This window comes from Pseudomonas sp. FP818 (genome assembly GCF_030687335.1).
Lineage (GTDB): Bacteria > Pseudomonadota > Gammaproteobacteria > Pseudomonadales > Pseudomonadaceae > Aquipseudomonas > Aquipseudomonas shahriarae.
The window spans coordinates 633880-691550 of record NZ_CP117427.1 but is presented as its reverse complement, the minus strand read 5'-3'; the positions used below and the strand labels follow the sequence as shown (position 1 = coordinate 691550).

The 57671-nt window shown below is 62.6% G+C and carries 47 protein-coding genes and 1 pseudogene (2 of these 48 only partly in view); 28 read left to right on the top strand and 20 right to left on the bottom strand.

Translation table 11 applies throughout. The features are described from left to right. The 3 genes in view from PSH80_RS02975 to PSH80_RS02965 are tightly spaced (at most 19 nt apart) and all read left to right on the top strand, a layout consistent with a single transcriptional unit that may run on beyond the window. Positions 1 to 60 carry the 3' end of a type II secretion system F family protein gene (locus PSH80_RS02975; RefSeq protein WP_057958228.1) on the top strand. Its footprint begins 828 nt before the window's first position, so the window shows 60 of its 888 coding nt (coding positions 829-888); the start codon falls outside the window, past its left edge; its stop codon occupies positions 58 to 60. A 10-nt stretch (positions 61 to 70) separates the two neighbouring features. Then, positions 71 to 787, top strand: a complete 717-nt coding sequence (locus PSH80_RS02970) for a tetratricopeptide repeat protein (protein ID WP_057958227.1) — start codon at positions 71 to 73, stop codon at positions 785 to 787. A 19-nt stretch (positions 788 to 806) separates the two neighbouring features. After that, entirely contained in the window at positions 807 to 1079 is a 273-nt protein-coding gene (locus PSH80_RS02965; RefSeq protein ID WP_198830424.1) for a DUF3613 domain-containing protein, read from the top strand. A gap of 125 nt (positions 1080 to 1204) precedes the next feature. Here PSH80_RS02965 and PSH80_RS02960 read toward each other — a convergent pair whose 3' ends face one another. Together PSH80_RS02960 and PSH80_RS02955 are read right to left on the bottom strand one after the other, a co-directional pair. Beyond that, positions 1205 to 1981 (bottom strand): response regulator transcription factor, encoded by a 777-nt coding sequence (locus PSH80_RS02960; RefSeq protein ID WP_170044503.1) that lies wholly within the window; start codon positions 1979 to 1981, stop codon positions 1205 to 1207. A gap of 126 nt (positions 1982 to 2107) precedes the next feature. Beyond that, on the bottom strand, positions 2108 to 2581 hold the full coding sequence (locus PSH80_RS02955; RefSeq protein WP_115127305.1) for a prepilin peptidase: 474 nt from the start codon (positions 2579 to 2581) through the stop codon (positions 2108 to 2110). Between the two features lie 72 nt (positions 2582 to 2653). On the opposite strand from PSH80_RS02955, the gene PSH80_RS02950 reads away from it, so the two are divergent. Both PSH80_RS02950 and PSH80_RS02945 read left to right on the top strand, forming a co-directional pair. Beyond that, positions 2654 to 3091 (top strand): TadE/TadG family type IV pilus assembly protein, encoded by a 438-nt coding sequence (locus PSH80_RS02950; protein ID WP_057437602.1) that lies wholly within the window; start codon positions 2654 to 2656, stop codon positions 3089 to 3091. Next, positions 3088 to 5841, top strand: coding sequence for an ATP-binding protein (locus PSH80_RS02945; protein WP_305419132.1), 2754 nt, complete (start codon positions 3088 to 3090; stop codon positions 5839 to 5841). The genes PSH80_RS02950 and PSH80_RS02945 overlap by 4 nt, the downstream gene beginning before the upstream one ends. Here the strand turns inward: PSH80_RS02945 and PSH80_RS02940 are convergent. From PSH80_RS02940 to pbpC, 6 genes are all read right to left on the bottom strand, one after another. Further along, positions 5830 to 7842: a pilus assembly protein TadG-related protein gene (locus tag PSH80_RS02940; protein ID WP_169989302.1), complete on the bottom strand. Its 2013-nt coding sequence runs from the start codon at positions 7840 to 7842 to the stop codon at positions 5830 to 5832. The two genes, PSH80_RS02945 and PSH80_RS02940, sit on opposite strands and share 12 nt — an antisense overlap. A 393-nt stretch (positions 7843 to 8235) precedes the next feature. Further along, positions 8236 to 8793: a DUF4136 domain-containing protein gene (locus PSH80_RS02935; protein WP_186625835.1), complete on the bottom strand. Its 558-nt coding sequence runs from the start codon at positions 8791 to 8793 to the stop codon at positions 8236 to 8238. Positions 8794 to 8838: 45 nt separating this feature from the next. Beyond that, entirely contained in the window at positions 8839 to 9441 is a 603-nt protein-coding gene (locus PSH80_RS02930; RefSeq protein ID WP_305419130.1) for a DUF4136 domain-containing protein, read from the bottom strand. A 24-nt stretch (positions 9442 to 9465) separates the two neighbouring features. Next, positions 9466 to 10215 (bottom strand): methyltransferase, encoded by a 750-nt coding sequence (locus tag PSH80_RS02925; protein ID WP_057437591.1) that lies wholly within the window; start codon positions 10213 to 10215, stop codon positions 9466 to 9468. Then, positions 10208 to 10516: a MazG-like family protein gene (locus tag PSH80_RS02920; RefSeq protein ID WP_057437589.1), complete on the bottom strand. Its 309-nt coding sequence runs from the start codon at positions 10514 to 10516 to the stop codon at positions 10208 to 10210. Before PSH80_RS02920 ends, PSH80_RS02925 begins: the two co-directional genes overlap by 8 nt. A 156-nt stretch (positions 10517 to 10672) precedes the next feature. Beyond that, complete coding sequence (gene pbpC / locus PSH80_RS02915; RefSeq protein WP_057958222.1) at positions 10673 to 13003, bottom strand: peptidoglycan glycosyltransferase PbpC; 2331 nt, start codon at positions 13001 to 13003, stop codon at positions 10673 to 10675. 99 nt (positions 13004 to 13102) lie between these two features. Between pbpC and PSH80_RS02910 the strand changes: the two genes are divergently transcribed. Then, on the top strand, positions 13103 to 13396 hold the full coding sequence (locus PSH80_RS02910; protein ID WP_057437585.1) for a hypothetical protein: 294 nt from the start codon (positions 13103 to 13105) through the stop codon (positions 13394 to 13396). Positions 13397 to 13524: 128 nt separating this feature from the next. Here PSH80_RS02910 and PSH80_RS02905 read toward each other — a convergent pair whose 3' ends face one another. From PSH80_RS02905 to PSH80_RS02895, 3 genes are all read right to left on the bottom strand, one after another. Further along, positions 13525 to 18420 (bottom strand): alpha-2-macroglobulin, encoded by a 4896-nt coding sequence (locus PSH80_RS02905; RefSeq protein ID WP_305419126.1) that lies wholly within the window; start codon positions 18418 to 18420, stop codon positions 13525 to 13527. Between the two features lie 130 nt (positions 18421 to 18550). After that, complete coding sequence (locus PSH80_RS02900; RefSeq protein WP_128593113.1) at positions 18551 to 19504, bottom strand: LysR substrate-binding domain-containing protein; 954 nt, start codon at positions 19502 to 19504, stop codon at positions 18551 to 18553. Further along, positions 19504 to 20352: an EamA family transporter gene (locus PSH80_RS02895; RefSeq protein WP_057958219.1), complete on the bottom strand. Its 849-nt coding sequence runs from the start codon at positions 20350 to 20352 to the stop codon at positions 19504 to 19506. The genes PSH80_RS02900 and PSH80_RS02895 overlap by 1 nt, the downstream gene beginning before the upstream one ends. 216 nt (positions 20353 to 20568) lie before the next feature. Here PSH80_RS02895 and PSH80_RS02890 point away from each other — a divergent pair, with 216 nt between their 5' ends. Further along, positions 20569 to 21912: an MATE family efflux transporter gene (locus PSH80_RS02890; RefSeq protein WP_120731453.1), complete on the top strand. Its 1344-nt coding sequence runs from the start codon at positions 20569 to 20571 to the stop codon at positions 21910 to 21912. Between the two features lie 118 nt (positions 21913 to 22030). Then, positions 22031 to 23524, top strand: coding sequence for a M91 family zinc metallopeptidase (locus tag PSH80_RS02885; protein WP_305419124.1), 1494 nt, complete (start codon positions 22031 to 22033; stop codon positions 23522 to 23524). 4 nt (positions 23525 to 23528) lie between these two features. Here the strand turns inward: PSH80_RS02885 and speA are convergent, their stop codons facing one another. The 4 genes from speA to PSH80_RS02865 form a co-directional block, all read right to left on the bottom strand. Beyond that, positions 23529 to 25442: an arginine decarboxylase gene (speA, locus tag PSH80_RS02880; RefSeq protein WP_029297633.1), complete on the bottom strand. Its 1914-nt coding sequence runs from the start codon at positions 25440 to 25442 to the stop codon at positions 23529 to 23531. Positions 25443 to 25638: 196 nt separating this feature from the next. Then, positions 25639 to 26010: a translation initiation factor Sui1 gene (locus PSH80_RS02875; protein ID WP_029297635.1), complete on the bottom strand. Its 372-nt coding sequence runs from the start codon at positions 26008 to 26010 to the stop codon at positions 25639 to 25641. 182 nt (positions 26011 to 26192) lie between these two features. Beyond that, a complete protein-coding gene (locus tag PSH80_RS02870) occupies positions 26193 to 26729 on the bottom strand; it encodes an NUDIX hydrolase (RefSeq protein ID WP_057437578.1) in 537 nt (178 codons plus the stop codon). 3 nt (positions 26730 to 26732) lie between these two features. After that, positions 26733 to 27800, bottom strand: a complete 1068-nt coding sequence (locus tag PSH80_RS02865) for a DUF2333 family protein (RefSeq protein WP_057958214.1) — start codon at positions 27798 to 27800, stop codon at positions 26733 to 26735. A 274-nt stretch (positions 27801 to 28074) separates the two neighbouring features. Here PSH80_RS02865 and PSH80_RS02860 point away from each other — a divergent pair, with 274 nt between their 5' ends. From PSH80_RS02860 to PSH80_RS02800, 13 genes and pseudogenes are all read left to right on the top strand, one after another. Next, positions 28075 to 29745 carry a PleD family two-component system response regulator gene (locus PSH80_RS02860; RefSeq protein WP_115127297.1) on the top strand — a complete coding sequence of 557 codons (1671 nt, stop codon included), beginning with the start codon at positions 28075 to 28077 and terminating at the stop codon, positions 29743 to 29745. A 1506-nt stretch (positions 29746 to 31251) separates the two neighbouring features. Continuing rightward, positions 31252 to 31761 (top strand): annotated as a pseudogene (locus tag PSH80_RS27240) (methyl-accepting chemotaxis protein); the annotation flags it as partial. 300 nt (positions 31762 to 32061) lie between these two features. Then, positions 32062 to 32517: a type II 3-dehydroquinate dehydratase gene (gene aroQ / locus PSH80_RS02850; RefSeq protein WP_057437567.1), complete on the top strand. Its 456-nt coding sequence runs from the start codon at positions 32062 to 32064 to the stop codon at positions 32515 to 32517. A 24-nt stretch (positions 32518 to 32541) separates the two neighbouring features. Continuing rightward, positions 32542 to 33006 (top strand): acetyl-CoA carboxylase biotin carboxyl carrier protein, encoded by a 465-nt coding sequence (accB, locus tag PSH80_RS02845; protein ID WP_057437565.1) that lies wholly within the window; start codon positions 32542 to 32544, stop codon positions 33004 to 33006. Positions 33007 to 33023: 17 nt separating this feature from the next. Beyond that, positions 33024 to 34385 carry an acetyl-CoA carboxylase biotin carboxylase subunit gene (gene accC, locus PSH80_RS02840; protein ID WP_003188188.1) on the top strand — a complete coding sequence of 454 codons (1362 nt, stop codon included), beginning with the start codon at positions 33024 to 33026 and terminating at the stop codon, positions 34383 to 34385. 273 nt (positions 34386 to 34658) lie between these two features. Further along, positions 34659 to 35537, top strand: a complete 879-nt coding sequence (gene prmA / locus PSH80_RS02835; RefSeq protein ID WP_057958210.1) for a 50S ribosomal protein L11 methyltransferase — start codon at positions 34659 to 34661, stop codon at positions 35535 to 35537. A gap of 30 nt (positions 35538 to 35567) precedes the next feature. Next, positions 35568 to 36779: a DUF3426 domain-containing protein gene (locus PSH80_RS02830; protein ID WP_305419113.1), complete on the top strand. Its 1212-nt coding sequence runs from the start codon at positions 35568 to 35570 to the stop codon at positions 36777 to 36779. Positions 36780 to 36965: 186 nt separating this feature from the next. Beyond that, positions 36966 to 37979, top strand: coding sequence for a tRNA dihydrouridine synthase DusB (gene dusB / locus PSH80_RS02825; protein ID WP_057437552.1), 1014 nt, complete (start codon positions 36966 to 36968; stop codon positions 37977 to 37979). Continuing rightward, positions 37976 to 38296: a DNA-binding transcriptional regulator Fis gene (gene fis / locus PSH80_RS02820; protein ID WP_003186237.1), complete on the top strand. Its 321-nt coding sequence runs from the start codon at positions 37976 to 37978 to the stop codon at positions 38294 to 38296. Before dusB ends, fis begins: the two co-directional genes overlap by 4 nt. A gap of 81 nt (positions 38297 to 38377) precedes the next feature. Beyond that, positions 38378 to 39985 (top strand): bifunctional phosphoribosylaminoimidazolecarboxamide formyltransferase/IMP cyclohydrolase, encoded by a 1608-nt coding sequence (gene purH, locus PSH80_RS02815; protein ID WP_057958208.1) that lies wholly within the window; start codon positions 38378 to 38380, stop codon positions 39983 to 39985. A 131-nt stretch (positions 39986 to 40116) separates the two neighbouring features. Further along, positions 40117 to 41409 (top strand): phosphoribosylamine--glycine ligase, encoded by a 1293-nt coding sequence (gene purD / locus PSH80_RS02810; RefSeq protein ID WP_057437548.1) that lies wholly within the window; start codon positions 40117 to 40119, stop codon positions 41407 to 41409. 102 nt (positions 41410 to 41511) lie between these two features. Further along, the gene (locus PSH80_RS02805; RefSeq protein WP_198799458.1) at positions 41512 to 44289 is read left to right on the top strand and encodes a hybrid sensor histidine kinase/response regulator; all 2778 of its coding nucleotides are present in this window, start codon (positions 41512 to 41514) and stop codon (positions 44287 to 44289) included. Between the two features lie 231 nt (positions 44290 to 44520). After that, positions 44521 to 45117, top strand: a complete 597-nt coding sequence (locus PSH80_RS02800) for a MarC family protein (RefSeq protein ID WP_057437546.1) — start codon at positions 44521 to 44523, stop codon at positions 45115 to 45117. Between the two features lie 8 nt (positions 45118 to 45125). Here the strand turns inward: PSH80_RS02800 and PSH80_RS02795 are convergent, their stop codons facing one another. The 5 genes from PSH80_RS02795 to cobG all read right to left on the bottom strand — a co-directional run bounded on the left by PSH80_RS02795 (position 45126) and on the right by cobG (position 50492). After that, positions 45126 to 45908: a hypothetical protein gene (locus PSH80_RS02795; protein ID WP_057958206.1), complete on the bottom strand. Its 783-nt coding sequence runs from the start codon at positions 45906 to 45908 to the stop codon at positions 45126 to 45128. A 298-nt stretch (positions 45909 to 46206) separates the two neighbouring features. After that, complete coding sequence (gene cobJ, locus PSH80_RS02790) at positions 46207 to 47844, bottom strand: precorrin-3B C(17)-methyltransferase (protein WP_305419108.1); 1638 nt, start codon at positions 47842 to 47844, stop codon at positions 46207 to 46209. Further along, positions 47844 to 48578, bottom strand: coding sequence for a precorrin-2 C(20)-methyltransferase (locus PSH80_RS02785; protein WP_370693715.1), 735 nt, complete (start codon positions 48576 to 48578; stop codon positions 47844 to 47846). Before PSH80_RS02785 ends, cobJ begins: the two co-directional genes overlap by 1 nt. Beyond that, the gene (locus tag PSH80_RS02780; protein ID WP_057437540.1) at positions 48575 to 49201 is read right to left on the bottom strand and encodes a precorrin-8X methylmutase; all 627 of its coding nucleotides are present in this window, start codon (positions 49199 to 49201) and stop codon (positions 48575 to 48577) included. Before PSH80_RS02780 ends, PSH80_RS02785 begins: the two co-directional genes overlap by 4 nt. After that, positions 49194 to 50492 (bottom strand): precorrin-3B synthase, encoded by a 1299-nt coding sequence (cobG, locus tag PSH80_RS02775; protein ID WP_305420532.1) that lies wholly within the window; start codon positions 50490 to 50492, stop codon positions 49194 to 49196. Before cobG ends, PSH80_RS02780 begins: the two co-directional genes overlap by 8 nt. A 111-nt stretch (positions 50493 to 50603) precedes the next feature. Here cobG and cbiE point away from each other — a divergent pair, with 111 nt between their 5' ends. The 7 genes from cbiE to PSH80_RS02740 form a co-directional block, all read left to right on the top strand. Next, on the top strand, positions 50604 to 51809 hold the full coding sequence (cbiE, locus tag PSH80_RS02770) for a precorrin-6y C5,15-methyltransferase (decarboxylating) subunit CbiE (protein ID WP_305419103.1): 1206 nt from the start codon (positions 50604 to 50606) through the stop codon (positions 51807 to 51809). Continuing rightward, a complete protein-coding gene (locus tag PSH80_RS02765; RefSeq protein ID WP_169989292.1) occupies positions 51806 to 52516 on the top strand; it encodes a cobalt-precorrin-6A reductase in 711 nt (236 codons plus the stop codon). Before cbiE ends, PSH80_RS02765 begins: the two co-directional genes overlap by 4 nt. 272 nt (positions 52517 to 52788) lie before the next feature. Continuing rightward, entirely contained in the window at positions 52789 to 53184 is a 396-nt protein-coding gene (locus PSH80_RS02760) for a DUF2946 domain-containing protein (RefSeq protein WP_057437532.1), read from the top strand. 45 nt (positions 53185 to 53229) lie between these two features. After that, complete coding sequence (locus PSH80_RS02755) at positions 53230 to 53712, top strand: copper chaperone PCu(A)C (RefSeq protein ID WP_057958199.1); 483 nt, start codon at positions 53230 to 53232, stop codon at positions 53710 to 53712. A 19-nt stretch (positions 53713 to 53731) separates the two neighbouring features. Continuing rightward, a complete protein-coding gene (locus PSH80_RS02750; protein WP_128593122.1) occupies positions 53732 to 54154 on the top strand; it encodes a DUF2946 domain-containing protein in 423 nt (140 codons plus the stop codon). A 93-nt stretch (positions 54155 to 54247) separates the two neighbouring features. After that, positions 54248 to 56323, top strand: coding sequence for a TonB-dependent copper receptor (locus PSH80_RS02745; RefSeq protein WP_200659400.1), 2076 nt, complete (start codon positions 54248 to 54250; stop codon positions 56321 to 56323). 104 nt (positions 56324 to 56427) lie between these two features. Beyond that, on the top strand, positions 56428 to 57671 hold the 5' portion of the coding sequence (locus PSH80_RS02740; protein ID WP_057958196.1) for a PepSY domain-containing protein. 139 nt of this gene lie beyond the right edge of the window; the window shows 1244 of its 1383 coding nt (coding positions 1-1244); the start codon lies at positions 56428 to 56430; its stop codon lies beyond the right edge, outside the window.

The following is a 57671-nucleotide window of genomic DNA, read 5'->3' as shown; positions in this document are numbered from 1 at the left end:
TTGATTGTGCTGGGGGGGCCGGCGTTTATTGCGATCTCCCGGGCCCTGAGCAGCTTTTGAGGAGCACTCGATGAAAGCACTGATTGCAGGCCTGAGCCTGCTGATGCTCGGCGGTTGTGCCAGTAACGGCCAGACGCCGTGGTCGGCGTTGATGACCCCGGGCAGTTGCACCACGCCCAGCGCCGAACAGGAGCTGTCGCTGAACCTGGCTGACGACATGGCCAACGAAGGGAAGATGCACGCCAGCCTGGCCAACCTGCAAAGCCTGCCGGAGTCGTTGCCGCAAGTGCGCCAGCGCAAGGCCAAGGTTTATCGCCTGCTCGGGCGCAGCGAAGCGCAACCGCTGTACCGCAGCCTGCTGGGCACCTGCATGGCCGCCGAAGGGGAACACGGCCTGGGGCAATTGGCGGCGACCCAGGGCGACAACGCCCAAGCCCTGGCCCATATGCAGCGGGCGGCGCAACTGGCGCCCACCAACGAGAAAATCCGCAATGACCTGGGCGTGGTCTACCTCAATCAACGGCGCCTGGAAGAGGCGCGTTTTGAGTTCATGACGGCCATGGAGCTCAAGCAAAGCGACCAATTGGCGGCGGTCAACCTGGTGACGCTGTTGATCTACCAGGACCACTGGGGGCAGGCCGCGCAACTGGCCAGCCAGGTGGGCTTGAGCCCCGAGCAGGTCAGCGAGGCCCAGGCCCGCGCCGAGAAACTCAAGGCTGCCGGCACACCTGCGGCCAAGGACCAGGTCGCGGCGGCCAGCGATGCACCGCCTGTACTAATCAAGTAAGCGCTTGAAGGAGCCGATGATGAAATTCCATTACCTCGCCAGCCTGACGCTGCTGGCCCTGCCCCTGACGGCAATGGCCATCGAACCGGGGCCCTCGTCCAAGGCCCAGCAAGAAACGGAAAACTGGCTGGGGCTGCAAGTCAACGGGCAAGCCGCCTCGCCCACGGTGCAGAGAGCAACGCCCGCCGAACGCGAGCTGGCGATGCAGCGTTTGCTGGAAAGCAAAAGATACGCGATCCCCGAAAATTTCGGCGAAGGCAGCGAAGGCGGGAGCTCGGGTGGCAGCAAATAAACCACAGCCACTGGAGAAATGTGGGAGCGGGCTTGCCCGCGATGGCGGGTGTCAGCCGATAAATGCCCTGGCTGATCCGACGCTATCGCGGGCAAACCCGCTCCTACATGGCTGTACGCAAAGCGTCAGTGCGCCGTCACCCGCTGGCGCAATGCCGAGTTGCTCGGCGACAGTGCCAACGCCAGTTGGGTGCGGTTGTGCATATGGGTCAAGCGCAACACCTGGGACACGTACAGCTTGACCGTGTTCTCGGTAATACCCAGCTCGCAGGCAATCTGGTAGTTGGTCTGGCCCTTGCCCACCAGCCGGGCAACATCCAGTTGCCGGGGTGACAGCTGATTGAAGATCGCCGGCACTTCCAGGACCTCCTCGCTTACCGCCTCACCCTCGGATTGCGGCGCCGGGCCGCGACGGACCTTGTCCAGGTCCTGGTACAAATCGTCGATGGACTCGGAAAGATACTGCAGCTTCTGGTTCAGCTTCCCCAAATGCAGATTCTTGTGGCGTTCTTCCAGCGCGGCTTCCTGGCGCTGCAACCCCTCCAGCAACTCATTGAGGTTGATGGGCTTCTGGTAGTAATCGGAGATGCCCACGCGCAAGGCCTTGATCACATCCTGCTTGTCGGCCCGACCGGTCAACATAATGGCTTCGAAGGCACGCTGCTTGCCGGCGATTTTCTGCAGGGCCTGCACCAGCTCGATACCGTCCATGTCCGGCATATGCAGATCACACAGCACCAGGCCGATCTGCGGATCGTCACTGAAGCGTTGCACGGCCTGCTGGCTGGACTCACAAGGGACACAGCGATAACCGCTGCTTTCAAGAAATTCGCAAAGCTCCTCCACAATCAGCGGCTGATCGTCGACCACGAGCACTTTTACTGCAGATGTAACTTTGTCCACGCGCTACTCCATGCCTGGCAAGCCAAAGATTGACCTATCGGTTGCGAAGAACCTTCCTACTAGCTTGTATAAATAAACGTAGACGTACTTTCCAACTATGTACATAGCGATACAGAGCGCCCACGACTAATGGAGCCACGCCCAGGCCAGGCTAAAACCCACTAAAAGAAACGGCGCGAAAGGCAGTTTTTTTGACGGGTCCACCACCAGGTAACCCAGGCGCGCTCTAACACCTTGGCTGGCAAGGGGCAGCAGCCGCGGCCCATAGACCAGCCAGGCGACATTGGCTACGCCAGCGCCGATCAGCGACCACAACAGGTAGGTCGAATTCGACGCCAGCGCCAACGCCGCCAGCATCTTCACATCGCCCGCGCCCAGGCGCCCGAGGGCGTAGCCGGGCAAGGTCAACAGCAGGGCCAGGCAGAACGCCCACAGCCCTTGCGCCCTGGAAGTGCCCAGCCACGTGCTGCCGCTCCACAGCAGATAGACCAGTGCCAGCAGCAGCGCACCCAGGGTCAGGCGATTGGCAATCTGCCGCTGGCGAATATCCTGCTGCGCACACACCACCAACCAGACAAATACCACGAGGCCTTGGATCACGTAAAAACCGTCCCTTTTTGCTGATTGATTCTATGCTGATAGCAGGTAGTAGCAGTCAGGGTAGTCGCAGTGATGAAAACCAGCCTCCCTAGAAAGCAAAAAGGCGCCGTCGCTATCGAATTTGCCGCGGTGTTCGTGATTTTTTTTGCCGTGTTCTATGCCATGGTCAGCTACAGCCTGCCACTGTTGCTGCTGCAGTCGTTCAACCAGGCCACCGCCGAGGCCGTGCGCCGCAGCGTGGCACTGGACCCCAGCACCCCCAACTACAATGCAGCGCTCATCCTGCGGGCGACCCAGACCGTGCAAAGCCAATTGCAGTGGATTCCAGCGACCTTCCAGTTCCAGACGGCCCATATCAATCCGACCTACACCGCAGGCGTGCTGACCGTCGAGATCAACTACCCCTCGGCCAACCTGAAGAACGTCCTGCCGTTTATTGTGCTGCCGGGCATTGGCACGGTGCCTCGGCTGCCGACCACGTTGCACGCCCAGTCGAGCCTGCAATTTTGAACTCCGGTGACAAAATTTTCGGCAGGCTGCTCGGCCGCAACAGCGCCCAGGCCCTGGAGACGCCCGCCAGCCCAACCGCGCAAGGCTTGCACCTGCGCCTGGATCAGCATGGTCATGTGCTGGATATCAGCCGCGCGTTGCACCCACAGTTAGCCCGTCACCTCAGTGCCCAGGCCCACCCGCTGTTGCGCGACCTGCTGTGCCTGCCTGGCGCCCTGAGCATCGAAGGCACCCCCGCCGACTGGCAGCGGCACAGCCTGGACCTGGATTTCCAGGGCGCCGCCGAGACCATCCTGCATACCCGTGGCTGGATCGAACCGGATGGCGACGGCTGGATCCTGCGCCTGCTGGATATCAGCGACCTGCTGAGGGGCCGGCAGTTGGCCCAGCAGCGCGAGCAGAACCATCTGCTCGCCAGCCAGATGAGCGAACAACTGCGCGTGTGCAGCCTGTCGCGGCTGCCGCAAGTGTTCAGCGAGCACCTGCGCAGCCTGACCCAGCGCTGGCGTATCCCTTGCGCGGCGATGGTGCTGCTCGACCAGCAGGATCAGGACTGGCTGGTCTACAGCAGCTACAGCGCCCATGACGCGCCGCAACTGTGGGCGCCTGGGCAGCGCCTGGGCACCTGCCTGGACAGCCTCAACGGCAACACCCCGCTAAGCCTGAAAACCCTTCAGGGCCGCAGCGAGCACCCGCGCCTGCACAGCGTGTTTGGCAATGCCGAGGGCCTGCTGGTGCCGTACCGCGATAGTCAGGGGGTCGCCGCGTGGTTGCTGTGCGGGTTCTACAGCGGCCACGCCGACGTCAGCGAGCGTGACTGGCTGAACCTCACCGCCGCCCTCGCCGCGCCCTTGCTCAGCCGCCTGCGCGAGCAGCGCCATCACCAACAACTGGAGCGGGTGGAAGCCCTGCAAGGCCTGCTCGGCACCGGCTGGTGGGAACTGCTGGCCAACGGTGAAGAGATCCTGCTGGCCCCCCAACTGATGCGCAGCCTGAGCCCGGAAGATGCACCGACCAAACAGGTGCTGGCCAACTGGCTGGAACTGATCCACCCCGCCGACCGCCAGGAACTCAACAGCCGCCTGCAAGACCTGCAAAGCCTGGGCAAACCTTTGCTCGCCAGCGTGCGCCTGCTGCGCAGCGACGCCAAACAGAACCCCATCTGGTACCGCGTCCAGGGCCAGGTGCTGGGCGCCGGCGAGCAGCGGCGCTGGATCGGCTTCATGCTCGACATCAGCGACATCAAGAACCAGCAACTGCAGGCCGCCGCCGCCCATGCCCGCCTGGACAACCTGATCGCCAGCTCACCGGCGGTGATCTACGTGCAGCGCTATGTCAACGGCGCGCTGCACCCGGCATTTTTCAGCGACAGTCTGCTGCCGCTGCTGGGCTGGACCCTGGCCGAATGCACCCACGACACCTCCGTGGAATGGGTGCACCCCGAAGACCGCGACCTGTACTTCGAACGCACCCGGCAATTGCTACGCGAAGGCAACGTGCGCAGCCGCTACCGCGTACGCGATCGCCAGGGCAACTACCACTGGCTGCTGGACGAAGCCAAGCTGCTGCGCGACGACCTGGGCTTGCCGGTGGAAGCCGTCGGCCTGTGGCTGGACGTCACCGAAGCCACCCTGGCGGCGCAACAGATCAAGGACAGCGAAGAGCGCTACCGCCTCCTCGTCGAAGACTCGCCGGCGATGATCTGTCGCTACCGCCCGGACCTGACCCTGACCTTCGGCAACACGCCCCTGGCCAACTACCTGGAATGCACGCCCGCCCAATTGCCGGGGATCAACCTGGGCCACTGGTTATCGGACGAACAGCGCAACGCCTTTGTAAAACGCATCGGCCAACTGAGCCCGGAATTCCCGGTCAGCACCGCCGAAATCAGCCTGCAACTGCCGGGACGCGAACATGCGTGGTGGGTCTGGTCTGACCGTGGTGTGTTCGACGAGCACGGCCAGTTGCAGGAAATCCAGGCCGTGGGCCGCGACAACACCGAAGTGCGCCGCTCCCAGCAACAACTGACCCAAAGCGCGAAAATGGCCACCCTCGGCGAGATGGCCACCGGCCTGGCCCATGAGATCAACCAGCCGCTGAACGTCATGCGTATGGCCATCGCCAACGTGCTCAAGCGCCTGGGCAACGGCGACGTGCAACTCGACTACCTGACGGAAAAACTCCAGCGCATCGATGCACAGGTCCAGCGTGCGGCCAGGGTGGTGGACCACATGCGCGTGTTCGGCCGCCGCTCGGAGGTCGAGCAACAGCCCTTCGACCCGGCCCAGGCGGTGGAAGGTACGCAATCACTGCTGGGCGAAGGCCTGCGCGGTAAAGGTGTGGATCTGCGCATCACGCCCATGGACTTCAAGGTGCAGGTCAACGGCCATGTCGACCAACTGGAGCAAGTACTGATCAACCTGATGGTCAACGCCCGCGATGCGCTGATGGCGCGACACGAAAAAAACCACGATTTTCGCCCATGGATCGCCCTGTATAGCGAACACGACAGCCGCCATGTGCGCATCTGGGTCGAAGACAATGGCGGCGGCATTGATGCACGGCTGCTGGAGCGGATTTTCGAGCCCTTTTTCACCACCAAACCGATTGGCGTCGGCACCGGGCTGGGGTTATCGGTGAGCTACGGCATTGTGGAAAACATGGGCGGACGCCTGAGCGTCGCCAACAGTGAACATGGGGCGCGGTTTTGCGTGGAGTTGCCGGTGGTGGGTGGGGGGTTAGATGACTAGGTAGGCGCGGCCTGATTGACAACTCAGGTTGGCACCTACATCCACTTTGTTCAGGTCGACGCCCAAGGCTAGTAATAGGGTGTTGATCAGCGAGTCCAGCAACGGTGTCAGTGTGGTTTTGATGGTATTGATCAACAGGGAAGTTACGCTGTTAAACACGGTTCCAAGACCACCAATGATATTACCTAGTAAGTTTTCATTTCCGGGCTGTGGGCCGTACATATTTAGAACAAGACCCGCTGCCGTCCCCTTGGCCGGGTCCGTGAGCCCGCTGACGATATTGCTAGTGGTGTAAGCGTAATAAAACGGTGGCTGCGAAATTTCCGGCAAATCGGGGGACAGGTATGTATGGGCAAGGTTTTTACTCCCACCCACATCAATGTTGGCAGATAACCCAATACCACCCCCTACGGAGGGAACACGGGCGTTGCAGTCGTTGAATATCAAAAAGCGGCGGCATGACTCGGTACCGATATCCACGACCTTCAATGGTTTCACAACCATCTGGGGCGGAGTTTGACTGCTGCCGAAAATGCTGGACAAGCCATCAACCTGACCCAATTTCAGATTGACCAGCGAGGTATTGGTGCTGGTTGTCAGGCTTTTATTGGTAGGACTTGCGCAACTGTAGGCTGTCACCCAACTACTGGCACTGGCGGCTTCCACCGCAATATCCACACGGACAGGCGGAGGCAGAATCTGCAGGCTGGGCGAAGTACACAGTGCTCCCAAGCCACACGTCAGCGCATTGATCACGCCCACAACATCCAGCTGTAGCAGTGCACCCACCGTATTTGCCAGCGGTCCTGCCAATCCAGTCACCCCGTTCACCAGATCCAGGACTGTGTTCATTACGGGCAAGTTGACCGAGAGCAGAACCCGCAATTGAGACGTGCGCACATAGATGCGATTCGGACCGGTTTCAGGATTATGCCCCGCTGCTACAGCTTTGGCTGGATTGCCGACCGCAGATAATTGAGGCGGCTGTAAAACCTGAACGGTCGCAGTGATTTGCGCCACTCCAGGCACGTTGATCGGAACACTAGCCAGCAGGCCATTTTTCTTGTTGGCCAGTTGCACAAAACCTTCGATCAGATCAAACACCCGCATGTTCACTGCCAGAGACGCCACATCCGTGCCACTTGCAATCTGCAGAATATCGCCCAACACCACTTGAGTGGCACCGGCCGCCGTCTTGAGCGCGTTCAAGCCGACAATCGTCACATCTGTGGCCAATGTGTTGGTGGGGTCCAATACATTGATTGCACTTTGAATGAGCTGACCAACACCGACGGTATTGCCAAGAACTTCGGTATAGCCGACCGCTGTCAGGCCCAGGTCGAGCTTTAGCCGGTCCAGGTAACTCAGTAGAGAGATATTGGTATTAACTAAACCATTCCACCCGGCCACCGACAGGTTCAGGCCACCGCCCAACAACCCTCCGAACAGAGCATTGAGAGTGGAAGCCTTGTTGGCTGTATCGACAACGACTGCCGTGCTGCGGATTGTGAGTGCCGCCACCGGAGTCGCCAGCGCCGCAACGGCCGTCGCGCTCAATGTCGTATTAGCGTTATACGTACCGCTGAACAACCTCCAGACCCCGTTGGCGATACCGGTGGTCACCGTGCGGGTAGCAACGACGCGGATGGCTTCATTCTTGGTGGCATCTGCAGTAAAGACACGGATATTGGCCGCATTGGTCAGCAACGTCCCACACGTCACCGCCAATGCGCGGCTGCTGTCGTTGGCGACAACGGTGAAGCCGTTACGGGTGGCATTCTGCTTGGCGTAATCGACGGCGGTGGTGCTGCCTGAACACTGCCCGCCACGATTGGCGGCTTCCAGGGCGGCAGTGTCGGCGACGGCCTGCAGCTTGCGCTTTTCCAGGTACAGGCGGCCGCTATCGACCACCAGCAACAGAAACACCAGGGCCAAGGCCAGGGTGCCGGCGAACACCAGACCGATTGCGCCACGCTGGCCAGAACGAAGTCGGGGAGACATCGAGCACTCCTTTGCCGGCGAACTGCCGAGCGCTTACTCTCCTGTAGTCAACAGCAGTGTAGACAAGGCTTGGCAGGTGCGCTGGCAAGTCGCCACTTTGGCGACTGACGGAAATAAACAGCGCCTGATGCTGGCTTGTCGGGCCGCCGTATTGTTGCGATGCGGGCACCTCAGTGGATCGGGTGTAAGGAGGCGATCCCATCGCAGCCTCGCCGGGGCTCGACAGCTCCCACAGGGGAGCCGCGGCACCTGCAAATCTATCTTGGAAACACAGATCGAATGTGGGAGCTGTCGAGCCCCGGCGAGGCTGCGAAGGGATCGCCTCGGTGTACCTGTTAAACCGCAGCGCCCGCATCGCAGTGATGCAGCGGCCCTACACGGACCGAGTACAACTTAGCGTGGCGGATAGTTGGACAGCACCTTGGTCACTGTCGCCCGGATCGCCGCACTGCGGTCCTGGGGGCTGGGCGAGTTGCTCATCATCTGTTCGTCGCTGCCGCGCCACACCAGCTTGCCGTCCTTGCCGTCGAGCAAGTCGATCTGGAGGGTCGCGACCTTGTAGGTGACGTTGCGGGTTTCGTTGTACATCGGTGCGCCCCAGTAGCCATTCCACGGGCCGCCCCAGGCGCCGCCGTAGTTGGTGGTGACTTGCTGCTGACGGTCTTCGACGATCAGGTAGGCCTGCACGTTCAGGTCTGCCTTGGCCCCGGGGGCTGCCGAGCGCAAGCCGCGCTGATCGAGCTGATCGGCCACCGCCTGGCGGATGCGCTGCTCGGTCAGGTCGCTCTTGATCCGCGGATCGTCAGGGCGGTACTGCAACGCCGGGTCTTTCCAGGCCCAACTGCGGTAGGCGGCAAAGTCGCGGCTGGCGTCAAAATCGTGATTGACCTGATGAGTCTGGCAACCGCCCAGCAGCACGGCAAAAGCGAGCAACGCGATACGACGCAACATGGTAGTTCTCCAAAGGGCAAACCGAGCCTGAAATGAGAATAGCTGTTAACTGGGAGGATACGCCGTCATGGCCTTCTGCACAGCCTGGCGCAAGGCATCGCCGCGTTCACTCAGGCTGCCCTGGCTGCCCGTTTCGGCGCTGGCGCTCCATACCGCCTGGCCCGTGCGGGCGTCGAACAGGTTGACGCGCACCACCACGACTTGCACTTCATAGGTGCGCACGATCGGCACCGAGTTGTACATGCCGTAGCCGTTGCCATAGCGGTTGTAGCCACCGTAGCCGTAGCCATAATCGTCCTGCACCTGGCGCAGGCGTTTTTCCAGATGCACATCGGTGCTGACCAGCAAGTCCGGCGCGCGCTGGTCATGCACCGGCCGCAGGCCACGCTGGTCAAGGGCACCGCTGACGGCTTCGGCGATCTGCGCAGGATCTGCCCAGGCCGAGCCGGCCGGCAACTGGCCGTTGCGCCAGGCCCAATTGCGATAGGCACCGTAGTCACGCACCGGCGCCGGGTAGGCGCTGGCATCAAAGGTGTTGGCCGCCTGGGCAGGCGCCGGCGGCATGGGCTTGGAGGCCGCCACATACGGGTTGTTGCTGGAGCAGGCCCCCAGCCCCAGGCACAGCAGGATCAATGCACAGCGCTTCATTTCGATCTCCGCAGACTGGGCCGCTTAAACCGGACGGCAGATCCAGTGCAAATAACGCCCAAGTCCGGCAAAGCTTGGGTGACGACGGTGAGCGAGTTCCATCTCCAACAAGTCCTGCAAATCGGCGCGGGCCTGGAATTCCACCGGCATATAGTCGTGGAAGACCCGCACCCCGCTCTGGCTTTCGACCTGCCACAGGCCTTCAAGTTGCGCCGCCAGTTCCCGTGGGTCCAGGGGCTGTTGCGGGGTCAGGCTCTGTTTTTCGCCGGCCATGTCATTTTTGCGCATCTTGCGAAAGTGGCCCTTGAGCAAGTTGCGGTAAATCAGCGCATCACGGTTATAGAACGCCAGGGACAACCAGCCACCCGGCGCCGTCAACTGGTGCAGCACCGGCAGGATCGCATGGGGTTCGGCCAGCCATTCCAGCACGGCGTGGCACAGCACCAGGTCGTAGGGCTCGGTGAGCTGACCCAACAGGTCCTGCCAGGGCGCCTGGATGAACGTTGCACTCTGCCCCGCTGCGGCGAACCGCTGGCGGGCGCCTTCGAGCATCGGCTCGGCGGGCTCGGCCAAGGTCACATGATGCCCGCGCTCGGCCAGCCACAACGACATATGGCCCAGGCCGGCGCCGATATCCAGCACGCGCAACGGCCGCTCCGGCAGGGCCTCGGTCAAGTCGGCCTGCAACACCGCCAGGCGAATCGCGCCCTTGGCACCGCCGTAGATCTTCTCGGCAAAACGCGTGGCCAACTGGTCGAAATGGCGATCACTCATGGGTAAACCGCCGCTCGTTGTCGGCCAGCTTGGCGCTGACCACTTGATCCATATCCAGGCCCAGCTCACCGCAGAGCAGCAGCAGATAGAGCACGATGTCCCCCACTTCCTGGCCGGCATGGGCGAGTTTGTCGGCGGGCAACTGGCGCGACTGGTCTTCGCTCAGCCACTGGAAAATCTCCACCAGCTCGGCCATCTCTACGCTGGCGGCCATGGCCAGGTTTTTCGGGCTGTGGAATTGTTTCCAGTCGTTGTTATCGCGGATGCGATGCATGCGTTCGGTAAGGTGTTCGAGATTCATGGGGCGCTCCTGAAGGGGTATAGCTTCAGGCTCAAAGACGGGGATGGCAAATAAATTTGCGCTGCTTGTCAGGGCACTATCGCAGGCAAGCCAGCGCCCACATTGGACGGTGTCAACAAATCAAACTGTGGGAGCCGGCTTGCCTGCGATGGCGATCTAATCAACCACGCTGAACTCAACCCTGGCCGTCTGCCCCGCCTCATCGAGCACACTCAGTTGATAGCGCCCCAACTGCTCCAGGCTGGCATTGATGCTGTCCTGGTTGGCACTGTCGCCCAGCGGCGCACCATTGAGGAACCACCAGCGCCGCCCACTGCCGCCCAGGGCCGAGAGCTTCAGGCGCAGTTGCTGCTGGCTGCCCGCCGGCAAGCGCAGTTGATCGCCCTCACGCACACCCACCACCGACAACGGCGACGACGCCGCCAGCGCCGGTGGCGGGCAATCCGGGTCTGGCGCAGGGATGCGTGCGTCACGCCGCTCGATCCTCGGCAACCACGGTTCCAGCGGTGCCGGCCACAGGGCAATGTCCCGCGATACCGCGCCCGGGCAACTGGCCGCCACGCGCAGGCCCTTGGCATTGACCCACACGGTTTCCATCAAGCCGACACCCAAAGGTTGGTCCAGGGCCTGCAAGGTCGGCGGCGTGGTGTTGTCCAGCGTCCAGGCAAACCGCTGGCGCCGGCAATTGGCGTCGCTGCGGCTCATGGGCTGGCCCAGGGGCCAACAGATCGCCGCCACGCCGACATTCATCGGCACGGGTTTAACCGGCGCGATAATGCCGCGCTGGCTGTCGCGGTTGGTCAACACATCGTGCACTTGCAGCATCAACGGCGCCGCCGAGGCCAGGCCAAACTGGCCGGGCACCGGGGTGCCGTCCGGGCGGCCGATCCACACACCAATCAAATAGCGCGGCCCGACGCCAATGGCCCAGGCATCGCGAAAGCCGTAGCTGGTGCCCGTCTTCCACGCCAACACCGGGCGCTGCACCAGCTCGGCCCGGGGATCACGGTCCGGCCGTGCCTGGCCACTGAGGATGCGCCGCACAATCCACGCCGAACCCGGCGATAACAACGGCCGCTCCTTGAGCACATCATCGGGCTGCAAACGGATGGCAGCGCTCTTGCCGTCGCGGGCCAACGCGCTGTAGCCACCGACCAGGTCTTCCAGGCGGCTGCCGGCGCCGCCCAGGATCAACGCCAGGTTCGGCTCGGCCAGCGCCGGCAGCGCCAGGGGCATGCCGCCGATGCGCATTTCGCCGGCAAAACGCTTGGGCCCATAGGCTTCCAATAGTTGCACCGCCGGCAGGTTCAGCGAGCTGGACAGCGCCGTACTGGCCGGCACCGCGCCGGTAAAGCCCATGGAGAAGTTGCCCGGCCGGTAATCGCCATAGCGCCGAGGCACATCCTGCAACAGCGATTCAGAGTGAATCAGCCCCGCGTCCAAAGCCATGCCATACAGGAAGGGTTTGAGGGTCGAGCCCGGCGAGCGCAGAGCGCTGATCATATCCACATGGCCAAAGCGCCGCGCATCGTTGATATCCACCGAGCCCAGGTAGGCGCGCACGGCCATGCTTTCTTCTTCGACCACCAGGATCGCGGCCGAGGTGTGCTCCGGCAGCCGCGCGCGCCAACCCAGCAGCAGGTCTTCGAGACGGCGTTGCAGGGTCGCGTCGAGAGTGGTGCGAATCAGCGGCGGGCTGTCGGGACGGTTCAAGCGGCGCGCCAGCAGCGGCGCCAGGCTGGGTTCCAGGCGCGGCGCCAGCAACAGGGGTTCTTCCAGGGCTTCGTCGACCGCCGATTGCGGCCACACCTGGAACTCGGCCAGGCGCCGCAGCACTTTGTCCCGGGCCTCCTGGGCGCGCTGCGGGTGACGGTCCGGGCGCAGACGGCTCGGTGCCTGGGGCAGTACCGCGAGCAACGCTGCTTCGGCGTGGGTCAGCTGTTGCGGCGACTTGCCCAGATAGGCCCAACTGGCTGCCGCCACGCCCTGCAAGGTGCCGCCAAAGGGCGCGCGATTGAGGTACAGGTTGAGTATCTGGTCTTTGGACAGGTGCCACTCCAGTTGCGCGGTGCGCCACAGCTGGCGCAACTTGCCCGGCAGGGTGCGCGAATGGGGATCGAGCAGGCGCGCCACCTGCATCGACAAGGTGCTGCCGCCAGACACTACCCGCGCGCCGGTCAGGTTCTGCCAGGTCGCCCGCACCAGGGCCAGCGGGTTGACGCCGGGGTGCTGGTAGAACCAACGGTCTTCGTAGGTCAGCAGCGCATCGAGGTAATACGGCGAGACTTCATCGGTCGCCACCGGGTAACGCCATACGCCGTTGGCATCGGCAAAGCGCCACAACGGCGTGCCGTCCTCCGCCAGTACCACACGGGCCAGATCGTCCTTGGGCAACGGCAGGGGCCAGAGGCGGTCGGCCAGCCACAGCAGGGCTATCACCACCAGCAGGCTACCCAGGGTAGCGCGTGCAACTATTCGCAAATTCAAACGGGCAAACCTCTATGCTTCTAGGGAACTCGCCCAAGGGATTGGCGACCAAAGGCTCAGGTCCGGCAGATACGCCCACCCTTTCATCAGGAAACTCATATGCAGGTAGAAAGCTTTTTCGAATGGCTGGGCCAGGCGCTCGGTTCGGTCATCCGCTTTATCGTCGACGGGCTCAGCGGCCTGTTCGGCGCCCTGACCAATGCCGGCGGCAACTTTATCGACGGCCTGTCGCGCACCCTGGGCATGGACACCTCGATCATCAGCATCATCACCCTGATCATTGGCCTGATGCTGCTGTACTCGGCAGTCCGGGCGTTTATGCGGGCCTCGATCATCATGGGGATTATCTGGTTGATGCTGGGGTTGTGGCTGCTCAGTTGGGTTGTGCATTAAATACAGGCCCTGTGGGAGCGAGCTTGCTCGCGATAGCGGTGTGTCAGTCGCCGAATACATCGGCTGAAAAACCGCTATCGCGGGCAAGCTGCCACATTAAAGGCAGCACCAGTTCCTACAGGAGGCGCTTAACGCCCCTTGATCACCATATCCACTGGGGTATCCCCCACTGCCTGCCAGTTCGGCCGGTACATCGACTCCACTTGCGGCGGCGGTACGCGATAAGTCCCAGGCGTGACAGCGCGGGCCAGGTACAGCAGATGCGTGGTGCCGTAGCCGTCCAGGTTCAGCGCGGCCACATAGCGATCATCGCGGTATTCCTGATGCTTGATCGACGCATTCTGCATCGACTCGCGCCATTCCTTGACCTGACTGCTGGCGTTTTCCAGGCTGGCGGCGCTTTGGCCCAGGTTCTGGTTCTCCAGCTCCAGGCCAGCTGGTAGCAGGTCGACCACCAGTGCATCCGGCACCCGTTGCTTGTTGGCGCTGACCGCAATGTGCACCAGCACCAGGTCGCCGCTGCGCAGGTTTTGCAGGTTCAGCGGCTGGCCATTCATCCCCAGGTACTCACGACGAATACTCAGGTTTTCGCCACCCGCTACCGGCGCGTGCTGTGGATAACCGGAGATGCTCAGTTGCTGGTAAATCGGCTCGCTGCCCGGGTTGCGCAGGGTCAGCGGTGAAGCCAGCAACGGGCCTTCCAGCTTCAGGCCGGACTGGCCGTTGTTCAGCTCGCGGGTTTCGCCGCCGCTGCTCAACTGCGCCGTCCAGTTGGTTTCCGGTTTGCCCAGCAGGCCACGGCCGGCGAGGAACAGCGAGTTGCGCTCCTGGGTCGACAGCCATGGGCTGGCCGCCATCTGGTCCGACAGCTCGAACAGGCGTTCTTCACGCTTGCCTTTGGCCAGGTCGTTTTCTTCCAGCAAGGCCAGGATCATCGCCTGATCACGCAGGGGGCTGCCGTAGTCGGCCAGCCATTCATTGGCTTTGCGCTTGACCGCCAAACCGGCGAGCAATGCCTGGTCGGCGCGCGGCTGGTCGCCCATCTTCTGCAAGGCAATCGCCAACTGCACCAGGGGCAGGCCGGAACGCGCATCGCTGCGGCGCTCGAACAAGCTGCGCAATGCGCCCAGCGGCGCCTGCTGACTGCGCGCCAGCACCAGCCCGGCGTAGGCCTGCACGGCGAAGCGCGTGTGGTCGGCGTTGTCGCTGTAGTCGACTTCAATCAGGTTGCGTTCCTGCACATAACGCAGCAGGCGTTCGCTGGCCTTCTTCAGCGCTTCAGGCGGTACGGCAAAACCCTGGTCGCGGGCGCGCAGCAGGAAGTCGGTGACGTACGCCGTCAGCCAGTATTCTTCCTCGCCATCGGCACCCCACAAACCGAAGCTGCCGTTGTAGCGCTGCATGCCCAGCAGGCGCTCGATGCCCAGTTCGATCTTGCGTTTGCGCTCGGCATCCGGCTCGCCGGTCAACCCCAGGCGTGTCAGCACGGCGGCGTCGGCGTACAGCGACGGGTACAGGCCGCTGGCGGTTTGCTCCAGGCAGCCATACGGGTAGGCCTTGAGCGCACGAATCTGCTCGCCCAGGTTCAACGGCGGGCGGCTCGACAGGCTCAACAGCGCCTCACGCCCGGCCGGTTCAAACAGGGCCAGTTCGCTGTCCGGCAGGCCCCAGGCTTCGTCCTTGAGCACTGCGCGGTATTGCTTGAGCAGCGCCGGATAAGCCGGACGCACGCCCAATGTCCATTCGCGGGTAAACGCCGGCAGGTTCTCGCCCGGCAGGTCCAGGCCGTTGACCGTAACCTTGATCTTGCCCTGGCCAAAACCGCCCAGCGCACGCACTGGAATCTGCAAGGTGGTGCGCTGGCCCTGGGTCAGTTGCACGCTTTGCGATGGCTCGCCCAGCAGGGTCAGTTGACCTTCGGCGGTCAGTTGCACATCGAGCTTCTGCGCCTTGCCCGACAGGTTGGACAGGTCCAGCGCCAGGCGCGTCTGGTCGCCGCCAGCGAGGAAGCGTGGGGCCGACAGCTCGGCAATCAAGGGCGCGGCGATCACGGTCTTGGCTTCGGCCATGCCGTAGCGGTCATCGCTCCAGGCCTGGGCCATCAGGCGCAACTCGCCGTTGAAGTCGGGGATATTGACGCTGACTTCGCCCTCGCCTTTCTCATTCAGGGTCACCGGCGCGCTTTGCAGGGCGACGATGGTGACGCTGGTGTCCGGGCGCTTGCCGCCCTTGGCCAGCGCCGCGTCACCACCAAAGGCCAGGCTGGCCAGGCGGCCCTGGCCGGCTTCGATCAACTGCCCATAGATATCGAACTGATCCACGCCATACGCCTTGCGGCCGAACAGGCTGGAGTATGGATCCGGGGTCGGGTACTCGGTGATATTGAGGATGCCCACGTCCACCGCCGCCACCAGCACATGCACCTGTTTCGGCACGCTGCCATCGGCATTTTTTGCCGCAACCTTGACCGTCAGTGGCTGCTTGGGGCGCATTTTTTCCGGTGCAGTCAGGGTCAGGCCCAGTTTGCGCTGGGTACGATCCAACGGCAGGTGCAGCAAACCCACGGCGCGTTTGGGGGTGATGTTGGCTTTGCGCTCGCCGGGACGGATCACCAGCGCGCTGACATACAGATCATGACGCGACCATTTCGGATCGAGCTTCACTGCAAAGCTCTTGCCTTCGGCCGGCACCTCGATTTCCTGCCACCACAACGGGCCTTCACTGGATTCGACCAACAGGTAGCCCTTGCCGGCTGCCGGCGGGGTGACAGTGACGTTGGCCGTATCGCCATCGCCATATGCCGGTTTGTCCAGCGCCAGCTTGACCTGGTCCGGGCGCACGGCGCCGCCTTCGGTGTTGTCCTGAGCCTGGTAGCCAGCCCAGAAGCGCTTGCTGCTGATCAACCCGGTCTGTGGGTCTTCGACTTCGACGCGGTACGGGCCCCACTCCACCTGGAAGCTGACCTTGGCCGTATCGCCGGCCTTGATGTTGACGGTCTGCTCATCGAGGTTGAGGAATTTCTCGTTGTAGTGATAGCTCCAGCCGTCGTTGTCCGAGTAGTTCCAGTAGTAGTCGCGGCGCTCGCGGATCAGGCGGACCTTGAGGTTGTCGGCCGCCAGCTTGTCACCTTGCTGGTTGGCCAGCAGTACTTCGAATTCCGCCGGGCCATCGCCATCGGTCTCCTTGCCATCGAACAAGCCGCGCAGGCCGGGCAGTTGCTCGGCCGGCCATACCGGCTGTACCAGGCGGCGGGTGATCGGGCGCCCGCCGGATTCTTGCAGGCTGGCCTGCACGATCAGTTGCAGCGGCGACTTGGCCTCGCTCCATTTGCTTTCCAGGGTCAGCTTTTCCTGGCCCTGGGCATCGAGCACGCTTTCGTCCAGTTCAAAATCCTGGCTCAGCTCTTCTTCCGTTACCGAGCCAAACTCGTAGCCCGGCAGGGCTTTGACCGCCTCGCGCAGCGGGCGCACATACACTTGCCCGCTCAGGCGATTGCCCGCCGCCGGGGCGCCGTAGAGGTAGCGGCCGTTGACCTGGATAACGGCGTTGTCCGCCGGGCTCAACGGCGTGTCGCTGCCCTTGAGTTCCAGGGCCAGGCGCTCGGGCAGGAAGTCCTCGACGAGGAATTCATACAGCTGCGGCTTACCGTCACCCAGGTCGAACACCAGCTGCCAGCGCCCGGTCGGCGCTTCGCCGGCCAACTGCAACTGATACTGATAGAGGCCAGAGGCATCGGCGTCCCATACGAATTTGCGGCTGACCTGCTCATCCGGGCGGCGCACTTCGACACTCACGGGCTGTGGCTTGACGGCATTGCCGTCCTTGTCGCGCAGCAGGGCGTTGAGCAGCACGGTTTCGCCAGGGCGGTACAGATCACGCGGGCCGAACACAAAGAATTGCAGCGGGTGCGCGGGCTGGCCGCCGATATCGAACTCGGCCAGGTCCAGCGCTGCGCTGTCGAGGCGCAACAGGCTGGTTTGCTCGCCCTGCTTGGCCAGCAGTACCTGGGCCTTTTTCGGCAATGGCAGTTCGGCGTGGCCGCCCTTCTCGGTCTTGCCCTGGCCCAACACGCGGCCTTCGGCATCGAGGATTTCCAGCTCGACGCCATCGAGTGCCTTGCCGCCTTCCAGCGCCTGGGTAAACACATCCAGGCGGTTGGCGTAACGGTGCACCGACAGGCCGATATCACTGAGGGTGAACAGCGTGGCCGGTTGCGAATAGTTGTAAGTGCCCGAGGCGCGCATCACCGCCAGGTACACGCCCGGCTGTTGCAGTTGCTTGAGGCCGGCGATCGGCAGCAGCAGGGTTTCACGGGTGTTGCGCGCAGGATTCAGGTCGAAACGGCCGCCGTACACCAGGTCGGCCATGGGCAGCAGTTCACGGGACTCATAGCTTTGCAGGCTGGTATTGCGGCCCCACTGGGCGAGAAACACCGGCAGCGATTCGGGCTTGATGCGGAAAAATTCGACGTCGATCTTGTCGACATTCAGCGCGATCACCGGCAAACCTTCGGCCAGACGGGTGGGCAACAGGGTGCCACGGCTGGCGAAGCCGACGGTGGCTTGCAGGTCGCGGGTTTCCAGGCGGCTGACGTACTCGGCGGCGAGCTTGGCGTCATTCACCCCACGCAGGCCGGCGTCCACGGTCAGCACCAGTTTACGCTGGGGCTCCAGGTGGCGCAGGCGCAGTTCCATCAGGTTGTCGGAAAGCTCCCAGGCACCGTCGACCTTGCCGGATTTGCTGTCCACCAGGTGCAGCTTGTCGGCGAACTTCTGGTCCGGGTCCAGCGGGATCGAAAAACTCACCGACAAGGTGCTGGCGCCATCCAGTTGCACCTCAGACACGTCCACCACGCTTAACTCACGGCCTGCATAACGCTGCTTGAGCGTCGCCACGTCTACCGCGGCCTTGGCCGGCGCCGTCACCGCTGCCGCAGGGGCCGCTGGCGCTGCTGGTTTGTCGGAAGAATCGCAGGCGCTCAGCAGGGCCAGCGCGCAGGCCAGGAACAATCCTTTGTTAAGCATGGGGCACTCGTTGTGAGGGTGTCTGAGGGGTGAACTATATATCAGCGCCAGTGAAGCGGGTTATGGTGGCGATCACATTGACCGACGGAGGGCGATTTGGTTCTGTGTACAGACCAAGTCAGGTCAAACCCTACCTCTGAAATGCTCCAGCGCCCGCTATTTGCGGATGCCTCGCCCCAACCTCCCGCAGAAACTCACCCGCGCTGAGCTTGAGCCACTCAATCAACCGGGCGATGGCCGGCTCGGACTGTCGACCCTTGCGGCAAATAATGTAATACGCCGCCGGCGACATCATCACCGGGCTGCTCAAGGCAACCAATCCCCCCTCTTCCAACTGGTCATATACCAACGCCGTCCTGCCCAGTGCGATCCCAGCCCCCTTGAGCGCAAGGTTTATAGCCAGGCTCGAATCCGGAAACCGAGGCCCAGGGTGATACGGGGGGGCCGCCACCCCCTGGAACGCAAACCAACTCTCCCACCCCGGACAGATCTGATCATCCGCCCGGTGAATCAATGGGTACCGGGCGATATCCTTCGGCGCAATATCGCCATGCTCGCGATAAAACGCCGGCGAACATACGGGAAACACCGCATCGCGCATCAGCAACTCGACATGATGCTCCGGATAGTCCCCGCCCCCTATGACTACTGCGACATCAAATTGATGAGCACCCAGGCTGGCAGGGCTCATATCTGCGCTGGTCAGCACCAGGTCGAGATTGAACGAGGCGTCAGTATGCGAGCCATGCACTCTGGGAATCAGCCAGGTCGAACAGAGTGAAGAGGTGCACGAGAGGTACAACGGTTGGGCTTCGCGCGGATTGAGAACCTGCAACGCCGCCTCCAGCCCTTTGAAAAACCCATCAGTGACCGGCAACAAGGCGTGCCCTGCCGACGTCAGCTTGACGCCACGTGAGTGCCGCTCAAACAACTGCACGCCCCACCACTCTTCCAGGCCCGCAATTTGATGGCTGATGGCACTGGCGGTGAGGTTAAGCTCAGATGCCGCACGCGCGAAACTGCCCGTTTGCGCGGCGCTGACAAAAGCCTGAAGCATCGCAGTGGGTGGAGGACGCTGAGCCATCAAGTGCTCACTTTGATCAGGATGATCCCGCAAACAATGACGCACGCCGAGAGCATCCGTCGCCAGCCGAACCGTTCATGAAAGAACAGCGCGGCAATAATGGCGCCGATAATAACACTGGTTTCCCGCAGCGCTGAGACCTTGGCCACCGCGTCCAGCGACAGCGCGAACAACACCAGGCCGTAGGATGCCAGGTAAAAAACACCCCCCAAGACACCCACTCGCCAATGACTGCCAATGGTTTGGACAAGTGCCGCACGCTCCTTGCAAAACGCCAGCAGCGGGATAGGAATGCTCTGGAACACCGTCAGGTAAATAATGTATTGCAGCACCGTTTCACTGGCTCTCACACCCTTGGCGTCCACCACTGTGTAGGACGCAATAAACACTCCAGCGCCCACCGCCATCAGGATCGGCTTGAGCATGTGCGCGGTCATCCTGCGTACAAATGTCAGGCTGATGATCCCCAGGCAAATCAACAACACCCCGGCCATCGCCTGGAACGACAGTTGCTCATGCAGCAGAAAGTAGGAAAACAACGCCACCAGCACCGGCGGCACACCGCGCATCACCGGGTAGACCTGACCGAAGTCGCCCGTCTCATAGGCCTTGATCAGAAACAGGCGATAGACCGTATTCAATATCACCGAGAGCAGTACATAACCCCAGACTTGCAGGCTCGGCACATTGACCAGCGGCAGCGCCGCCAGGCAGATCACCAGCGCCGTGCCATCGACGATGGCCAGGGTCATGAAGCGGCTGCTGCCGGCTCGGACAACAGCGTTCCAGGTGGCGTGCATGAAGGCGGAGATCAGGACCAGGGTGATCGCGATATCGGAGTTATCCATGGGGTTTGGCTGTTCTGAGGAGAAGGCGGGTATTTAACTCAGCCTCGCGTGCTGGCCAGAAGCGAAAGCTCATCAGCGCAGCCATGAGCCTTCATCATGCCGACATTGCCACCCACAACGCTGGGACCTGCTGTGGGAGCTGGCTTGCCTGCTCCCACATTGGGTCTGCGATGCTGCCCAGGCAGCGTTACAATGCCGCTCCCCCAAGGAGCCCGCATGTCCACCTTACTCACCGACTGGCGTCATCGCCCCACTCACCGCCGTGTCTGGGCCCTGGCCGCGCCGATGATTCTGTCGAATATTTCGGTACCGCTGGTGGCGCTGGTGGACAGCATGGTCATCGGCCATCTGCCCCACGCCCACCAATTGGGCGCCGTGGCCGTAGGGGCCAGCCTGTATACCTTCCTGGCCTGGGCCATGGGCTTTCTGCGCATGGGCACCACCGGGTTTGCCGCCCAGGCCGCCGGGCGCAATGATGGCGCGGCGCTGCGGCAAATCCTGCTGCAAGGTCTGCTGCTGGCACTGGGGTTGGCAATGGTGCTCGGCACGGTGGGCATTCCCCTGAGCCACCTGGCGCTGGAGTGGATGCAGCCCTCCGCCGAGTTGAATCAACTGACCCGCGAGTTCTTCCACACCCGCCTGTTCGGCCTGCCCGCCGCCCTGGCTACCTATGCCTTGGTGGGCTGGTTCCTGGGCACGCAAAACGCCCGGGCGCCGCTGGCGATTCTGTTGACCACTAACCTGGTGAATATCGCCCTGAACCTGTGGTTTGTGCTGGGCCTGGACTGGGGCGTAGTCGGTTCGGCGCGGGCCTCGGTGATTGCCGAATGGACCGGCGCCCTGCTCGGCCTGGCCCTCACGCAAAAAGCCCTGCGCGCCTACCCTGGGCATATCGCCTGGGCGGCGCTCAAGGTCTGGCAAAGCTGGCGCGCGCTGCTGGCGGTCAACCGCGACATCTTTATCCGCAGCCTGGCGCTGCAGTCGGTGTTTTTCATGATCACGGTGCAAGGTGCGCGGCTGGGCGATGCCACCGTCGCGGCCAATGCCCTGCTGCTCAACGGGCTGTTGCTGACCGCCCATGCCCTGGATGGTTTGGCCCACGCGGTAGAAGCGCTGTGCGGCCACGCCATCGGCGCCCATGACCGCCAGGCCCTGCGCCGCTCACTGGTGGTCGCTTGCGGTTGGTCACTGATCGCCAGTCTCGGCTTCGCCCTGCTGTTTACCTTCGGCGGCCACCTGTTTATCGCCATGCAGACCGATATCCCCAGCGTGCGCGCAACCGCCGATCTCTACCTGCCGTACCTTGCGGTACTGCCGTTGATTGCGGTGTGGAGTTACTTGTTGGACGGTTTGTTTATCGGCGCGACCCGTGCGCGGGAGATGCGCAATGGCATGCTGCTGACGGTGCTGATTATGCTGCCGCTTGCCTGGGCGCTGCAGGGTTTGGGTAACCACGGGCTGTGGATAACGTTCCTGCTGTTTATGGCGGTGCGCAGTCTGACGTTGTGGGCGATTGCGTGGCGACTGAACAAACAGGACCGCTGGCTCGGCCAACCCTGAGAACGCGGGCTATCTGTTGATTGTTACAAAACAGCTTGGCTGTTTTTCGGGGAGCAGACCACAGAGCATTTACACCTTCGAGGTCAAACATCACCTCTCATCCAAGGTAGGTCTGTGAATGAATATACTCCCGACACCAGCAACCGCAGCCCCCCTTTCACCACGCGTCACTCCACCGGCGGAACCGGCCGGCACCCCTCATATCAGCGTTTTAGCGGATGATGGAAACACCAAGATCCAGCAGATTTCAACCTATAAAACAGACCCTCAAGGCAAGCGTGTGCCCGATGTCAGCAGAGTGCTGATTACCACCTCCGACCGGGCTGACAACGTCAGTATTACCGTTGGCGCAAACCACCAGCTCAACGCGCGTATCAATGGCAAAGACTACAAACTCCCACTGACAGCAAACAACAACGCGCACTCACTGAGGATCAACACTGCTGGAGGCAATGACCGCATTACCGTCGACAAGTACGTCAACATCGAAATGCACATAAACAGCGGCGACGGTGATGACGATATTGTTTCAAATGGGCGAGTGGGGACCGTGATCGGTGGAAAAGGAAACGATCACATACGCCTGGGCACCGGCGATATGGCGGTAACTGGCGGTGATGGCGACGACACAATTACTGCCGGCACGGGCAACGCTGCGATATCGGGAGGAAAAGGAAACGATCACCTGTATGCAGGCTTTGGTCCTACCAACAGAGTGTTATTCCTCAACGGCGACAGGGGAGATGACCATCTTTACGCTGGGCCTGGCAAGGTTGTACTAAACGGGGGAAGGGGCAATGACACACTGAGTGGTTATTACCGGACTACTTTTTATAGCGGCGAGGGCGCCGACACCATTAACTCTTATGATAAAAACGATAAGATCTATGCCAAGTCTACCGACACAATTAACAACCAAGGCAACTCTAAAATCATCCCTGTTACATATTCCGAGAGCGGTAGAAAAGGCTTGGTAATAAAAGGTACAGAACAATTCATAGAACAGACGGAAGATGTTATAGACCGACTAAGAGCCTCACCAGCGGGTCAAAAAGCACTCGAAGCCATGGATCAATTTGTTGAAGACGGGCATAGGCCTATCGTCCTTACCGAATCGCACACCCCCGGCTTTAGCGCCTACGGATTCAGGAATGAGTACACCTCAAACGCTGAGCTCAGGAAAGACCCTTTCCGCCCTGAGTTTGGTTATATAAAAGACAACAAACCGGGTTCAGTTTCGACCCAGCCCGAAATCGTTTTCGAACCCGCTGACTTTGACCAGACCTTTTCCATCTCCCCGGAGATTACGCTCCATCATGAACTCGCTCACGCGTTCAATGGAGCCACAGGGACGGGCATACCTGGCAAACAAATCCTGAAGGACGCTAATGGAGCCCCCCTCCTCAGAGGCGGAGTGCCGAGAACCGTAAACAACGAGGAATACCAAGTGGTTGGAATTCCCACGGATGCCACGCCTTTCGACTTTGACAATAACCCCAACACTCCAGCGACCAACGTCAACCCTTATCCCTTCACGGAAAACGCCCTCCGTGAGGAAATGGGCGTTCCGCTGCGCGACCGTTATGACGTGGATGAGGCGCCGCGCATCTGATAAGTCAGGAAGACAGGTACGAGGAGCGGGTCAGGCCCAGGCGCAAAGCATCCAGGAACTGCGTACGCTCCGCCGCCGTGATCTTCGCGCTGGCGCACTTGTCACGGTAGTGGGTCATCAACTCCTCCGGCGACAAGTGCACGTAGCGCAGCATGTCTTCGATGGTGTCGTGGGTCTCGATCCCGGCGCTGTAGACGGTGCCGTCGTCGCGCTGGTAGATGTTCACCGAGTCGGTGTCACCGAACAGGTTGTGCATGTCCCCGAGGATTTCCTGGTAGGCGCCCACCAGGAAGATGCCCAGCAGGTAATCTTCGCCTTCGTTCAAACCGTGCACCGGCAAGCTGGTCTCGATGCTCTGCTCGTCGACGTATTGCTTGATCTTGCCGTCGGAGTCACAGGTCAGGTCTTGCAGTACTGCACGGCGCAGCGGCTCTTCGTCGAGGCGATGCAGCGGCAGAATCGGCAGTACCTGGCCGATGGCCCAGGTGTCCGGCAGGCTCTGGAATACCGAGAAGTTGCAGATGTACTTGTCGGCCAGCTTGTCATTGAGTTCGTCCAGCACCTGGCGGTGCGAGCGCTGGCGGGCCTTGAGCGAGTTGTGCAGGCGGCGGCACACGGCGAAGTAGCACTGTTCGGCCAGGGCTTTTTCCGCGAGGGTCAGTTTCCCGTCGGCGTACTGGGCGGCCACGTCGCTCATGTAGTGGGTGGCGCGCCAGTAGGTTTCGGTGACCATTTCAATGTCGGTCGGGCCCAGCAGGTCAACCAGCCATTGCACGGTTTCCGGCAGGCTTTCCTTGTTCTCGATCACCGGCACGTCGTCGTTGTGTTTCTCGACGTCGGTGACTTGCACCACCAGCATGGCGTGGTGAGCGGTCAGGGAGCGGCCGCTTTCGGAGAAGATGTTGGGGTGCGGCAGGTTCTGCGCGTCGCAGAACTCCTTGAGCATGCCCACCACTACGCCGGCGTAGTCGTCCATGTCGTAGTTGATCGAACTGGCGTTGCGCGAGTGGGTACCGTCGTAGTCCACGCCCAGGCCGCCGCCGACGTCGATGTGGTCCACCGGCAGGCCAAGGTTGCGCAGTTCACCGTAGTAACGGATGGCTTCCTTGAACCCGTGCTGGTAGTCCGCCAGGTTGGCGATCTGCGAGCCCATATGGAAGTGCAACAGGCGGATGCCCTGGTCCAGGCCGGCGGCGCGGAAGCGCTCGACCACCGACAGCAACTGCGCCGCCGACAGGCCGAACTTGGACTTCTCGCCACCGGTGTCTGCCCACTTGCTCGACGCCAGGGACGACAGGCGCACCCGCAGGCCGACCTGTGGCTTGACCTTGAGGTTGGCGGCTTCTTCGATCACCAGGCCCACTTCGGACTCTTTCTCGATCACGATAAACACGTTGTGGCCCAGCTTCTGGCCCATCAGCGCCAGGCGGATGAACTCACGGTCCTTGTAACCGTTGCAGACGATGGTGCCGCCTTTCGGTGCCAGGGCCAGCACCGCCAGAAGCTCAGGCTTGGAGCCGGCTTCCAGGCCGATGGACACGTCCTGGGTGGCGATGATGTTCTCGATCACCGCTTCCTGCTGGTTGACCTTGATCGGGTACAGCGCGGTGTATTTGCTCTGGTATTCCAGGCGCTCGATATTCGCGTCGAAGGCGCCGGTCAGCTGGCGCACGCGGTCTTGCAGGATATCCGGGAAGCGCACCAGCAACGGCAGGGACAGGCCGCTTTTGCGCAGCTCGTCCACTTGCTCGTACAAGTCGATGGGCGAGCTGTTCGGGCCGTTCGGACGGACTTCAACGCGACCGGCATCATTGATCGCGAAATATCCGGCCCCCCAATGGCGAATCCCGTAAACACTGCGGCTGTCCGCAACTGTCCATTGGCTGCCATCGTCTTTGCGTGTGCGTCGTACGGACATCGAAGTCCCCTATATAAAGTCGAAGAGCGCCACCCAAGTCAGAGGCTGGCGCAGTCTAAAGAGTGAAAATGACGATTTGCCTGTGAGAGAGGTAGACCCCGCTCGCAGGACAGAGTTTAGACACCGGTCAGGAACAGGCTCTGTGAAACCATGGAGACGACGAGCGCGCTCGTCGGTGCGGGTTTCACAGAGGCTGCTAGCCGCCGGATTTCTTCGCCTTGTAACCGAGCTTGATCAACTCGGCCAACAGCAACTCGACGTGATCGCCCTGGATTTCGATGATCCCGTCTTTCAGGGCGCCACCGGTGCCACAGCGCTTTTTCAGCACGGTGGCCAACTCCTTGAGTGGCTCGGCCGCCAGAGGCACGCCGGTGATGGTGGTCACCGTCTTGCCGCCACGGCCCTTGCTCTCGCGGCGTACGCGGGCAATACCGTCACCTTCGGGAATCAGGGTCTGTTTGCAGGTACAGGCGTCCACGGGCTGGCGACAGTCCGGGCAATGCCGACCTGCGTCGGTGGAAAACACCAGGCCACCAAGGGCGGCGAAGGATGCGGCTTTTTTGGCCACCGGCAATCCTCTTGGGAGGATGAAGACTGATCAGTGCCCGTCAACCGGCCACCAACCGCGAAGCCCCACTCAGGCAGGGGCAGCGCTACCGAACCGCCAAGGCAGTTCGGCTTGAAAAGTCGCGCAGTGTAACGGCAAAAAGCCTACTTGCTAAGAGCCAAATGGCGCCAATTTATGCAACTTTAGCGACGCGCCGCCAGATAGCGTTTTAAGGCGGCCAGGGAGTCGGGGCAATAGGACTTTTGCTCGATATCGGCCAGGACTGCCTCAATGGACATAAAACGCGCTTCCAGCACCTCTTCGGGCTGCAGCTGCAGCGGCCCATCCCAGACCGCAGAAAACGCCGAGCACCAGAGCCGGTTACCCGTATCCTCGAAAAAGAAGTGGTCGTGGGCGGTCAGTTCTACACCGCTGACGCCCAATTCTTCTGCCAGCTCACGGGCGGCCGACTGCTCGTAGGTCTCGCCAGCCCCGACCATGCCGCCCGCCGCCACGTCCCAATAACCGGGATAGATGGCTTTGCTCAGGGTGCGCCGGTGCACGCACAGTTCACCCTTTGAGTTAAACAGCATGATGTAGGTGCCGCGCCCGATCAGCCCGCGCTCGCGCAGGTCAGCACGCACCAGGGCGCCGAGCAGGTTGTCCTGCTCGTCGACCCAGGCGATGTGTTCGGCATCCGAGGCCGCGCGGTGCGCGACCTCCTTGGCGCTATCGACCATGACTCAACCCTGGTTCAGCAGTTGACGCAAGTCGATCACCGCCGCGTTGGCGCGGGAGATGTAGTTGGCCATCACCAGCGAGTGGTTGGCCAATACGCCATAGCCGCTGCCATTGAGGATCATCGGGCTCCACAGGGTTTCCTGGGACGCCTCCAGCTCACGAATGATCTGGCGCACGCTGACGGTGGCGTTTTTCTTGGCCAGCACGTCGGCAAAGTCGACTTCGATGGCGCGCAACAGGTGGGACAGGGCCCAGGCCTGGCCGCGGGCCTCGTAGAACACGTTGTCGATCTGCATCCATGGGGTTTCCACCACTTCTTCATCGAGCTGCGGCACTTCGCCCGGCGCCAGCGTTTCGGTTTTCAGCGCGGTATTGAGCTTGACCCGGCCGACACTGGCCGACAGGCGCTGCGACAACGAACCGAGGCGGGTAGCAACATCGCCCAGCCAGTTGTTCAGGTTGTCGGCACGCGCGTAGAACAACGCGCCTTTCTGGTTGGGGTCGGAGAGACGCGCCTGATAGCGGTTCAGGGAGTTGATGCCTTCCTGGTACTCCGATTCGCTGGAGGGCAGCACCCAGCTCTTGTTGTCGAAGTTAAAGCGCGGCTCGGCCTTGGCCAGGTCGGCGTCTTCGGCCGATTGCGATTGCGAGCGGGCGAAGTCCTTGCGCAGGGCACGGGTCAGGTCACGCACCTGCACCAGCACGCCATATTCCCAGCTGGGCATATTGTCCATCCACAACCCAGGCGGGAAGCGGTCATTGGAAATATAACCGCCAGGCTTGTTCAGCAGGGTACCCACCACGGTCTTGACGGTTTCGACAGTGGTAAAGCCGAGCACCATTTGCTTGCCGTCTTTTTCGGCGGCAATTTGCGCATTTTGCTGGACCGGGAACAACGCTGGCTCCTGGCTCCAATACCAGCCCAGGCCACCGGTGACCAACAGGTAAATCACCACCAGGGTCATCAGGGCACGGCTCATCAACAGATTACGAAAATAGCTGCGGGAGGCCGACTTGGGCGCAGGGCTTGGGCCTGGGGCGCTGCCTGCACGGTTTTTCCAGTCCAGCATGGCGGATATCCTTTCAGTCACTTGAGTTCAATAGCTACGACCACAACCCTACCCCATCGTGCCCGTCGGTGCGGGGCTTTTAATCAAGGTGGCGTAAAGCTGGCACTCAACTATAAAGGATGGGCGCCGATGCGCCTACGCGACCCAAGGGTCAGCAAATGAATCCACAGGACGCTGCAGTTAATTGACGTATGACACTCGTGCGAATGAAAAGAGGTGCTAGCATAGAGCCACCAGTCGACCTCAGCATGCACCCTTACCTAGTAGTCAGGATATGACCGAGCCAGAAGACCCCAGTCGTGAGCGTCTCAAGCACCACTTTGCCCAGCGGGTAATTCATCAGGCGCGTCAAATTCTTGAGATCTGGCAGCGTTTACAGCGCAGCGAATGGTCGAACGCCGAATTGAATGAACTCAGCGAGGCCAATCTGCGCCTGCTGCGTTTTGCCGAACGCTTCGAACAACCCGAGCATGGCCAACTGGCCCGGCACATCATCGAGTCGCTTAAAGCCGTGGACGAAAACCGCGGCCGCCTGAGCAGTCACCTGATCACCGACCTCAACCGTTTGATGCAGCGCCTGTCGCGGACCGGTCTGCGTCAGGGCGACCAGCTGGATCAGACCTTCCTGCCGCCGATGCGCAAGCCGATCTACGTGATGCTCGCCGATCACGACCGCGCCGAGCGCCTGGCCAAGCAGCTGGAATTCTTTGGTTTGAGTGCGCAGTCCCTGGACAGCGTGGCCGCCTTCCGTTCGTCCATGGCCGAACGCCTGCCGGCGGCGATTGTGATGGACGTGGACTTCTGTGGCGCCGGCCTGGGCCTGAAATTGGCCGCCGAAGCCCAGGAAGGCCTGGAGCAGAAACTGCCGCTGCTGTTCTTCAGCCTGCACGAAACCGACACCCCCACCCGCCTGGCCGCCGTGCGCGCCGGTGGCCAGGAGTTCCTTACCGGGACCCTGGAGGCGTCGAGCCTGCTGGAAAAAATCGAGGTGCTGACCTGCGTCGCCCAGTACGAACCCTATAAAGTGTTGATCATCGACGACTCCCGCGCCCAGGCGATGCACACCGAACGCCTGCTCAACAGCGCCGGGATCGTCACCCGCACCCTGATCGAGCCGATCCAGGCCATGGCCGAGCTGGCGGACTTCCAGCCCGACCTGATCATCCTCGACATGTATATGCCAGCCTGTACCGGCACCGAGTTGGCCAAGGTGATCCGCCACAATGACCGCTATGTCAGCGTGCCGATCATTTATCTGTCGGCCGAAGATGACCTGGATAAACAGCTGGACGCCATGAGCGAAGGCGGCGACGACTTCCTCACCAAGCCGATCAAGCCGCGCCACCTGATCACCACCGTGCGCAACCGCGCCGCCCGCGCCCGCCACCTCAAGGCGCGGATGGTGCGCGACAGCCTGACCGGCCTGTACAACCACACCCATATCCTGCAACTGCTGGAAGACTGCAGCTTCCGCTCGCGCCGCGAGAACAAGCCGTTGAGCTTTGCCATGCTCGACATTGACCACTTCAAGCGGGTCAACGACAGCCACGGCCACCCCATGGGCGACCGCGTGATCAAGAGCCTGGCGCTGTTTCTCAAGCAGCGCCTGCGCAAGACCGACTACATCGGCCGTTACGGCGGCGAAGAATTCGCCATCGTGATGCCCGACACCGACCTGGACGCCGCTTGCAAAGTGCTCGATGAAATCCGTGGGCGCTTTGCCGAAATCCACTACCCGGCCCAGCCCCAGGACTTGTGGTGCACCTTCAGCGCCGGAGTGGTCGAGCTGTGCGACGGCTCCGACAGCCTGATGATGGCCGCCCAGGCCGACGAAGCGCTGTACCGCGCCAAGGACGCCGGGCGCAATCGCGTACACGCCGCAGGCACGTCAAGGCAAAGTGCCACCTTTTCATCGGATTCCACTCAGTCCGTCATAACACTGTAACGAAAACGCAATAACTTCAGGCACTTATTCTTCCGCCGTTGGTTGAAACCACGCATGCGCCTGAAGCTGCTGACAAATCTCAATACCCTTCTGCTGGTCGCCGTTTGCCTGGCCCTGGGCGCTACGCTCTGGTGGTCGCAACGGGCGCTTGAACGCCCTTATGTGCTGATGGAGCGCTATCTGGGCCTGTCCCAAGCCTTCCAGAACCAGACCGCGCGCAATATCGACGACTATTTGGCCAGCGGCGATGCCTTGCGCCTGAGCGCTGCCGGCCAGAGCCTGGAAAGCCTGGCGCTGAACCTGGACGAACTGCCGCCTGAGCTGAGCGAAAAATTGCGCCCCGGCTTGCTGGACCTTGAGGGTTTCAGCAAGACCGACCTGCTGGCCGCCGGCAAGCTGGCCGGCGACCCACAAGCCTTGCTGCTGCAAGCCGAGCGGGAGCTGGGGGCCAATCTGGAGCAACTGAGCCAGTACGCCATCGGCGTCAGCTCACCGGACGCGGCGCGTTATCTACCACCGCTGCTCGCCGCTGCGCAGCATCTGGGCCGGCTATCCCTGGCGCGAGACAAACTGGTGAGCAGTGGGCGCAGCGAACTGGCGGCCGATGTGGAGCGTGAACTGGCCAACATCCGCAGCCAGGCGGACTTGATTGAGCAGCTACCGCTGTTGGGCGTGACCGCCAGCAGCGCCTCCAACAGCGATGATTTCTCGGCGCTGATGGGCCTGGAAAGCAGCGAAACCACGGTCGCCGAAGACACCGGCGTGGGCCTCAAGCGCGAGCTCAACAGCCTGCTCATGCGCTACCCTTCCGAACTGGCGCGGACCCGCGAGCAAATCCAGAAACGTACCGAACTGGCCGCCGCCACCCACCTGAAAATCAACACCGTGCAGCACGCCATTGCTGCGCTGGAGCCCGAAGTGCGCGCCCAGCACGCTCGAATCCAGGGCGAAGTGCGGGTGATCCAGGGCGTAATGATTGGCCTAATCCTGATGATCGCCCTGCTCATCGACACCCTGCAACGGCGCCTGGCGCGGGTGCTGACCAGCCTGGCGCCGGCCCTGTCGACCTGGGCCGAGGGCGACTTCAGCCAGGAGATCGCCCTGGGTGCAACCAACCGTGAACTGCATGATATTGAAGCCTCGCTCAATCGCCTGCGGACTTACCTGGTGAACCTGGTGGGCACTATTCGCGCAAATGCCGAGCAAGTGGCCGGCAGCAGCCGCGCCCTGGCCGAACTGAGCGGCGGCCTGCATGACGGCGCCGAACGCCAGGCCGGGGACACTGCGCAAATCCGTGATTCATTGGGCGAGTTGGAGGCCACTATCCAGCAGGTCGCGGGTGACGCCAGCCAGGCCGCCGGGGCCAGCCGCAGCGCCGGCGAGGCCGTAGAGCATGGCCAGCGGGTGATCGGCTTGAGCCTGACCGGCCTGCACGCGCTGGTGGGCGAAGTGCAGGGCAATGCGCAAATGATCGAGAAACTCGCCGAAGAGTCCGCGACCATTGGCAACGTGCTCACGGTGATCCGCTCGATTGCCGAGCAGACCAATCTGCTGGCGCTCAACGCCGCCATCGAAGCCGCCCGCGCCGGTGAGGCCGGGCGTGGGTTTGCCGTGGTCGCCGACGAAGTACGCTCCCTGGCCCAGCGCACGGCGGGCGCCACCGCCGAGATCCAGACCTTGATCGCCGGCCTGCAAACCGCAGCACGGCAATCGGTGGAAGGCATGCGCGCCCAGGTCGAACACGCCGAAGCCACCGCCCAGCAAGCCGAAGCGGCCGACGGCGCACTGGACGAAATCGTCGGCGCGATCCAGACCATTTCCGACACAGCCATCCGGATTGCCGATGTAACGGCCCAGCAGAGCGGCGCGGTCAGTGAGATCCGCGATAATAGCGAGCGCATCCACCAGTTGGGTGAGGACAACCTGCTGCGCATTGGCCAGGGCCGCCGCCAGGGCGAGCATCTGTTGGTACTCGGCGGGCAACTCAACACGGCCGTGCAGGCATTTCGCGTCTGATTCCATCCCCCAAATCAGACGGACATCAAAAATGTGGGAGCGGGCTTGCTTGCGAATGCGGTGGGTCAGTGATGGATAGGTTGACTGATACACCGCATTCGCGAGCAAGCCCGCTCCCACATTTGATCTCCTGTGTACTCGCAACCGTGTTACCAATGACCGGATCCAAGGCCCTAGTCACAAATTTTGCGCAATCCTCGCTAATCGTGCTGGCTATTGCAGAGAACTGGACAGTCACAAAGGCTTTGCGGCATAGTCGCCGGGTTCTGACGTACCCACATCAATAACAAGGAACAGCCGATGGCGACCTTACTGGTTCTGCACGGACCCAACCTGAACCTGCTCGGCACCCGCGAACCGGGTGTGTACGGTGCAGTCACCCTCGAACAGATCAACCTCGATCTGGAGCGACGGGCCCGTGAAGCCGGCCACCATCTGCTCTACCTGCAAAGCAATGCCGAGTATGAATTGATTGATCGCATTCACGCCGCGCGCAGCGAAGGCGTGGACTTTATCCTGATCAATCCCGCCGCTTTTACGCACACAAGTGTTGCTTTACGTGACGCGCTGCTGGCGGTGAGCATCCCATTCATCGAAGTGCATTTATCGAACGTGCATAAACGCGAAGCTTTCCGCCATCACTCTTACTTCTCCGACGTAGCGGTAGGAGTGATCTGCGGCCTTGGCGCCAGCGGTTACCGACTGGCCCTGGAGGCCGCCCTGGAACACATTGAAGAACAGGCTAAACGCCCCTGACCGACCCTTGGGAGTTGATGATTCATGGATATCCGTAAAGTTAAGAAACTGATCGAACTGCTGGAAGAATCCGGTATCGACGAGCTGGAAATCAAGGAAGGCGAAGAATCCGTACGGATCAGCCGTCACAGCAAGACCCCGGCCCAACAGTTCTACGCACCCCAGATGCAAGCGCCGGCGCCTGCCGCTGCTGCTCCAGCCGCCGCACCTGCTGCTAGCGCTGCACCTGCCGCACCTGCTGCCCCTGCGCTGAACGGTTTCGTGGTCAAGTCGCCAATGGTCGGTACTTTCTACCGCACCCCGGCACCGACCTCGCCAGCCTTCGTTGAAGTGGGCAAGACCGTGAAAGTGGGCGACACCATCTGCATCGTGGAAGCGATGAAGATGATGAACCACATCACGGCCGAAAAAGCCGGCGTCATCGAATCCATCCTGGTAGAAAACGGTCAGCCGGTTGAGTACGACCAGCCGCTGTTCACCATCGTTTGAACCGCGGAGCGCCTTCGATGTTGAAACCTGCGAAGAAACTGCAAAAAGTCCTGATCGCCAACCGCGGCGAGATCGCGCTGCGGATCCTGCGCGCCTGTAAGGAAGAGGGCATCAAGACCGTCGCTGTTTACTCGACGGCCGATACCGAATTGATGCACGTGAAACTGGCGGACGAAAGCATCTGCATTGGCCCGCCACTGGCCACGAACTCGTACCTGAAGGTCTCGAACATCATCGCCGCGGCTGAAGTGACCGGCGCTGACGGCATCCACCCTGGCTACGGCTTCCTCGCGGAAAACGCCGATTTCGCCGAACAGGTGGAAAAATCCGGCTTCGCCTTCATCGGCCCGAAAGCCGAGACCATTCGCCTGATGGGCGACAAGGTGTCGGCCAAGGACGCGATGATCGCAGCCGGCGTGCCAACCGTTCCAGGCTCCGACGGCCCACTGCCGGAAGACGAGGAAACCGCCCTGCGCATTGGTCGCGAAGTCGGTTACCCGGTGATCATCAAGGCCGCCGGCGGCGGTGGTGGTCGCGGCATGCGCGTGGTGCACAAGGAAGAAGACCTGATCGAAGCGGCCAAGCAGACTCGCTCCGAAGCGGGTGCCTGGTTCGGCAACCCGATGGTCTACCTGGAAAAGTACCTGACCAACCCACGTCACGTGGAAGTCCAGGTACTGTCCGACGGCCAGGGCCACGCCATCCACCTGGGCGACCGCGATTGCTCGCTGCAACGCCGTCACCAGAAAGTCCTGGAAGAAGCTCCGGCACCGGGCCTGGATGAAAAAGCACGTCAGGAAGTCCTGGCACGCTGCGTCAAGGCTTGCATCGATATCAACTACCGTGGCGCCGGGACTTTCGAGTTCCTCTACGAGAACGGCCGCTTCTACTTCATCGAGATGAACACTCGTGTGCAGGTAGAGCACCCGGTTTCGGAGATGGTCACCGGTATCGACATCGTCAAGGAGATGCTGAGCATCGCCGCTGGCAACGTGCTGTCCTTTACCCAGGACGACGTGAAGATGCACGGTCACTCCCTGGAGTGCCGGATCAACGCCGAAGACCCGAAAACCTTTATCCCGAGTCCAGGCCTGGTCAAGCATTTCCATGCACCAGGCGGCAACGGCGTTCGCGTCGATTCGCACCTGTACAGCGGCTACAAGGTTCCGTCCAACTACGACTCGCTGATCGGCAAGCTGATCACCTGGGGCGCCACTCGCGACGAGGCCATGGCCCGTATGCGCAATGCCCTGGACGAAATCGTGGTCGACGGCATCAAGACCAACATCCCCCTGCATCGGGATCTGGTTCGTGATGAAGGCTTCTGCGAAGGTGGTGTGAACATTCACTACCTGGAACACAAGCTGGCCAACCAGTAAGTTTGTGCTCCACCCACAAAACCGCCTTCGGGCGGTTTTGTCGTTTATGCGCACACAAGAACACCACAAAACCCTGTAGGAGCTGGCTTGCCTGCGATAGCGGCAGGCCAGGCACTGATGAGCAAGCTGACACCCCGCCATCGCAGGCAAGCCAGCCCCCACATTTGGCTCCCGTGCTGTCAGTGGTGTCGTCTTCTGGCCTGCTCTCGCGTAAACTTGCGCCCTTTCGCAGCCCCACCCCGCTGCACACTCATTTTTTCAAAGGTGCCCGCCATGCCTTGGCTGCAAGTCCGTCTCGCCATCAGCCCAGAACAAGCCGAAACCTATGAAGACGCGTTCCTCGAAGTCGGCGCCGTGTCGGTGACCTTCATGGACGCCGAAGACCAGCCGATTTTCGAGCCTGAGCTGAACACCACGCCGCTGTGGTCCCACACCCACTTGCTGGCCCTGTTCGAAGACGGCACCGACGCCAGCAGCGTGTTTGCCCATATGGAACTGCTGACCGGCGGCCCGCTGCCCGAGCACCATAGCGAAGTGATCGAAGACCAGGACTGGGAGCGCAGCTGGATGGATAACTTCCAGCCCATGCGTTTCGGCCAGCGCCTGTGGATCGTACCAAGCTGGCACGCGGCCCCGGAGCCTGAGGCGGTCAACCTGCTGCTGGACCCGGGCCTGGCGTTCGGCACCGGCACCCATCCGACCACCGCCCTGTGCCTGGAATGGCTCGACGGCCAGGACCTGCAAGGCTGCAACGTGCTGGACTTCGGTTGCGGCTCGGGCATCCTGGCCATCGCCGCGCTGTTGCTGGGCGCCAAGGAAGCCGTCGGTACCGATATTGACGTGCAGGCCCTGGAGGCCTCCCGCGATAACGCCGGGCGCAACAACATTCCTGAAGGCAAATTCCCACTGTACCTGCCGGAGCAATTGCCCCAGGTGCAGGCCGATGTATTGGTCGCCAATATCCTCGCCGGGCCGCTGGTTTCGCTGGCTCCGCAACTGTCGAGCCTGGTCAGGCCCGGTGGGCGCCTGGCGCTGTCGGGGATCCTCGCCGAGCAGGGCGAAGAAGTCGCCGCCGCCTACGCCCAGGACTTCGACCTGGACCCCATCGCCAACCGCGATGGCTGGGTACGCATCAGCGGTCGTCGGCGCTAGAATGAGCGCCTGCATGAATCGGATGGCCGCATGACCGACAGTTTCGTCACCCAGTGCCCGCATTGCCAAACCCGCTTCCGCGCCAGCCATGCTCAATTGAGCGTGGCCCGTGGTGTGGTTCGTTGCGGCTCGTGCCTGCAAGTGTTCAATGCCGCCCGGCAACTGCTGGAGCAACGCGCCCACGCGCCTGAAGCGCCGGCTGCCGAAGCCCCGCCACGCGCCATCAGCCAGAAGCAATGGACCGCCGAAGAGCTGGACCTGGACCACCTGAACCTCGACGAAGAATTGGCCAAGCTCGAGCGCCGGGAGATCCAACACACCCAGCCCCAGGGCAGCGACCGCCGCCAGGCCGGCGCGGACCGTCGGCAAAAAGACGAGTCGATGATCGCCAGCCGCGATACGGTCAAGGCTGAAGAAGAACAGTGGGCCGCCGCCAGCCTGTTCAGCGACCCGCCGGACGAACGGGCTGCGACAATCGCCCACACCGAGGAAACCGTCGAACCAGCCCCGGCCCCCACGGGCAAGCCCCAGCGTACCGAGCCCTCGATGTCCTTCGACATTCACGAGGTGGACGATGAGCCCGTGCTGCGTGCCGACGACGCTCTCGACCCGCCCGAGCCAACGCTCAGCAGCGAGCCGGACGAACCCGAGCCTGAACCACGCCGCAAGCGCACACGCGCCACGGGCAACGTCCATGACGAGATGCTGCAGGACCTGGAAGACGACCCGCTGCACCTCTACGCCGGCAAGCGCCCCGCCGGCTGGGGCCGCCGCCTGCTCTGGCTGACCCTGGTGCTGCTGGCCGCCGCCGCCCTCGCCGGCCAGTACATTGCCTACCAGTTCGACGACCTGGCCCGCCAGGACAAGTACCGCCCATGGTTCCAGGAACTGTGCCCGAAACTGGGCTGTACCGTGCCGTCGCGGGTGGATATTGCCCATATCAAGAGCAGCAACCTGGTGGTGCGCAGCCATCCGGAGTTTGCCGGCGCGCTGGTGGTGGATGCCATCATCTATAACCGTGCGACGTTCTCCCAGCCGTTCCCGCTGCTGGAGCTGCGCTTTGCCGACCTTAATGGCCGGATGATCGCCAGCCGGCGCTTCAAACCCGCCGAGTACCTCAGCGGCGAGTTGGCCGGCCAGACCGAGATGCCGTCCCAGACCCCGATCCATATCGCCCTGGACATTCTCGACCCAGGCAACAAGGCCGTGAACTACAGTTTGAGTTTCCACTCCCCCGAGTGATTGGTTGCGCGCGTCAAGGTTCGGACGGCAGGTTATTGACTTGCTCGTCCACGACCAAACCGCTGGCGATAAGAAAATAACTGCTCAGATTTTATCCAATTCAGCCTTTAACCAGTCATCGAGAGCGGGTATCATGCCAACCCTTTTTCGAACTCTAATGATCCGGCCCCACAACAGGGAAGTCCTATGTCGGCGGTACGCATCGGCCCATATACATTGCCAAACGCTTTGATTCTCGCCCCGATGGCGGGCGTCACTGACCAGCCCTTTCGTCAGCTGTGCAAACGTTTGGGGGCAGGGCTTGTAGTCTCGGAAATGGTCACCAGCGACATGAGCTTGTGGAACACCCGCAAATCGCGGATGCGCATGATCCACGAAGGTGATCCCGAGCCCCGCTCGGTGCAGATCGCCGGCGGTGATGCGCAAATGCTGGCGGATGCGGCCCGAGCCAACGTAGAGCTGGGTGCACAGATTATTGATATCAACATGGGTTGCCCGGCAAAAAAGGTCTGCAACAAGGCCGCCGGCTCCGCCCTGTTGAAGGATGAGCAGTTGGTGGCCGAGATCCTGCACGCCGTGGTGGGTGCAGTGGATGTGCCGGTCACCCTGAAGATTCGCACCGGCTGGGACCGGGACAACAAGAACGGCCTGACGGTGGCGAAGATCGCCGAACAGGCAGGCATTGCAGCATTGGCGGTGCATGGCCGCACCCGCGCTGACCTTTATACCGGCGAGGCCGAATACGACACCATTGCCGCGATCAAGCAGGCAGTGTCGATTCCGGTCTTTGCCAACGGCGACATCGACTCGGCCGAGAAAGCCCGGCGCGTATTGCACGCAACCGGTGCCGATGGCCTGTTGATCGGCCGGGCCGCCCAGGGGCGGCCATGGATTTTTCGTGAGATCGAGCATTTCCTGCGTACCGGCGAAATCATGCCGGCACCGGGGCTGATCGAGGTGGAACGTATTCTGCTAGAGCATCTGGCCGCCCTGCACATCTTCTATGGGGACGTGATGGGCGCGCGCATTGCTCGCAAGCATGTGGGTTGGTACCTCGCAACCCTGCCCGGCGCCAAAGAGTTTCGCACCGGGTTCAATCGTTTGGATGAAACGCAAGCACAGGTCACCGCCGTTCGTGAGTTCTTTGCCGAACGAGACAAGAGCCTGAGAGCAGGGGACGGAGAAGGGGTGGCCGCATGACGATGATGACCGAGACTTTAGTGAGTGGAACAACACCCGTGAGCGACAACGTCAATTTGAAACAGCACCTCAACACGCCGAGCGAAGAAGGCCAGACCCTTCGCGGGAGCGTCGAGAAAGCGCTGCACAATTATTTCGCCCACCTTGAGGGCGCGGCCGTCACGGATGTGTACAACCTGGTGCTCTCCGAAGTCGAGGCGCCCTTGCTCGAAAGCGTGATGAACTACGTCAAGGGCAACCAGACCAAAGCCAGTGAGCTGCTGGGCCTGAACCGTGGGACCCTGCGCAAGAAGCTCAAACAGTACGATTTGCTGTAAGCATTCAATCAAACCAGAAAGGCGCCCGCGTAAAACCGGTCGCCTTTTTTGCTGACTCCTTTGCTTTTGATGGAAATTGAGATGACCGACCAGACTACCCGCCTGCCGATCCGCCGCGCCTTGATCAGTGTTTCCGACAAGACCGGGATCCTCGAATTTGCCCGGGAGCTGGAAGCCCTGGGTGTGGAAATCCTCTCCACGGGCGGGACCTTCAAACTGCTGCAGGACAACGGCGTGGCCGCAGTAGAAGTCGCGGACTACACCGGTTTCGCAGAAATGATGGACGGTCGGGTCAAGACCCTGCACCCGAAAATCCACGGCGGCATCCTCGGCCGTCGCGGTATCGACGATGCCATCATGAACGAGCACGGCATCAAGCCGATCGACCTGGTGGCCGTCAACCTCTACCCGTTTGAAGCCACCATCAACAAGCCAGGCTGCGACCTGCCGACCGCTATCGAGAACATTGATATCGGCGGCCCGACCATGGTGCGCTCGGCAGCCAAGAACCACAAAGACGTGGCCATTGTGGTCAACGCCAGCGACTACGCCCAAGTATTGGAAAGCCTGAAAGCTGGCGGCCTGACCTACGCCCAGCGTTTCGACCTGATGCTCAAGGCCTTCGAACACACGGCGGCCTATGACGGCATGATCGCCAACTACATGGGCACCGTGAACCAGGCCGCCGAGACCCTCAGCACTGAAGGCCGCAGCCAGTTCCCGCGTACCTTCAACAGCCAGTTCATCAAGGCCCAGGAAATGCGCTACGGCGAGAACCCGCACCAGAGCGCGGCGTTCTACGTGGAAGCCAAGCCTGCCGAAGTGGGGATCGCCACCGCGACCCAACTGCAGGGCAAAGAGCTGTCCTACAACAACGTGGCTGATACCGACGCCGCGCTGGAATGTGTGAAGAGCTTCGTCAAGCCGGCCTGCGTGATCGTCAAGCACGCCAACCCGTGCGGCGTGGCCGTGAGCCCGGACGCTGAAGGCGGGATCCGCCAGGCCTACGAACTGGCCTACGCCACCGACACCGAATCGGCATTCGGCGGCATCATCGCCTTCAACCGCGAGCTGGACGCCGAGACCGCCAAGGCCATCGTCGAGCGTCAGTTCGTCGAAGTGATCATTGCCCCATCCGTCAGCGAAGAGGCCCGCGCCATCGTCGCCGCCAAGGCCAATGTGCGCCTGCTGGCCTGTGGCGAGTGGTCGGCTGAGCGTGCCGCTGCCTGGGACTACAAGCGCGTCAATGGCGGCTTGCTGGTGCAGAGCCGCGACATCGGCATGATCGGCAGCCAAGACCTGAAAGTGGTGACCAAGCGCGCACCGACCGAGCAAGAGATCAACGACCTGATCTTCGCCTGGAAAGTAGCCAAGTACGTTAAGTCCAACGCCATCGTCTACGCCAAGAACCGCCAGACCATCGGTGTCGGCGCCGGCCAGATGAGCCGCGTGAACTCGGCGCGTATTGCGGCGATCAAGGCCGAACACGCCGGCTTGCAGGTGGTCGGTTCGGTGATGGCCTCGGACGCGTTCTTCCCGTTCCGTGATGGCCTGGACAACGCTGCAAAAGCGGGCGTGACTGCGGTGATCCAACCGGGTGGCTCGATGCGTGATGCTGAGGTTATCGCCGCAGCGGATGAAGCCGGCATTGCCATGGTCTTTACTGGCATGCGCCACTTCCGTCACTGATTGATCGCGCCCACGCTCCGCGTGGGTGCGCAGCCCGGGACGCTCCGCGTCCCTCGGACGCAGGGCGTCCGTAGAGGCATTCCCACGCAGAGCGTGGGAACGATCAACTAACAGAATTTGAGGTTTTTGAAATGAATGTTTTGATCATTGGCAGCGGTGGCCGTGAACACGCCCTGGCCTGGAAAGTCGCCCAGGACCCTCGCGTCCAGAAAGTCTTCGTCGCGCCCGGCAACGCCGGTACCGCCATTGAAGCCAAGTGCGAAAACGTCGCCATCGACGTCTTGGCCCTGGAGCAACTGGCCGACTTCGCCGAAAAGAACGTGTCCCTGACCATCGTCGGCCCTGAAGTACCGCTGGTGGCCGGCGTCGTGGACCTGTTCCGCAGCCGTGGCCTGGACTGCTTCGGCCCTACCGCTGGCGCCGCCCAGTTGGAAGGTTCGAAAGCCTTCACCAAGGATTTCCTGGCTCGCCACAAGATCCCGACTGCCGACTACCAGAACTTCACCGAGATCGAGCCCGCCCTGGCTTACCTGCGTGAGAAAGGCGCCCCCATCGTGATCAAGGCCGATGGCCTGGCCGCCGGTAAAGGCGTGATCGTGGCGATGACCCTGCAGGAAGCCGAAGACGCGGTGCGCGACATGCTCGCCGGCAATGCCTTCGGTGACGCCGGTTCGCGGGTGGTGATCGAAGAATTCCTCGATGGCGAAGAAGCCAGCTTCATCGTGATGGTCGACGGCAAGAACGTCTTGCCGATGGCCACCAGCCAGGACCACAAGCGCGTCGGCGACGGCGACACCGGCCCGAACACCGGCGGCATGGGTGCCTACTCCCCTGCCCCGGTGGTCACCGCCGACGTGCACCAGCGCGTCATGGACCTGGTGATCTGGCCGACCGTGCGCGGCATGGCCGATGAAGGCAATGTCTACACCGGCTTCCTGTACGCCGGGTTGATGATCGACAAGGCCGGCAACCCCAAAGTCATCGAGTTCAACTGCCGCTTCGGCGACCCGGAAACCCAACCGGTGATGCTGCGTCTGCAGTCGAGCCTGGTACTGCTGGTGGAAGCCGCCCTGGCGCAAGCGCTGGACAAGGTTGAAGCCCAGTGGGATCCACGCCCAAGCGTCGGCATCGTGCTGGCCGCCGGCGGCTACCCTGCCGACTACGCCAAGGGTGACCTGATCCAGGGCCTGGACGCCGCGGCTACGCTGGAAGGCAAGGTGTTCCATGCTGGGACCGCGCTCAAGGATGGCCAGGTGGTTACCGCCGGTGGCCGCGTGCTGTGCGCCACCGCCATGGGTGCCAGTGTCGATGCCGCCCAGCAGCAAGCCTACAAGCTGGCTGCAAAAATCGACTGGCAGGGCTGTTTCTACCGCAAGGACATCGGCTATCGCGCCATTGCCCGTGAGCGGGGCGAGAGTCAGTAAACAGCTATCCGTTCGGCTAGGCAGGGGCCTTTGGCCCTTGCCGTCCCATTACGGTCCCGCGCATAGTTAACCCCGTGCATTAACCTACGAAGGGATTTCGCCGTGCGCTGGCTCAGGATCGCCATAATCTTCACGGTCAGTCTGCTGACCCTGCTCTGTCTGTTGCCGGCCCAGGCCGTTGCGCAAGGCAGTGGCTGGGCCGTATTGCTTGATGAACAGGCCGACCTGCAATTGAGCGATATTCGCTCGCCACGCTACATCAACCAATTCAGCCCTATTGAACTGGAACGGATCACCGCCGCCGAACCCAACGGTGCGCTATGGGTACGTTTCAAGCTGCAACCCGGCAAGCACGAGCAAGTGCTGCGGGTCTTCGCGCCGGACCTGGCGCATCTCAATCTGTATGTGCTGGACGGCGACACGCTGATCGAGCAGATCAACACCGGCACCCGCCAACCCCAGGCCGAACGCCCACTGCCCAGCAGCGAATTCATGCTGCCCATGCCCCAGAGCCAGAAGCCCCTGGATGTGTATGTGCGCCTGGTCTCGGAGCATGAGCTGCGGCCCTACCTGACCCTGGAACCGGCCGTGCAGGCCGCCGCCAACCAGACCCAGACCCTGGTCTACGGCCTGTTGTTCGGCTGCCTGCTGATGCTGATCCTGCACAACCTCACCCGCTACGCCTACCATCGCTCGCGCAGCAGCCTGTGGCTGGCGGCCTGCGAAGTGCTGCTGATGCTCAGCCTGTTGCTGTTGCTCAACCTGCTGGGCCCGTGGCTGCCGAACTGGCAGCCGGTGCAAACCCCGGGCGCCTACATGGCGTTGCTGCTGACCGCGCCATGCGGCCTGATGTTCGCCTACCGTTTCTTCGCGCCATTGGGCCCGCACCCGCTGAACAAGTTGCTGATGGCGGACATCCTGTTGATCGTGCTGTGCGGCCTGTTGCTGCTGTTCGTCAACACCCTGCCGCTGAATATCATCACCTACGCCCTGGTGGCGCTGGCCGGCCTGAGCATGCTGTTTGTCTCGGCCTACCACTGGCAAAAAGGCTACCGGCCGGCACGCCTGTTCCTGCTCGCCATGGTGGTGTTCAACACCGGCACGCTGATTATCCTCCCGGCCCTGCTGGGCCTGACCCTGGTGGCGCCGCAAGGCCTGATCATCACCTTGCTGGCGGTGATCTGCGTCAGCGGCCTGTTGATGAGCCAGGCCCTGGGCGAGCGCCAGCGCAGCATCGTCGAGGATCGCTTCAGCCTCAGCCGCGACCTGGCTGCCAGCAATGCCGAAATTGCGGCCAAGGCCGAGTTCCTGGCGAAGATCAGCCACGAAATCCGCACCCCCATGAACGGCGTGCTGGGCATGACCGAGTTGCTGCTGGGCACGCCGCTGTCGGTCAAGCAGCGCGACTACGTGCAGACCATCCACAGCGCCGGCAATGAACTGCTGACCCTGATCAACGAGATTCTCGACATCTCCAAGCTCGAGTCCGGGCAGATCGAACTGGACGATGTGCAGTTCGACCTCAATGCCCTGATCGAAGACTGCCTGAGTATTTTCCGCGCCAAGGCCGAGCAGCAGAACGTCGAACTGATCAGCTTTATCCAGCCCCAGGTGCCAAGGGTCATCAGTGGCGACCCGACGCGCCTGCGCCAGGCCCTGTTGAGCCTGCTGGAAAATGCCCTGCAAAAGACCGACGAAGGCGAAGTGCTGATCGTGGTCGCCCTGGATGAGCGCAGCAGCAAACCGCGCCTGCGCATCGCCGTGCAAGACAGCGGCGTGCCGATGGAGGCCGCCGAGCGCGATGCCCTGCTGCACAGCGAACTGCACAGCAAGAACTTCCTCTCGGCCACGCGCCTGAGCGGCCACCTCGGCCTGGTGATCGCCCGCCAGCTGATCCTGTTGATGAATGGCGAGTTCGGCATCAAGGCGGGCAGCCAGCAAGGCAGTACCCTATGGCTGACCTTGCCCCTGGACCCGGAGCGCCTGGAACACCCGACCTCGGACCTCGACGGCCCGCTGCAAGGCGCGCGGGTGTTGGTGGTGGACGACAACGACACCTGCCGCAAGGTGCTGGTGCAGCAGTGCACCGCCTGGGGCCTGAATGTCAGCGCCGTGCCATCGGGCAAGGAGGCCCTGGCCCTGCTGCGTACCAAGGCGCACCTGCGCGACTATTTCGATGTGGTGCTGCTGGACCAGAACATGCCCGGCATGACCGGCATGCAACTGGCGGCGAAGATCAAGGAAGACCCGAGCCTGAACCACGACATCCTGCTGATCATGCTCACCGGCATCAGCAACGCGCCGAGCAAGATCATCGCGCGCAACTGCGGGATCAAGCGCATCCTGGCCAAACCAGTGGCGGGCTACACCCTCAAGACCACCCTGGCCGACGAGTTGACCCAACGCAGCAAGGGTGTGGTCCAGCCGCGCCATGCCGCGCCGAACGTCCCCGTGACCATCACCGTGCCCAGCGATTTCCGCATCCTGGTGGCCGAAGACAACAGCATCTCCACCAAAGTGATTCGCGGCATGCTCGGCAAGCTCAACCTGCAACCCGACACGGCCAGCAATGGCGAGGAAGCCTTGCAGGCGATGAAGGCCCAGCGCTATGACCTGGTGTTGATGGACTGCGAAATGCCGGTGCTCGATGGCTTCTCCGCGACCCAGCAGTTGCGGGTCTGGGAAGTCAGCAACCAGCGCACCCGCACGCCGGTGGTGGCGCTGACCGCGCACATCCTCTCGGAACACAAGGAACGCGCACGCCAGGCCGGGATGGATGGGCATATGGCCAAGCCGGTAGAACTGTCGCAACTGCGCGAGCTGGTGGAGTACTGGGTGACACAGCGCGAGCAGCCGCAGGAGCAGGTGCACACGTCCTGAATCACCACACATCCCTGTGGGGGCCAGAGCTGGTTTGGGGGAACTGGCTTGTGTGGGAGCTGGCTTGCCTGCGATGCAGGCACCCTGGTTTTCCAGTTGCACCGAGGTGATGCTATCGCAGGCAAGCCAGCTCCCACACAAGCCCACTCCCACATTGGTTCGCAGTCGCGCCTTCTGGCCCACAAGCCTGATAAACTCCCCCTCGCCCTTCCTTCGCTGTGAGCTCCCACCATGCTCCACGTGTTGTTCAGCGTTTATTTGAAGATGCTGGTGCTGTATAGCCCCTTCTTCGTCCTGTCCTGCTTTATCAGCCTGACCCGGGGCTATTCCAGCAAGGAGCGGCGACGCCTGGCCTGGAAGGTCGCTCTGGCGACGCTGGTGTCGAGCGTGTTGCTCTACCTGTTTGGCCGGGTGATTTTCAGTGTATTTGGCATCACCGTGGACGCCTTCCGCATCGGCGCCGGCAGTGTGCTGTTTATCTCCGCCCTGGGCATGGCCCAGGGCAAGTCGGCAGTGCAGACCGACAATGTGCAGCAGGACGTGACTATCGTCCCTCTGACCATCCCCTTGACCGTCGGCCCCGGCACCATCGGCGCACTGCTGGTAATGGGCGTCAGCCAGCCCCATTGGGATGACAAGCTCATGGCCATTCTCAGCATCGCCCTGGCCAGCCTGACAGTGGGCGTGGTGCTGTATCTGTCCAACCGCATCGAACGCATCCTCGGCGACCAAGGGCTGCAGATTGTCAGCCGCCTGATGGGCTTGTTCGTCTGTGCGCTGGCGGCGCAGATCATCTTTACCGGCGTACGCGGTTACCTGGTGCCCTGAGGCCCCGGTCAGATCCGGTATTGGGCGATGGCCAGCAAGACCTTGTCGCCCGCACTCTCACGCAACTGCTGGAGGGTTGCGTCGTTGACCACGGCAGGGTTGAGCATCAGGCAGGTCTGGCCGCTGTAGGCTTCGACCGTGGAGCTGTCCCATTCAAAAAACGGCACCCCCACTTTCTTGCTGACGCCCTGGGCGCTGTAGGTCACCAGCACCATCAACACCTCACCGTCGACCTCGGAACAGGACGCCAGGCCAAAGTCGCCGCCCTCATGGTTGACGATGTTGCGCTTGAACAGATCAAAGGGTGCCGACAGCTGTTTCAAGGCGTCGAAAGCATCCGCCGCCAACTTGGGCAGCACCATCGCCAGGGAGCCTGACAGAAATGTCGAGGCCACCGTGGAGGTGATGATATTCAGCGCCGCCACCTGCACGCTCAGCCCCTTCACGGAGGTGGTGACGCGCTCGAAACTGCTGCGTATCGGCAGCCACCCCAGGTTGCCCATGACCTTGATGAACTCGTCGTACCAGGCCTGCGTGCCGCGCCCCACTTTCAGCACATCACTCACGTAGCTGCTGGCCAACAGGTAACTCTTGCGGGTGTATTCCTTGTTGAGGCGGCTCATGCCCGCGACAAACGAAAACACACTGTTATTGATCACCGCGCCATTCAGGTCGCCGTCAGCCTGCATCGGCGCCGGCGAACCCGCCGGCCGGCTGCTCAGCGGCAGTCGGTACGCCGCGATCAGCTTGTTCTTTTTAGCCAGATTGATTCGTTTATGTTTGCGCTCCATAACTGTTTCTCCACAAAAACCCACATGGGCTTACAAGAAACACTAGTCGCGTGATTGAACTTTTTTCAGGGGGTACGGAGAGCGTCATTTCACCGTAGGAAAAATCAGAGTTTGTTGCACCCCGCGTAAATACTGGGGATGGGGTGACGCCTGATAATCGCAGGCTTACTTTCTGCAACTGAAAGAGAGGAACCGTTAATGGCATTGCGAAATGACGCGGCAGAACACAGAGGTTTCTGTCATCAATGATTAGCCTTTTCTGACAGATCAGCGGCCCCATTGCGGGGCCGCTGCCGTTTCAGGAGGCCGGTTTCTCGCCATACCAGCGTGGCGTGTACACCCACTCACCACCGCCCACCCGAGGGAACGCGCAGGTGGTGGACGAACCGATCAGCACCATGGTGCGCATGTCCACCTGGTCCGGGGTCAGTTGGCCCAGGGTGGTGGTGCGCAGCGTTTGCCCGGGGCGACCGATATCGCGCCCCAGCACTACCGGCGTGGCGGCGAGGCGGTGCTGGGCGACGATTTCCAGGGCACGCCCCAATTGCCATGGGCGCGAACGGGAGATGGGGTTGTAGAACGCCAAAGCCAGGTCGGCCTGGCAGGCCAGGTCCAGGCGTTTCTCGATGATGGACCAAGGCTTGAGGTTGTCCGACAGCGACATCACGCAGAAGTCATGGCCCAACGGCGCACCCGCCTGGGCCGCGGTGGCGAGGGACGCCGAGACCCCCGGCAAAATCTCCAGCTCGACCCGCTGCCAGGCCGGGTCGCTGGATTCGTGCAGCGCCTCCAGCACCGCCGCAGCCATGGCGAACACCCCTGGGTCGCCGGAAGACACCACCACCACCGAACGCCCCTGGGCCGCCAGCTCGAAAGCATGCCGTGCCCGTTGCATCTCTTCGCGGTTATCGGTGCAGTGCTGCACCTGGTCGGCGCGAAACGGCCCGGCCATGCGCACATAGGTTTCGTAACCCAGCACATCGGTGCAGCGCGCCAGTTCTGCCTTGACAGCCGGCACCATCAACTCGGCTGCGCCGGGGCCCAGGCCGATCACGGCGAGACGGCCACGGGGGCGGCCCAGTTGCGCCAGGTCCACGGGCCCGGCGGCCGAGTGGATGATGATATCGGGGCCTGCCGCCAGCGCCGTAAAGCGCAGCGGCACGCCCAGTTCCAGCGCCGCCTCATGCAGTTCGCCACTGGCCATGTCGGCGTCATCGGCCAGCAGGCACGCCAGGGACTGCACGGCGATGCCGTCCTGCTGCAACGCCTGGCGCACCCGCGCGGCCAAGCCGACGCCGGGGCGGCAGGTGACCCAAGTGTTTTTCGGATAGATCAGCAGCTCATTGGCCGCCGGCACGCGCTCGGCACTGCCGATATGAATGCTCAGGCGCGCCTGCTGGTCCTGCGGCAGGTTGGCCTGCTCCAGCCATGGCGCAGCGCCTTCAATGCGCACCTGTTCGCCGGCCAGCAAGTCCGAGACAAAACGCTTGCCCAGCTCAAGGTCCGCCAACTGATAACCCTGGGGCGGGTTGAGCAGGCAGGTGCCAAAGCGCAGTTCACCACTGGTGGTAATCGCAGCCGCCACCCCCAGGGCCGCCGCGATTTCCCGCGCCATGATATTCACCCCGCCCAGGCCGCCGAGCAACGGCACCACCGCACTGCCGTCTTCAGCGACGGCCAGCACCGCCGGCTCTTCGCCTTTCTCCAGCAACAGCGCCGCCAAGGTGCGGATCACAATCCCGGCCGCGCACAGGGCAATGATCGGCGTGCCCTGTTGATACAACTGGCGCACGGTCGCGCCAAATTCGCTGTAGGCCTGGTCGGCGCCTTCCACCCGGCCGGCCAGGCCGTGGATCAAGGCGCCGGGGTACACCTGCTGGATGCTGCGCGCGGTGGCGAGGCTGCCCTGGCCGAGAATGACGATCGCCGGCGTCATCACCCTTGCCACCTTTCGCCCGGCACGATAATCAACGAGAAATATGGCGAAGACATGGGTTCGACCTGATCCAGCGCGACGATTTTCTGGTTGGCCATGGTGGCGCGTTCCACATACAGCGCACGCCCGGCCAGCCCCAGTTCCTCCAGCACCTGGCGCACCTTGGTGAAGTTGCGTCCCAGCTTCATGATCACCGCCGCATCGGCATCCGCCAGGCGGCGTTTGAGTTCGTCGTGGGGCAGCACCCCGGACAATACCGACAGGCTCTGGTTGCGATACACCAACGGCGCACCCAGCACCGAGGCACCGCCGAGCATCGAGCACACGCCGGGGATGACTTGGGCGTCGTAGCACTCGGCGAGGCGGTCATGCAGGTACATGTAGGAGCCGTAGAAGAACGGGTCGCCTTCGCAGATCACCGCCACATCGCGCCCGGCATCCAGATGCGCGGCCACATCAACACTGGCCGCGTCGTAGAAATCGCTGATCACCTGTTCATAGGACAGCGGCGCCGGCAAGGCTTCGGTGGTCACCGGGTACACCAGCGGCATCAGCGTCTGCTGGGGCACCAGGTGTTCTTCGATAATGCCGAACGCATTGCCCTTCTTGCCCTTGGCGACGAAGTACGCCACCACCGGCGATTCGCGCAGCAGGCGCAGGGCCTTGAGGGTAATCAGTTCCGGGTCGCCGGGGCCGACGCCCAGGCCGATCAAACGTCCACGCGCCTGCATCATTCGACCTCCGTAGCCAGGGCGTTGACCGCTGCGGCGGCCATCGCACTGCCGCCCAGGCGGCCTTGCATGATCACAAACGGCACGCCACGGCTGTCTGCGGCGAGCATCGCCTTGGACTCGGCGGCGCCGACAAAACCCACCGGAAAACCGAGGATCAGCGCCGGCTTGGGGGCGCCGGCGTCGAGCATTTCCAACAGATAGAACAACGCAGTCGGCGCGTTGCCGATCACCACCACACTGCCTGCCAGGTGCGGGCGCCACAATTCCAGGGCGGCAGCGGAACGGGTGTTGCCCAGCTCCCGCGCCAGCTCCGGCACGCTATCGTCACGCAAGGTGCAGATCACTGGGTTATTGGCAGGCAGGCGCGCACGGGTCACGCCTTCGGAGACCATCCGCGCATCGCACAGGATCGGCGCACCGGCGGCCAGGGCCTCACGGCCGGCTTTGCCTGCGCCTTCAGAAAACTGCAAACCGTCGATAGCCTCGACCATGCCGCAGGCGTGAATCACCCGCACGGCGAGTTTTTCCAGGTCGGCCGGGATGCGATCCAGCTTGGCCTCTGCGCGAATGATCGCAAAGGAGTTGCGATAGATCTCCTGACCGTCGCGGATGTAATCAATCATCGGTGTTGCTCCGTGGACGGGCACGCAACACGGCGCCCGCCGCTTCAATAGAAAGGTTGTGCGCGTGCAGGCGGCCGAAACCCGGCTGGCCTGCATCGCGAAAATAGAGGTCGTAGTGCCCGGTGCCCACTGCCAGCAGGGTGACCGGGGCAATGTGTGCCGCAGCGCAGGTGCGTGGGCAGCCAGACAGGTGCACATCAAGGCCATGGCCCTGGAGCAGCGTGGCCAGGTGCAGGGCGTCGGCCTTGGTGTCGGCCAGGGCCTTGGCGCAGCCGCTGGAACCGGTGCAGGCAATCAGCCGCGCCAGGGCCTGGTCGGCGGAACAGAGGAAGCCCAATTGCGCCAGGCCCGTCGTCACGCGCACGGCGGCGTCCGGCGCCAGGTTGGGCAGCAGCAGGCCTTGCCACGGGGTGAAGCGCAATGTGCCGTCACCCTGTTCGAGGGCCAGTTGCGCGGCACCACGCAGCATGCTCGAGTCCAGGCGTCCTAATGGCGTGCCCGCCGCCACGTAGACTTGCTGCGGTTGGCGCTGTGGATAAGTGCCCAGGCGCAAACTGCTCGGGTTGGCGCGGCGACGATAGCCATCGGCGGGCAGTAACGGCAGGCGCAAGCGCCCGACGAAGTTATCCACAGACGTGTGTGTCAGCAGGTCGCGCATGCGGTTCTGGTCGGGTCGGGCCAGCTCAAGAAACAGTTCCAACACCGCCACGACCAACTCATGGCCTTGCTCCAGGGGTACGGCGCCCAGCGGCCTGTCACGCCCCGGGCAACCGGCCAGGCCGAATGCCAACAAGGTCTGGCCCTGCGTGGGGTAAGCCGATAACCACAGGTCGTGATGATGTTCGAGCATCGCCAGGGCCTCGCCGCCATCCAGTTGCACGGCGAACTTGGCCGACAACTCATGGAACCGTGGATGGGTTTGCAGGGTGGCGAGGATCTGCTCCGCCAGGGGCCGGGTGTCCAGCAGCATGTCGCGGTCGATGCCCGCGCCGGGGCTGAGCATCACATTGCGCACATCATCGCCCGCAGCGGTGGTCGGGCCCAGGCCTGCGGCTAGCAGGTGCGCGATCAAACCCTCGTGCTCCAGGCCAATGCCGCGGATCTGCAGGTTGGCGCGGTTGGTCGCCTCGATCACCCCGCCGGCGTAGCTCTGCGCGGCGTGTGCCACGGCCAGCGCCTGCGCGGCGGTGATGACCCCACCGGCCAGTTTGATCCGGCAAATCCCGCCATCCAATGCCTGGACAATACGCAGCAACCCCGGACAACCCGAGGGACGTTTGCTGGCGGACAGAGGAAGTGGCTTCACGGGGGCTACCGGTTCACGGGTAAAGGCGCGGTATTATGCCTGCTTTGTCCGGCAGCATGAAAAGCCTGCCCGTCGGATGTCGTTCAAGGAATCAATATGTCGCCCTGGCTGACAGTAGTAGGCATTGGTGAAGATGGCTTCAAGGGCCTGGGCAGGAATGCCCGGCATGCTCTGTTGCGCGCCTCTCGTATCATTGGCGGCCAGCGCCAGCTGGATTTGCTGCCGGTGTGCATCCGCGGCGAACGCGAGCTGTGGCCCAGCCCGTTTTCCCTGGAGCCGCTGCTGGCACGGCGCTTTGAACCGGTGTGCGTACTGGCCAGTGGCGACCCGATGTTCTACGGCGTCGGCGCCAGCCTGGCGCGGCAGGTGGCGGCGGATGAGCTGTTGATCCTGCCGGCGCCTTCGTCGGTGTCACTGGCAGCAGCGCGCCTGGGCTGGCCGTTGCAGGACGTGGTGACACTGTCGGTGGTCGCCCGCCCGGTGGTCGCGCTCAATGCTCATCTGGCCAGCGGCGTGCGCTTGCTGGTGTTGAGCAACGACGGCCAGAGCCCGACGGCCATCGCCGCGTTGCTGCGCGCCAGCGGGTTTGGCCCGAGCCGCCTGAGTGTGTTTGAACACCTCGGTGGCGCGGCCGAACGGCGTATCGATGGCCACGCCGAAAGCTGGCAAGACCCAGCCATTGCCGCGCTGAACCTGGTCGCCATCGACTGCCTCGCAGACGCCAACACCCCACGCCTGTCGCGCCTGGCCGGCCTGCCGGACTCAGCGTTCAAGCATGACGGCCAACTGACCAAGCGCGATGTGCGAGCCATGACCCTCGCGCGCCTCGCCCCCACCCCTGGCGAATTGCTGTGGGACGTCGGCGCCGGCAGCGGCTCCATCGGCATCGAGTGGATGCGCGCCCATCCCAGCTGCCGCGCCCTGGCGATTGAAGCCGACGCTGGCCGCCAGCAACTGATCGAACATAACCGCGATGCCCTCGGCGTGCCTGGCCTGCAATTGATTCGCGGCAGCGCGCCCCAGGCCCTGGCAGGGCTGGAAGCGCCTGATGCGATTTTCATCGGCGGCGGCGTGACCCGCGTCGGCGTGCTCGACACCTGCTGGCAACACCTGCGCCCCGGTGGGCGGCTGGTGGCCAATGCCGTGACCCTACAAAGCGAAATGACCCTGATGGCCTGGCGCGCGCAACACGGCGGCGAGTTGACCCGCATCCACCTGGCCCAGGCCCAGCCCCTGGGCGACTTCGATACCTGGCGCCAGGCGCTGCCCATCACCTTGCTTGAAGTGCTCAAGCCGCTATGAAACGCATCCTGCTGCTGGGCGGCGTGACGGAAGCCCTGGCCATCGCCCGCACCCTGGGGCCCCAGCATATCTACAGCCTGGCCGGGATTGGCCGGGTGCCCACTGACCTGAGGTGCCAGGTGCGCGTCGGTGGTTATGGCGGCGCCGCAGGGCTGGCGCAGTTTATTCGCGAACAGGGCATCGACCTGCTGCTGGACGCCAGCCATCCCTACGCCGCACAAATCAGCGCCAACGCCGCCCAGGCCGCGCGCTTGTGCACGATCCCCTGCTGGGCCCTGCGCCGTCCCGCCTGGCAGCCACAACCGGGTGATGACTGGCGTGAAGTCAGTGACTGGGCCGGGCTGATCGAGGCGTTGAAACCCTTCCAGCGCCCACTGTTCACCCTCGGCCGCGAACCGCTGCAACACCTCGATGAAATCCCCGCCGGGCAGTTCTGGACCTTGCGCGCCCTGGACGTCTACCCCGGCAACGAACGCTGCGAAGTAATCGGCGCCCGTGGGCCGTTTTTGATCGAGGATGAACGGGCGTTGTTCGAACGACGGCGGATTGATGTGCTGATCAGCAAGAACAGCGGCAGCAGCGCCACCGAACCCAAGCTGGAAGTGGCCCGCGAGCGCGGCATACCGGTGGTGGTTTTGCAGCGGCCGGTGTTGGCGGGGGTGGATCGGGAGTTTTTGACGGTCGACTCGATACTGCAGGCTTTATAGAACAACACGGCTCAAATGTGGGAGCGGGCTTGCCCGCGATAGCGGTGTATCAGTCAGCATATTTGATCCTGACATACCCCAATCGCGGGCAAGCCCGCTCCCACATTTAGGACTGCGGTGTTTTCGCGATTGGTAATCCTGCGTTCGCGTCTATCATGATAAGCACAGCCACTGACATCACTGCGACACCAAACCACACCAGCAACTTTTACTTATGCCCCCCGATCAGGCTAAATACCCACCTGATCGCTTAACCCTACGGATTGTCCGCCATGGCCCGTCAACGCTTTGCATTTGCCTGGATCGCCTGCCTTGCAGTGCTGTTCAATGCGTTTGCCATGCCATTGGCCGGGGCAATGCAACAGGGTAAAAGCCCTGCCGAGCAATTGCTGTGGGGCAGTTTCTGTTCGTCCAATGGCAGCAAGCTGGTGGCGATGTCCCTGGGCACGCTGGATATACCGGCGCCGCAGCAGGACGAACATTCCAGCATGCAGCATTGCTGGTGCTGTTCGGGCTCGGCGCCGTTGGTGGCGCTGCCGGGGCATGTGCCGCAGTTGTATCTCACACGAATCGACCCGGCGCCTGGCCTGCCATCGCCTGCCCTGCAAGCCCCGACTCCGCGCCAGCAATGGCCGAGCCTCAGCCCCCGCGCCTCTCCTACCGTTTGATCACTTCGCAATTGAACTGCGTTTGAATCGTTCTGGAGAACTGCCATGCTCAAATCTTCCCTGCTTCTGGCGGCCTTGCTGCTGCCTGTGTTCAGTGCTGCCAATGCCGATGACTACAAGGCCGGCGACCTGCTGGTGAGCGACCCCTGGTCACAGGAATTGCCGCCCAATGCGCCGACGGTAGCCGCCTACTTTGTGATCCATAACCAGGGTGAAGCCCCGGACCGCTTGCTCAGTGTCGACACCCCAGTGGCGGCCAAGGCCGAGCTGCACGAGCATGTGATGCACGGCGACCTGATGAAGATGCAGCAGGTGCCCAGCGTGGCCGTGCCGTCCAAGGGCGAGCTGACCTTTGCGCCGATGGCCTATCACGTGATGCTCCTGGATCTTAAAGATCGCAGCCAGTTGCGCGACGGCCAGCACTTCCCGCTGACCTTGAACTTCGAAAAGGCCGGGCCGGTAAAAGTGCAAGTCTCGGTGCAAAAAGTACCGCCGATGGCCGAGCACGGGCACAAGCACGCCCATTAACCAGCCCAGGCCGCTCCCCATGGGTGCTCGCGCCAACAGGTCGACCACGCGCCGCCGCCAGCCTTTGAGGTTGGCGGGCGGCAGTTGGATCAGCCTGTTCGCCATGCTGATGATCTTTATCGGACCGCTGATTTCCCAAGCGATGCCGATGGATCATCACGCCGGCATGTCCATGCAGATGTCCATGGACGACACCTGCCATGCCGCGCCCCAGCACCCGGCCGAGCACACCAAGGCCCCCGCCGCCGACCACGTGATGTGGGAGAAATGCGGCTATTGCAGCCTGTTGTTCAGTTGCCCGGCCCTGCCTGGCAGCGTGTCATTCGTGGCCCTCGGCAGCCCGCCGCCGGCCACTGGCCTGATCCCCGCACCGCGCCTGGGCCATGCCCGGCAGAGCATTTTCCCCGGCGCCCGCAGCCGCGCCCCGCCCAGCCAGTCGTAGACCGCCAATAACACACAACTTCGCACGGCCGCCTTCACACAGACAGCCGCAGGCTGCTGGCCGTGTTGTTTACGACTGATTGATGGAATTTTTATGTCCAGGTTTCCTGCTGACACCCGTATGGGACGTACCCCTGTGCTCGCCGTTTTGTGCGGCGCACTGTTGGCGCCACAGGCGTATGCCGACGAACACGCCGAGCACCACAATGAGCTGAGCCCGACAGTGATTACCGGCGTCGCCCCCAGCTCCCCCCTGACCATCGTCACCAACCCCAAGGACCCGCGCCAGCCAGTGCCGGCCAGTGATGGCGGTGACTACCTCAAGACCATCCCCGGCTTTGCCCTGGTGCGCAATGGCGGCACCAATGGCGACCCGGTGCTGCGCGGCATGTTCGGCTCGCGCCTGAATATCCTCACCAACGGCAGCATGATGCTCGGCGCCTGCCCTGGCCGCATGGACGCACCCACCTCCTATATCTCGCCGGAAACCTACGACAAGCTGACCGTGATCAAAGGCCCGCAAACCGTGCTCTGGGGCCCGGGCGCCTCGGCCGGTACGGTGCTGTTCGACCGTGAGCCGGAGCAGTTCGGCGAGTTGGGCACCCGAGTCAATGCGAGCATCCTCGCCGGCTCCAACGGTCGCTTCGACAAAGTCGTGGATGCCGCCGCCGGCGGTTCACTGGGCTACATCCGCGTGATCGGCAACCAGGCTCACTCCGACGATTACAAGGACGGCAACAACGACACCGTCGCCTCGCGCTACGACAAATGGAACGGCGACGTCGCCCTCGGCTGGACCCCGGACGCCGACACCCTGCTGGAGCTCACCGCCGGCCGTGGCGATGGCGAAGCGCGTTACGCCGGGCGCGGCATGGACGGCTCGCAGTTCCTGCGCGAAAGCCTCGGCCTGCGTTTCGAGAAATCCAACATCGGCGAGGTGCTGGACAAGGTCGAAGCACAGGTCTACTACAACTACGCCGACCACGTGATGGACAACTACAGCCTGCGCACGCCGTCGGGCACCGGGATGATGGCCGGGCCCATGGCTTCCAACGTCGACCGCCGTACCCTCGGCGCGCGGATCAAGGCCACCTGGCGCTGGGCCGATGTGCAACTGATCAGCGGTATCGACGCACAGACCAACGAACATCGCCAGCGCAGCAGCGCCGGGGTCGACACCTACAAGAACCTGCCGCGCAACAAGGACGCCGACTTCCATAACTACGGGGTGTTTGGCGAGTTGACCTGGTACGCCGCCGACAATGACCGGCTGATCACTGGCGCCCGCCTGGATCGCGCCTCGGCCAACGATTACCGCCAGCGCACCGGCAGCGGCATGATGAGCCGCGCCAACCCGACCGCCGGCGATACCCGCGCCGACACTCTGCCGTCCGGTTTCGTACGTTATGAACATGACTTGGCCGACAGCCCGACGACCCTCTACGCCGGCCTCGGCCACGCCGAACGCTTCCCGGACTACTGGGAGCTGTTCTCCCCCGGCAAGGGCCCAGCGGGTTCGCTGAATGCCTTTGATGCAGTCAAGCCTGAGAAAACCACCCAACTGGACTTCGGCCTGCAATACAAAACCGCTGACTTGGAAGCCTGGGCCTCCGGGTATGTCGGCCAGGTGCGCGACTACATCCTGTTCAACTACACCCCGGGGATGATGGGCATGACCTCCCAGGCGCAGAACATCGACGCGCGGATCATGGGCGGTGAATTGGGCGCAGCCTACAAGCTGACGTCCAACTGGAAAGCCGATGCCACCCTGGCCTACGCCTGGGGCAAAAACAGCAGTGACGGCAAGGCCCTGCCACAAATGCCGCCATTGGACGCGCGCTTCGGCCTGACCTACAGCGAAGACGACTGGAGCGCCGGCGCCTTGTGGCGCGTGGTGGCGGCACAAAACCGCATCGACCAGAACAAGGGCAACGTGGTCGGCAAGGACTTCGCCAAGAGCGGTGGCTTTGGCGTGTTCTCCCTCAATGCGGCGTACCGCATCAACAAGAACTTCAAGGTCAGCACCGGCGTCGACAACCTGTTTGGCAAGGCCTACGCCGAACACTTGAACCTGGCCGGCAACGCCGGGTTCGGCTACCCGGCCAACGACCCGCAAGCCATCAATGAACCAGGGCGCACGCTCTGGACCAAGGTGGATATGAGCTTCTAACAGCTAGTGGGAGGTGGCTTTGTGTGGGAGCGGGCTCGCTCGCTCCTACACAGGCCCGTACCTCCAGACCTACCTATAAATAAAAAACCTTGCGGAGCACCCTGATGAACCCGCCAAAGATTTCCTTCTACAACCTGGCCTGGCGCTGGCATTTCTACGCCGGGCTGTTTGTCGCGCCCTTCATGGTGTTGCTGGCAGTGACCGGCATCATCTACCTGTTCAAACCCCAGCTGGACCCGTTGATGTATGGCGACCTGCTCAAGGTCGAGCCCGCCGCGCATGTCCTCAGCGCCGACGAGCAATTGCAGCGCGCCAAGGCCGCCTACCCCCAAGCCGCCCTCAGCAAATACCTGCCACCTGTGGACGCCAGCAGCAGCGCGCAATTTGTCCTGCACAACGCCGGCCACGAACTGACAGTGTTCGTCGACCCCTATCGCGGCAACGTGCTCGGGGAGCAGGACGCGACCTACAACCTGCAAGCCATCGTGCGTGCCCTGCATGGCGAGTTGATGATCGGCACCACTGGCGACCGCCTGATCGAACTCGCGGCGGGCTGGGGTGTGATGCTGGTGGTGTCCGGCCTGTACCTGTGGTGGCCGCGCGGCCGATCGGCCGCCGGGATCCTGTGGCCACGCCTGGGCAGTCGCGGGCGCCTGTTCTGGCGCGACCTGCACGCGGTCACCGGGTTTTGGGGCGCGGCGTTCCTGCTGCTGATGATCCTCAGCGGCCTGACCTGGACCGGCTTCTGGGGCAAGCAATACGCCGACCTTTGGAACCGCTTCCCGGCCGCCATGTGGAACGACGTGCCGCAATCCGACCAGCAAGCCCGCAGCCTCAATACCGCCACGCAACAGACCGTGCCCTGGGCCATGGAAAACACCCCCATGCCGATGTCCGGCGAGCATGCCGAGCACATGCAGCACGGCGGCATGCACCACGGTCCTGCCGCCCCGACAATCAGCCTGCAGCAGCTGGTGGACCTGGCCACCGCACGCCAGGTCGAGCCGGGCTACAGCATCACGTTCCCGACCACAGCCACGGGCGTGTTCACCCTCGCGGTGTTCGCCAACGACCCGCGCAATGATGCGACCCTGCATGTCGACCAATACACCGGCAAGGTCCTGGCCGATGTGCGCTGGGAGCACTACAACACCGTAGCGCGGGTCACCGAGTCCGGGGTGATGCTGCACGAGGGCAAGATGTTCGGCGTGGTCAACCAGATCATTGTGCTGCTGGTGTGCCTGATGATTCTGCTGAGTTCGGTCAGCGGCCTGGTGATCTGGTGGAAGCGCCGGCCACAGGGTGGCCTGGGGGTTCCGCCGTTGCGCCATGACCTGCCGAAGTGGAA

Bases quoted from the DNA above. Each gene is read 5' to 3' on its own strand.
- fis (WP_003186237.1), top strand. From the start codon at position 37,976: ATGACGATGATGACCGAGACTTTAGTGAGTGGAACAACACCCGTGAGC.
- PSH80_RS02935 (WP_186625835.1), bottom strand. From the start codon at position 8,793: ATGTTGCGTCGTATCGCGTTGCTCGCTTTTGCCGTGCTGCTGGGCGGT.
- PSH80_RS02750 (WP_128593122.1), top strand. From the start codon at position 53,732: ATGGGTGCTCGCGCCAACAGGTCGACCACGCGCCGCCGCCAGCCTTTG.
- prmA (WP_057958210.1), top strand. From the start codon at position 34,659: ATGCCTTGGCTGCAAGTCCGTCTCGCCATCAGCCCAGAACAAGCCGAA.
- PSH80_RS02870 (WP_057437578.1), bottom strand. From the start codon at position 26,729: ATGGTCGATAGCGCCAAGGAGGTCGCGCACCGCGCGGCCTCGGATGCC.
- cobJ (WP_305419108.1), bottom strand. From the start codon at position 47,844: ATGACGCCGGCGATCGTCATTCTCGGCCAGGGCAGCCTCGCCACCGCG.
- PSH80_RS02905 (WP_305419126.1), bottom strand. From the start codon at position 18,420: ATGCTTAACAAAGGATTGTTCCTGGCCTGCGCGCTGGCCCTGCTGAGC.
- PSH80_RS02970 (WP_057958227.1), top strand. From the start codon at position 71: ATGAAAGCACTGATTGCAGGCCTGAGCCTGCTGATGCTCGGCGGTTGT.
- purH (WP_057958208.1), top strand. From the start codon at position 38,378: ATGACCGACCAGACTACCCGCCTGCCGATCCGCCGCGCCTTGATCAGT.
- PSH80_RS02940 (WP_169989302.1), bottom strand. From the start codon at position 7,842: ATGTCTCCCCGACTTCGTTCTGGCCAGCGTGGCGCAATCGGTCTGGTG.
- PSH80_RS02925 (WP_057437591.1), bottom strand. From the start codon at position 10,215: ATGAGTGATCGCCATTTCGACCAGTTGGCCACGCGTTTTGCCGAGAAG.
- PSH80_RS02865 (WP_057958214.1), bottom strand. From the start codon at position 27,800: ATGCTGGACTGGAAAAACCGTGCAGGCAGCGCCCCAGGCCCAAGCCCT.
- PSH80_RS02830 (WP_305419113.1), top strand. From the start codon at position 35,568: ATGACCGACAGTTTCGTCACCCAGTGCCCGCATTGCCAAACCCGCTTC.
- accB (WP_057437565.1), top strand. From the start codon at position 32,542: ATGGATATCCGTAAAGTTAAGAAACTGATCGAACTGCTGGAAGAATCC.
- PSH80_RS02760 (WP_057437532.1), top strand. From the start codon at position 52,789: ATGGCCCGTCAACGCTTTGCATTTGCCTGGATCGCCTGCCTTGCAGTG.
- speA (WP_029297633.1), bottom strand. From the start codon at position 25,442: ATGTCCGTACGACGCACACGCAAAGACGATGGCAGCCAATGGACAGTT.
- PSH80_RS02860 (WP_115127297.1), top strand. From the start codon at position 28,075: ATGACCGAGCCAGAAGACCCCAGTCGTGAGCGTCTCAAGCACCACTTT.
- PSH80_RS02785 (WP_370693715.1), bottom strand. From the start codon at position 48,578: ATGATGCAGGCGCGTGGACGTTTGATCGGCCTGGGCGTCGGCCCCGGC.
- PSH80_RS02895 (WP_057958219.1), bottom strand. From the start codon at position 20,352: ATGGATAACTCCGATATCGCGATCACCCTGGTCCTGATCTCCGCCTTC.
- PSH80_RS02795 (WP_057958206.1), bottom strand. From the start codon at position 45,908: ATGGAGCGCAAACATAAACGAATCAATCTGGCTAAAAAGAACAAGCTG.
- PSH80_RS02950 (WP_057437602.1), top strand. From the start codon at position 2,654: ATGAAAACCAGCCTCCCTAGAAAGCAAAAAGGCGCCGTCGCTATCGAA.
- PSH80_RS02765 (WP_169989292.1), top strand. From the start codon at position 51,806: ATGAAACGCATCCTGCTGCTGGGCGGCGTGACGGAAGCCCTGGCCATC.
- PSH80_RS02755 (WP_057958199.1), top strand. From the start codon at position 53,230: ATGCTCAAATCTTCCCTGCTTCTGGCGGCCTTGCTGCTGCCTGTGTTC.
- cbiE (WP_305419103.1), top strand. From the start codon at position 50,604: ATGTCGCCCTGGCTGACAGTAGTAGGCATTGGTGAAGATGGCTTCAAG.
- PSH80_RS02885 (WP_305419124.1), top strand. From the start codon at position 22,031: ATGAATATACTCCCGACACCAGCAACCGCAGCCCCCCTTTCACCACGC.
- PSH80_RS02930 (WP_305419130.1), bottom strand. From the start codon at position 9,441: ATGAAGCGCTGTGCATTGATCCTGCTGTGCCTGGGGCTGGGGGCCTGC.
- PSH80_RS02890 (WP_120731453.1), top strand. From the start codon at position 20,569: ATGTCCACCTTACTCACCGACTGGCGTCATCGCCCCACTCACCGCCGT.
- PSH80_RS02910 (WP_057437585.1), top strand. From the start codon at position 13,103: ATGCAGGTAGAAAGCTTTTTCGAATGGCTGGGCCAGGCGCTCGGTTCG.
- PSH80_RS02900 (WP_128593113.1), bottom strand. From the start codon at position 19,504: ATGGCTCAGCGTCCTCCACCCACTGCGATGCTTCAGGCTTTTGTCAGC.
- PSH80_RS02780 (WP_057437540.1), bottom strand. From the start codon at position 49,201: ATGATTGATTACATCCGCGACGGTCAGGAGATCTATCGCAACTCCTTT.
- PSH80_RS02965 (WP_198830424.1), top strand. From the start codon at position 807: ATGAAATTCCATTACCTCGCCAGCCTGACGCTGCTGGCCCTGCCCCTG.
- PSH80_RS02800 (WP_057437546.1), top strand. From the start codon at position 44,521: ATGCTCCACGTGTTGTTCAGCGTTTATTTGAAGATGCTGGTGCTGTAT.
- accC (WP_003188188.1), top strand. From the start codon at position 33,024: ATGTTGAAACCTGCGAAGAAACTGCAAAAAGTCCTGATCGCCAACCGC.
- PSH80_RS02920 (WP_057437589.1), bottom strand. From the start codon at position 10,516: ATGAATCTCGAACACCTTACCGAACGCATGCATCGCATCCGCGATAAC.
- aroQ (WP_057437567.1), top strand. From the start codon at position 32,062: ATGGCGACCTTACTGGTTCTGCACGGACCCAACCTGAACCTGCTCGGC.
- purD (WP_057437548.1), top strand. From the start codon at position 40,117: ATGAATGTTTTGATCATTGGCAGCGGTGGCCGTGAACACGCCCTGGCC.
- dusB (WP_057437552.1), top strand. From the start codon at position 36,966: ATGTCGGCGGTACGCATCGGCCCATATACATTGCCAAACGCTTTGATT.
- PSH80_RS02745 (WP_200659400.1), top strand. From the start codon at position 54,248: ATGTCCAGGTTTCCTGCTGACACCCGTATGGGACGTACCCCTGTGCTC.